This is a genomic window from Ottowia sp., assembly GCF_016703145.1.
Lineage (GTDB): Bacteria > Pseudomonadota > Gammaproteobacteria > Burkholderiales > Burkholderiaceae_C > Ottowia.
This window is the reverse complement of record NZ_JADJCO010000003.1, coordinates 1404074-1459993: the sequence shown is the minus strand read 5'-3', so window position 1 is coordinate 1459993 and position 55920 is coordinate 1404074. Positions and strand designations below refer to the sequence as shown.

At 70.1% G+C, this 55920-nt stretch carries 54 protein-coding genes and 1 riboswitch (2 of these 55 only partly in view); of the genes, 23 read left to right on the top strand and 31 right to left on the bottom strand.

Annotated features, from left to right (window positions below; translation table 11 throughout):
- From phoR to pstS, 7 genes are all read right to left on the bottom strand, one after another.
- Positions 1-365, bottom strand: the start of a protein-coding gene (gene phoR, locus IPG65_RS10730) for a phosphate regulon sensor histidine kinase PhoR (RefSeq protein WP_293189264.1). The gene continues 967 nt to the left of window position 1, outside the view; only the first 365 of its 1332 coding nucleotides appear in the window; the start codon lies at positions 363-365; its stop codon lies off the left edge, out of view.
- A gap of 22 nt (positions 366-387) precedes the next feature.
- Complete coding sequence (gene phoB, locus IPG65_RS10725; RefSeq protein ID WP_293189262.1) at positions 388-1107, bottom strand: phosphate regulon transcriptional regulator PhoB; 720 nt, start codon at positions 1105-1107, stop codon at positions 388-390.
- A 130-nt stretch (positions 1108-1237) separates the two neighbouring features.
- Positions 1238-1939, bottom strand: coding sequence for a phosphate signaling complex protein PhoU (gene phoU / locus IPG65_RS10720; protein WP_293189260.1), 702 nt, complete (start codon positions 1937-1939; stop codon positions 1238-1240).
- A gap of 29 nt (positions 1940-1968) precedes the next feature.
- On the bottom strand, positions 1969-2721 hold the full coding sequence (gene pstB / locus IPG65_RS10715; protein ID WP_293190061.1) for a phosphate ABC transporter ATP-binding protein PstB: 753 nt from the start codon (positions 2719-2721) through the stop codon (positions 1969-1971).
- Positions 2722-2826: 105 nt separating this feature from the next.
- Positions 2827-3684 (bottom strand): phosphate ABC transporter permease PstA, encoded by an 858-nt coding sequence (gene pstA / locus IPG65_RS10710; protein ID WP_293189258.1) that lies wholly within the window; start codon positions 3682-3684, stop codon positions 2827-2829.
- A 2-nt stretch (positions 3685-3686) separates the two neighbouring features.
- A complete protein-coding gene (pstC, locus tag IPG65_RS10705; RefSeq protein WP_293189256.1) occupies positions 3687-4703 on the bottom strand; it encodes a phosphate ABC transporter permease subunit PstC in 1017 nt (338 codons plus the stop codon).
- Positions 4704-4737: 34 nt separating this feature from the next.
- Positions 4738-5763 carry a phosphate ABC transporter substrate-binding protein PstS gene (gene pstS, locus IPG65_RS10700; RefSeq protein WP_293189254.1) on the bottom strand — a complete coding sequence of 342 codons (1026 nt, stop codon included), beginning with the start codon at positions 5761-5763 and terminating at the stop codon, positions 4738-4740.
- Positions 5764-5932: 169 nt separating this feature from the next.
- On the opposite strand from pstS, the gene IPG65_RS10695 reads away from it, so the two are divergent.
- On the top strand, positions 5933-7438 hold the full coding sequence (locus IPG65_RS10695; protein WP_293189252.1) for a Ppx/GppA phosphatase family protein: 1506 nt from the start codon (positions 5933-5935) through the stop codon (positions 7436-7438).
- A gap of 154 nt (positions 7439-7592) precedes the next feature.
- Here IPG65_RS10695 and IPG65_RS10690 read toward each other — a convergent pair whose 3' ends face one another.
- The gene (locus IPG65_RS10690) at positions 7593-7982 is read right to left on the bottom strand and encodes a nuclear transport factor 2 family protein (protein ID WP_293189250.1); all 390 of its coding nucleotides are present in this window, start codon (positions 7980-7982) and stop codon (positions 7593-7595) included.
- A 19-nt stretch (positions 7983-8001) separates the two neighbouring features.
- On the bottom strand, positions 8002-8982 hold the full coding sequence (locus IPG65_RS10685; RefSeq protein ID WP_293189248.1) for a quinone oxidoreductase: 981 nt from the start codon (positions 8980-8982) through the stop codon (positions 8002-8004).
- A gap of 66 nt (positions 8983-9048) precedes the next feature.
- Here IPG65_RS10685 and IPG65_RS10680 point away from each other — a divergent pair, with 66 nt between their 5' ends.
- From IPG65_RS10680 to IPG65_RS10665, 4 genes are all read left to right on the top strand, one after another.
- Entirely contained in the window at positions 9049-9786 is a 738-nt protein-coding gene (locus IPG65_RS10680; RefSeq protein WP_293189246.1) for a DUF935 family protein, read from the top strand.
- Positions 9779-11017: a phage minor head protein gene (locus tag IPG65_RS10675; RefSeq protein ID WP_293189244.1), complete on the top strand. Its 1239-nt coding sequence runs from the start codon at positions 9779-9781 to the stop codon at positions 11015-11017. Before IPG65_RS10680 ends, IPG65_RS10675 begins: the two co-directional genes overlap by 8 nt.
- 105 nt (positions 11018-11122) lie before the next feature.
- A complete protein-coding gene (locus IPG65_RS10670) occupies positions 11123-11665 on the top strand; it encodes a phage virion morphogenesis protein (RefSeq protein ID WP_293189242.1) in 543 nt (180 codons plus the stop codon).
- Between the two features lie 178 nt (positions 11666-11843).
- Entirely contained in the window at positions 11844-12737 is an 894-nt protein-coding gene (locus IPG65_RS10665; protein ID WP_293189240.1) for a DMT family transporter, read from the top strand.
- A gap of 219 nt (positions 12738-12956) precedes the next feature.
- Here IPG65_RS10665 and IPG65_RS10660 read toward each other — a convergent pair whose 3' ends face one another.
- The 13 genes from IPG65_RS10660 to yaaA form a co-directional block, all read right to left on the bottom strand.
- A complete protein-coding gene (locus IPG65_RS10660; RefSeq protein WP_293189238.1) occupies positions 12957-13754 on the bottom strand; it encodes an SDR family oxidoreductase in 798 nt (265 codons plus the stop codon).
- Positions 13755-13757: 3 nt separating this feature from the next.
- On the bottom strand, positions 13758-14687 hold the full coding sequence (locus tag IPG65_RS10655; protein WP_293189236.1) for a DMT family transporter: 930 nt from the start codon (positions 14685-14687) through the stop codon (positions 13758-13760).
- A gap of 146 nt (positions 14688-14833) precedes the next feature.
- On the bottom strand, positions 14834-16168 hold the full coding sequence (locus IPG65_RS10650; RefSeq protein WP_293189234.1) for a DUF3422 family protein: 1335 nt from the start codon (positions 16166-16168) through the stop codon (positions 14834-14836).
- Positions 16169-16291: 123 nt separating this feature from the next.
- Positions 16292-17803 carry a tripartite tricarboxylate transporter permease gene (locus tag IPG65_RS10645; protein WP_293189232.1) on the bottom strand — a complete coding sequence of 504 codons (1512 nt, stop codon included), beginning with the start codon at positions 17801-17803 and terminating at the stop codon, positions 16292-16294.
- A 16-nt stretch (positions 17804-17819) separates the two neighbouring features.
- Positions 17820-18308: a tripartite tricarboxylate transporter TctB family protein gene (locus IPG65_RS10640; protein WP_293189230.1), complete on the bottom strand. Its 489-nt coding sequence runs from the start codon at positions 18306-18308 to the stop codon at positions 17820-17822.
- A 168-nt stretch (positions 18309-18476) separates the two neighbouring features.
- Positions 18477-20273: a GspE/PulE family protein gene (locus IPG65_RS10635; RefSeq protein ID WP_293189228.1), complete on the bottom strand. Its 1797-nt coding sequence runs from the start codon at positions 20271-20273 to the stop codon at positions 18477-18479.
- The gene (locus IPG65_RS10630; protein WP_293190059.1) at positions 20270-21031 is read right to left on the bottom strand and encodes a spermidine synthase; all 762 of its coding nucleotides are present in this window, start codon (positions 21029-21031) and stop codon (positions 20270-20272) included. Before IPG65_RS10630 ends, IPG65_RS10635 begins: the two co-directional genes overlap by 4 nt.
- Before the next feature lie 49 nt (positions 21032-21080).
- Positions 21081-22376, bottom strand: coding sequence for a serine hydrolase (locus tag IPG65_RS10625; RefSeq protein WP_293189226.1), 1296 nt, complete (start codon positions 22374-22376; stop codon positions 21081-21083).
- A gap of 188 nt (positions 22377-22564) precedes the next feature.
- Positions 22565-23926 carry a phosphoglucosamine mutase gene (glmM, locus tag IPG65_RS10620; protein ID WP_293189224.1) on the bottom strand — a complete coding sequence of 454 codons (1362 nt, stop codon included), beginning with the start codon at positions 23924-23926 and terminating at the stop codon, positions 22565-22567.
- A 25-nt stretch (positions 23927-23951) separates the two neighbouring features.
- Positions 23952-24809: an NADPH-dependent 7-cyano-7-deazaguanine reductase QueF gene (gene queF / locus IPG65_RS10615; protein WP_293189222.1), complete on the bottom strand. Its 858-nt coding sequence runs from the start codon at positions 24807-24809 to the stop codon at positions 23952-23954.
- A 95-nt stretch (positions 24810-24904) separates the two neighbouring features.
- Positions 24905-25801 (bottom strand): alpha/beta hydrolase, encoded by an 897-nt coding sequence (locus IPG65_RS10610; RefSeq protein WP_293189220.1) that lies wholly within the window; start codon positions 25799-25801, stop codon positions 24905-24907.
- Between the two features lie 64 nt (positions 25802-25865).
- Positions 25866-26714: a 2OG-Fe(II) oxygenase gene (locus tag IPG65_RS10605; protein ID WP_293189218.1), complete on the bottom strand. Its 849-nt coding sequence runs from the start codon at positions 26712-26714 to the stop codon at positions 25866-25868.
- Positions 26711-27496 (bottom strand): peroxide stress protein YaaA, encoded by a 786-nt coding sequence (gene yaaA / locus IPG65_RS10600; RefSeq protein ID WP_293189216.1) that lies wholly within the window; start codon positions 27494-27496, stop codon positions 26711-26713. Before yaaA ends, IPG65_RS10605 begins: the two co-directional genes overlap by 4 nt.
- Here yaaA and IPG65_RS10595 point away from each other — a divergent pair.
- Complete coding sequence (locus IPG65_RS10595) at positions 27495-28217, top strand: pseudouridine synthase (protein ID WP_293189214.1); 723 nt, start codon at positions 27495-27497, stop codon at positions 28215-28217. The genes yaaA and IPG65_RS10595 overlap by 2 nt on opposite strands.
- Before the next feature lie 56 nt (positions 28218-28273).
- On the opposite strand, the gene IPG65_RS10590 is transcribed toward IPG65_RS10595, so the two are convergent.
- The 3 genes from IPG65_RS10590 to IPG65_RS10580 form a co-directional block, all read right to left on the bottom strand.
- On the bottom strand, positions 28274-29050 hold the full coding sequence (locus tag IPG65_RS10590) for a 3-hydroxybutyrate dehydrogenase (protein WP_293189212.1): 777 nt from the start codon (positions 29048-29050) through the stop codon (positions 28274-28276).
- Positions 29051-29157: 107 nt separating this feature from the next.
- A complete protein-coding gene (locus IPG65_RS10585) occupies positions 29158-29796 on the bottom strand; it encodes a 3-oxoacid CoA-transferase subunit B (protein ID WP_293189210.1) in 639 nt (212 codons plus the stop codon).
- A gap of 3 nt (positions 29797-29799) precedes the next feature.
- The gene (locus tag IPG65_RS10580; RefSeq protein ID WP_293189208.1) at positions 29800-30507 is read right to left on the bottom strand and encodes a CoA transferase subunit A; all 708 of its coding nucleotides are present in this window, start codon (positions 30505-30507) and stop codon (positions 29800-29802) included.
- 95 nt (positions 30508-30602) lie between these two features.
- On the opposite strand from IPG65_RS10580, the gene IPG65_RS10575 reads away from it, so the two are divergent.
- Positions 30603-31184, top strand: a complete 582-nt coding sequence (locus IPG65_RS10575; RefSeq protein WP_293189206.1) for a LuxR C-terminal-related transcriptional regulator — start codon at positions 30603-30605, stop codon at positions 31182-31184.
- Between the two features lies 1 nt (position 31185).
- Here the strand turns inward: IPG65_RS10575 and pcaC are convergent, their stop codons facing one another.
- On the bottom strand, positions 31186-31575 hold the full coding sequence (gene pcaC / locus IPG65_RS10570; RefSeq protein WP_293189204.1) for a 4-carboxymuconolactone decarboxylase: 390 nt from the start codon (positions 31573-31575) through the stop codon (positions 31186-31188).
- An 81-nt stretch (positions 31576-31656) separates the two neighbouring features.
- Between pcaC and IPG65_RS10565 the strand changes: the two genes are divergently transcribed.
- Positions 31657-32247, top strand: a complete 591-nt coding sequence (locus tag IPG65_RS10565) for a peroxidase-related enzyme (RefSeq protein WP_293189202.1) — start codon at positions 31657-31659, stop codon at positions 32245-32247.
- Between the two features lie 82 nt (positions 32248-32329).
- Here IPG65_RS10565 and IPG65_RS10560 read toward each other — a convergent pair whose 3' ends face one another.
- Positions 32330-33112, bottom strand: a complete 783-nt coding sequence (locus IPG65_RS10560) for an SDR family oxidoreductase (protein ID WP_293189200.1) — start codon at positions 33110-33112, stop codon at positions 32330-32332.
- 135 nt (positions 33113-33247) lie between these two features.
- Between IPG65_RS10560 and IPG65_RS10555 the strand changes: the two genes are divergently transcribed.
- The 12 genes from IPG65_RS10555 (at position 33248) to IPG65_RS10500 (ending at position 48673) form a co-directional block, all read left to right on the top strand.
- Positions 33248-34948 (top strand): electron transfer flavoprotein-ubiquinone oxidoreductase, encoded by a 1701-nt coding sequence (locus tag IPG65_RS10555; protein ID WP_293189198.1) that lies wholly within the window; start codon positions 33248-33250, stop codon positions 34946-34948.
- A gap of 79 nt (positions 34949-35027) precedes the next feature.
- The gene (locus IPG65_RS10550) at positions 35028-35999 is read left to right on the top strand and encodes a TRAP transporter substrate-binding protein (RefSeq protein ID WP_293189196.1); all 972 of its coding nucleotides are present in this window, start codon (positions 35028-35030) and stop codon (positions 35997-35999) included.
- Positions 36000-36078: 79 nt separating this feature from the next.
- Positions 36079-36573, top strand: a complete 495-nt coding sequence (locus IPG65_RS10545) for a TRAP transporter small permease (protein ID WP_293189194.1) — start codon at positions 36079-36081, stop codon at positions 36571-36573.
- Between the two features lie 28 nt (positions 36574-36601).
- Positions 36602-37879 (top strand): TRAP transporter large permease, encoded by a 1278-nt coding sequence (locus IPG65_RS10540; protein ID WP_293189192.1) that lies wholly within the window; start codon positions 36602-36604, stop codon positions 37877-37879.
- 106 nt (positions 37880-37985) lie between these two features.
- Positions 37986-38113, top strand: a riboswitch (glycine riboswitch).
- Positions 38114-38181: 68 nt separating this feature from the next.
- The gene (gcvT, locus tag IPG65_RS10535) at positions 38182-39393 is read left to right on the top strand and encodes a glycine cleavage system aminomethyltransferase GcvT (RefSeq protein ID WP_293189190.1); all 1212 of its coding nucleotides are present in this window, start codon (positions 38182-38184) and stop codon (positions 39391-39393) included.
- A 3-nt stretch (positions 39394-39396) separates the two neighbouring features.
- Positions 39397-40101: a glycosyltransferase gene (locus tag IPG65_RS10530; protein ID WP_293189188.1), complete on the top strand. Its 705-nt coding sequence runs from the start codon at positions 39397-39399 to the stop codon at positions 40099-40101.
- A 27-nt stretch (positions 40102-40128) separates the two neighbouring features.
- On the top strand, positions 40129-40497 hold the full coding sequence (gcvH, locus tag IPG65_RS10525; protein WP_293189186.1) for a glycine cleavage system protein GcvH: 369 nt from the start codon (positions 40129-40131) through the stop codon (positions 40495-40497).
- Positions 40498-40581: 84 nt separating this feature from the next.
- Positions 40582-43494: an aminomethyl-transferring glycine dehydrogenase gene (gene gcvP, locus IPG65_RS10520; protein ID WP_293189184.1), complete on the top strand. Its 2913-nt coding sequence runs from the start codon at positions 40582-40584 to the stop codon at positions 43492-43494.
- A 19-nt stretch (positions 43495-43513) separates the two neighbouring features.
- Entirely contained in the window at positions 43514-44557 is a 1044-nt protein-coding gene (locus IPG65_RS10515; protein WP_293189182.1) for a PDDEXK nuclease domain-containing protein, read from the top strand.
- Positions 44558-44610: 53 nt separating this feature from the next.
- Positions 44611-45990, top strand: coding sequence for a class II 3-deoxy-7-phosphoheptulonate synthase (locus IPG65_RS10510; protein WP_293189180.1), 1380 nt, complete (start codon positions 44611-44613; stop codon positions 45988-45990).
- A gap of 239 nt (positions 45991-46229) precedes the next feature.
- Positions 46230-47276, top strand: coding sequence for a P1 family peptidase (locus IPG65_RS10505; protein WP_293189178.1), 1047 nt, complete (start codon positions 46230-46232; stop codon positions 47274-47276).
- 17 nt (positions 47277-47293) lie between these two features.
- A complete protein-coding gene (locus IPG65_RS10500; protein WP_293189176.1) occupies positions 47294-48673 on the top strand; it encodes a TAXI family TRAP transporter solute-binding subunit in 1380 nt (459 codons plus the stop codon).
- Positions 48674-48745: 72 nt separating this feature from the next.
- On the opposite strand, the gene IPG65_RS10495 is transcribed toward IPG65_RS10500, so the two are convergent.
- On the bottom strand, positions 48746-49750 hold the full coding sequence (locus IPG65_RS10495; protein ID WP_293189174.1) for an asparaginase: 1005 nt from the start codon (positions 49748-49750) through the stop codon (positions 48746-48748).
- A gap of 74 nt (positions 49751-49824) precedes the next feature.
- Here IPG65_RS10495 and IPG65_RS10490 point away from each other — a divergent pair, with 74 nt between their 5' ends.
- Together IPG65_RS10490 and IPG65_RS10485 are read left to right on the top strand one after the other, a co-directional pair.
- Positions 49825-50364: a peroxiredoxin gene (locus IPG65_RS10490; protein WP_293189172.1), complete on the top strand. Its 540-nt coding sequence runs from the start codon at positions 49825-49827 to the stop codon at positions 50362-50364.
- Between the two features lie 232 nt (positions 50365-50596).
- The gene (locus IPG65_RS10485; RefSeq protein ID WP_293189170.1) at positions 50597-51553 is read left to right on the top strand and encodes a tripartite tricarboxylate transporter substrate binding protein; all 957 of its coding nucleotides are present in this window, start codon (positions 50597-50599) and stop codon (positions 51551-51553) included.
- 43 nt (positions 51554-51596) lie between these two features.
- Here IPG65_RS10485 and IPG65_RS10480 read toward each other — a convergent pair whose 3' ends face one another.
- A complete protein-coding gene (locus IPG65_RS10480; RefSeq protein ID WP_293189168.1) occupies positions 51597-52022 on the bottom strand; it encodes a cupin domain-containing protein in 426 nt (141 codons plus the stop codon).
- An 84-nt stretch (positions 52023-52106) separates the two neighbouring features.
- A complete protein-coding gene (phaZ, locus tag IPG65_RS10475; protein ID WP_293189166.1) occupies positions 52107-53330 on the bottom strand; it encodes a polyhydroxyalkanoate depolymerase in 1224 nt (407 codons plus the stop codon).
- Positions 53331-53419: 89 nt separating this feature from the next.
- Here phaZ and IPG65_RS10470 point away from each other — a divergent pair, with 89 nt between their 5' ends.
- The gene (locus IPG65_RS10470; RefSeq protein ID WP_293189164.1) at positions 53420-54094 is read left to right on the top strand and encodes a glutathione S-transferase; all 675 of its coding nucleotides are present in this window, start codon (positions 53420-53422) and stop codon (positions 54092-54094) included.
- A gap of 540 nt (positions 54095-54634) precedes the next feature.
- On the opposite strand, the gene norR is transcribed toward IPG65_RS10470, so the two are convergent.
- A protein-coding gene (gene norR / locus IPG65_RS10465; protein ID WP_293189162.1) for a nitric oxide reductase transcriptional regulator NorR crosses the window boundary here: on the bottom strand, positions 54635-55920 show its 3' portion. It continues 289 nt past the right edge of the window; only the last 1286 of its 1575 coding nucleotides appear in the window; the start codon falls outside the window, past its right edge — the gene reads right to left on this strand; the stop codon is at positions 54635-54637.

Below are 55920 nucleotides of genomic sequence, written 5' to 3'. Positions count from 1 at the left end.
TCGTTGCACCATTCGATGCGCCCCTCGGCGTCGAGCAGCACCACGCCGTTGGGCGAGGCCTGGATCGCGGCCAGGAATTCGTCCAGGCGCTGCGCGGCCTCGCGCGCCTTCTGCTGCTCGGCGCGCAGCGCGCGGCGCAGGCGGTACGCGGCTTCGCCCCACAGGCCACCACCCACCGGCTGCGGCGACGCCTGCGGGTCGGCCGCCCAGCGCATGAAGCGCCGGCCGCGCCAGGTGTCGATGCCCACCAGCACCAGCCCGGCCAGCGCCACGCCGGCCGCGGCGCCGGGCCAGCCGCGCCAATGGTGGCCCAGCCACGCCAGCGCGGCCTGCAGCACCAGCAGCGAGAAGATGCGCAGTGCCATGGACGTCGTGGCCGAAACGTGGTCAGTCGGCCGACGCCGGCCGCGCCTGCGCCAGCGGCTGCGCGGTCAGGCGGTAGCCCGCGCCGCGCACGGTCTCGACCAGGCTGCCCGCCGGGCCCAGGGCCTCGCGCAGGCGCTTGACGTGCACGTCCACCGTGCGCTCCTCGATGAACACATGGTCGCCCCACACCTTGTCGAGCAACTGGCCGCGGCTGTGCACGCGCTCGGCGTTCTGCATCAGGTAGTGCAGCAGCCTGAACTCGGTCGGTCCCAGCCGCAGCGGTTGCCCATCGTAGGAGACGCGGTGGGTGGCCGCGTCGAGCAGCAGCGCGCCGATGGCCACCGAGCCGCCGGCCTGCTCGGGCGCGCGGCGGCGCAGCACGGCGCGGATGCGCGCCAGCATCTCGTTGGTGGAAAAGGGCTTGACGATGTAGTCGTCGGCGCCCGCGTCCAGGCCGGCCACGCGGTCGGCCTCGTCGCCGCGCGCGGTCAGCATGATGATCGGCACGGACTTGGTGCGCGCGTCCTTGCGCCACTTGCGCGCCAGCGACAGGCCGCTCTCGCCGGGCAGCATCCAGTCCAGCAGGATCACGTCGGGCAGCACGGCGTCCAGCTCGCGCTGCGCGGTTTCGCTGTCCATGGCCCAGGTCGGCGCAAAGCCGTGGTGGCGCAGGTTGACGGCAATCAACTCGGCGATCGCGGGCTCGTCCTCGACGACGAGTACGCGGGGCATGTTCTTCATCGTCGCGGTACTCCGGGACGAGAGCACACGGCCGCCAGGGGAGCCGCGCCGCCACCCGGCCGACCGAAGGCGGCGCGAGCCCCCCCAGGGGGCAGCGCACCGCGCGAAGCGAGGGAGCAGCGTGGGGGCCTCATCTCGCGGCGTGCTCCACCTGGTCCATGGTGCTGTGCCGCACGTCGGCGCCCTTGACGATGTAGATGATGAACTCGGCGATGTTCTTGGCGTGGTCGCCGATGCGCTCGATCGCCTTGGCCAGGAACAGCAGGTCCAGGCTGGCCGAGATGGTGCGCGGGTCTTCCATCATGTAGGTGATCAGCTTGCGCACGAAACCATCGAACTCGCGGTCGAGGAAGTCGTCCTCCTTCAGGATCGACACCGCGCTGGCCGTGTCCAGCCGCGCGAAGGCGTCCAGCGCCTGGCGCAGCAGGGAGGCCGCCATGTCGGCGGCCACGCGCAACTCGCCCGCCGGCAGCTTGCGGGCGGCGCCCGCGTCGATGATGGACTTGACCATGCGCGCGATCTTGGCCGCCTCGTCGCCCACGCGCTCCAGGTTGGCCGTGGTCTTGGAGATGGCCAGCAGCAGGCGCAGGTCCACCGCCGTGGGCTGGCGCCGGGCGATGATGGTGGACAGCTCGCGGTCGATCTCCATCTCCATCGCGTTGACGCGCGGCTCGATCGCCTGGACCTGGTCGGCCACCTCGGCGCTGAACTCCGACAGCGCGTGGATCGCCTGCCGGATCTGCGACTCCACCAGCCCGCCCAACTCCAGCACGCGCGTGGACACGTGGTTCAGGTCGCTGTCGAACTGGCTGGAAAGATGCTTGTCTGCCATGGGAATGCTTGCCTCTCGATGTGCTTTGTTCAGCCGAAGCGGCCAGTGATGTAGTCCTCGGTCTCCTTGCGCTGCGGCTTGAAGAACAGCTCCTCGGTGGCGCCGAACTCGACCAGCTCGCCCAGGTACATGTAGGCGGTGTAGTCGCTCACGCGCGCCGCCTGCTGCATGTTGTGGGTGACGATGGCGATGGTGTAGTCGCTCTTCAGCTCGTGCACCAGTTCCTCGACCTTGCCGGTGGAGATCGGGTCCAGCGCCGAGGTTGGCTCGTCCAGCAGCAGCACCGAGGGCTTGACCGCCACGCTGCGTGCGATGCACAGGCGCTGCTGCTGACCGCCCGACAGCGACAGGCCGCTCTGGCCCAGCTTGTCCTTGACCTCGTTCCACAGCGCCGCCTTGGACAGCGCCCACTCGACGCGCTCGTCCATGTCGGCCTTGTTCAGGCTCTCGTACAGGCGCACGCCGAAGGCGATGTTGTCGTAGATGGTCATCGGGAACGGCGTCGGCTTCTGGAACACCATGCCCACGCTGGCGCGCAGCAGGTTCACGTCGACCTTGGAGTCGAGGATGTTGCGGCCATGCAGCAGGATCTCGCCCTGGGCGCGCTGCCCCGGGTACAGGCTGTACATGCGGTTGAGCGTGCGCAGCAGCGTGGACTTGCCGCAGCCGGACGGCCCGATGAAGGCGGTGGCCTTGCGCTCCGGGATGGAGAGGTTGATGCCCTTCAGGCCCTGGAAGCCGTTGGCGTAGAAGAAGTCGAGGTTGCGCACCTCCAGCGCCATGCGCTCGTCCTGCAGCCGGGGCCGGCTGCCGCGCGGGGCCACTTGGGGAACGGGGATCGCGATTTCCATGGTTGTCCTTTGAGCTTTCCAAATCCGCCGTGCGGTTCAGCGGCCCGCCGCCTTGTCGCGGAAGAACACGCGGGCGACGATGTTGATGGCCAGCACGGTGAGCGTGATCAGCAGCGCGCCGGCCCAGGCCAGGCGGATCCAGTTGTCGTAGGGGCTCATCGCGAACTGGAAGATGACGACCGGCAGATTGGCCATCGGCCGGGTCATGTCGGTGCTGAAGAACTGGTTGTTGAGCGCCGTGAACAAGAGCGGCGCCGTCTCGCCGCTGACGCGCGCCAGGGCCAGCAGCAGGCCGGTGATGACGCCGCTGCGCGCGGCGCGCAGGGTGATCATCAGCGCCACCTTCCAGCGCGGCGCGCCCAGCGCGGCGGCGGCCTCGCGCAGACTGCCGGGCACCAGGCGCAGCATGTTCTCGGTGGTGCGCACCACCACCGGGATGGCGATCAGCGACAGTGCGAAGCTGCCGGCGTAGCCCGAGAAGTGCCCCGTCGTGGCCACCGCCAGGGCGTACACGAACAAGCCCAGCACGATGGAGGGCGCCGACAGCATGATGTCGGTGACGAAGCGGGTGAGCCCGGCGGTGCGGCCCTCGTCGCCATACTCGGCCAGGTAGATGCCGGCCAGGATGCCGACGGGCGTGGACACCAGCACCGTCAGCCCCAGCATCATCAGGCTGCCGACGATGGCGTTGCGCAAGCCGCCGCCGTCCGAGCCCGGCGCCGGCGTGTCCTGCGTGAACAGGCTCAGGTCGGTGGCCGCCAGCCCCTGGCCGAACAGCACGAACAGGATCCACAGCAGCACCATCAGGCCGAGGACCATGGCCGCCATGGACAAGGCCAGGCCGATGGCGTTGGCCATGCGGCGCTTTCGATACAGGGCGCTGTCTGCGTGCATGGTCAGGTGCCTTTGGCGCGCTCGGCGCGGAGGAGGAGGAGCTTGGCCAGCGCCAGCACCACGAAGGTGATGACGAACAGCAGGAAGCCCAGCGCGAACAGCGTGGTCAGGTGCAAGTCCGCCGCTTCGCCGAACTCGTTGGCCAGGGTGGAGGCGATGGACGTGCCGGGCGAGAACAGCGAGGTCGGCAGGCGGTTGGCGTTGCCGATCACGAAGGTCACCGCCATGGTCTCGCCCAGGGCGCGGCCCAGGCCCAGCATGACGCCGCCGATCACGCCCTTGCGGGTGTAGGGCAGCACCACCTTGCGCACCACTTCCCAGGTGGTGCAGCCGAGGCCGTAGGCGGATTCGCGCAGGATGGCGGGCACGATCTCGAACACGTCGCGCATCACCGCCGCGATGTAGGGCAGGATCATGAAGGCCAGCACGATGCCGGCGGCCAGGATACCCATGCCGTTGACCGCGCCGCCGAACAAAAAGCCCACCAGCGGCATGCCGCCCAGCACCTGCTGCAGCGGCATCTGCACGTGGTCGGCGAACACCGGCGCGAACACGAACAGGCCGAACATGCCGTAGATGATGGACGGCACGGCGGCCAACAGCTCGATGGCCGTGCCCAGCGGGCGCCGCAGCCAGACAGGGCAGTTCTCGGTCAGGAACAGCGCGATGCCGAAGGCCAGCGGCACCGCCAGCAGCAAGGCGATGCCGGCGCTGAGCAGGGTGCCGACGATGGCGATGGCGGCGCCGAATTCCTCGTTCACCACGTCCCACTCGACGCGCCAGACGAACTGCGGGCCGAACTTCTGGAACGTGGGCAGCGCGTTGATGAACAGCGACACGATGATGCCCGCCAGCGCCACCAGCACCAGCAGCGAGAAGCCTTGCGTGACGCGGTGGAACAGCACGTCCTGCACGCGCTGCCGGCGTGCGATGGCTTCCCTGCCGGACGCGCCGGTGGCGTCAGCCTCGGCCTGGGTGGGCCTGGCGTCGTCGTCGATGGTGGTCATGCCCACGCTCATGGAGTTCTCCTGGCGGCGATGATGCGCCCGGCCGTCACTTGCCGATCTGCGACCAGACCTTGGCGCGGATCTGGGCCGTGAGGGCGTCCGGCAGGGCCACGTAGTCGAGATCGGCCGCCATCTGCTGGCCGTTCTTGAACGCCCAGTCGAAGAACTTCAGCACCTCGGCGGACTGTGCCTTGTCGGCGGGGGCCTTGTACATCAGGATGAAGGACGCGGTGGAGATGGGCCAGGAGCCCTCGCCCTTGGCACCCACCATCGACACGCCCATGCCCGGCACGCCGAACCAGTCCACGCCCGCGGCGGCGGCCGCGAAGGCGCCGTCGTCCGGGTTCACGTACTTGCCGGCCTGGTTCTGCACCTGCATGTGAGTCAACTTGTTGCGCTTGGCGTAGGCGTATTCGACGTAGCCGATGGCGCCCTTGATGCGGCCCACGTTGGCGGCCACGCCCTCGTTGCCCTTGCCGCCGACCGAACTGGCGGCCGGCCACTTGACGGCGTTGCCCTTGCCCACCTTCTCGGCCCAGTCCTTGCTGACGGTGGCCAGGTAGTCGGTCCAGTTGAAGGTGGTGCCCGAGCCGTCGGCGCGGTGCACCACGGTGATGGCCGCATCGGGCAGGGCTTTGCCGGGGTTGAGGGCGGCGAACTTGGGGTCGTTCCACTTGGCGATGGTGCCCATGAACATCTCGGCCAGCACCGGGCCGGTCACGCGCAGCTCGCCCGGCTTGAAGCCCTCCAGGTTCAGCACCGGCACCGTGCCGCCGATGACGGCGGGGAACTGCACCAAGGCATCCTTGTCCAGTTCCTCGCCTTTCAGCGGGGAATCGGTGGCGCCGAAGGCCACCGTCTTGGCGCGGATCTGGCGCACGCCGCCGGACGAGCCGATGGACTGGTAGTTGAGCCCGACGCCAGTGGCCGCCTTGTAGCCCTCGGCCCACTTGGCGTAGATCGGGTACGGAAAGCTGGCGCCGGCGCCGGTGATGTCGGCGGCCTGCGAGGCGAAGGCGACGAAGGAGCCCGCCACCGTGGCGGCCAGGGCCTTGAGAAAGCTGCGTTTCATCTGCGTGAACCTCGAATGTAGGTTGATTCGGATGAAGCGACTGTATGGCCGCCATGTGACAGCTTCGTGACGTCATCCGCGCGCCACGAGCGGGGCGGCGCGGCTCGCCGATGGGCCACAATCGGCACCGCCCGCGCAACGCGACTTCCCTTTCTCTACCTCTATCTCTATGCAATCCGGCACCCGCCTGGCCGCCGTGGACCTGGGCTCCAACAGCTTCCGCCTCGAAATCGCCCGGCTCGAACAGGGCCAGATCCAGCGCATGGAATACCACAAGGAAACCGTGCGCCAGGGCAACGGCCTGGACGCCGACCGCCGCCTGTCGCAAGACGCCATGCAGCGCGGCTGGAACTGCCTGGCGCGCTTCGGCGAGCGGTTGGCCGGCTTCGAGCCCGGCCAGGTGCGCGCCGTCGCCACGCAGACGCTGCGCGAGGCGCGCAACCGCGACGAGTTCCTGGCCGTCGCGCGCCAGATCCTGGGCTTTCCGATCGACGTCATCTCCGGCCGCGAGGAGGCGCGCCTGATCTACCAGGGCGTCACCCACCTGCTGCCGCAGTCGGACGAGCGGCGCCTGGTGATGGACATCGGCGGCCGCTCGACCGAGCTGATCGTCGGCCAGGGCTACACGGCCCAGGCCATGGAGTCGTACCGCGTGGGCAGCGTGGCCTGGTCGATGCGCCACTTTGCCGACGGCGTGCTGTCGGCCCGGAACTTCGAGCGCGCCGAGATCGCCGCCAAGGCGGTGCTGGACGACGCCGTCGCCACCCACGCCCGCGCGCACTTGGACGCCGCCTACGGCTCCTCCGGCACCGTGGGCGCCGTGGCCGACGCGCTGCGGCTGGCCGGCCGCGCGGCGCACGACGGCGCCATCACGCGCGACGGGCTGGACTGGCTGCGCGAGCGGCTGGTCAAGGCCCAGCGCTTCGAGGCCATCCGGCTGGACGGTATCAAGGAAGAGCGCAAGGCCGTCATCGCCGGCGGCCTGGCCGTGCTGCGCGCCCTGTTCGACCTGCTCGGCATCGAGCGGCTGCGGCACGCCCACGGCGCGCTGCGCCACGGCGCCCTGGTCGATCTGCTGGACCGCGAGCGCGAGGTGACCGACGTGCGCGCCTCCTCCGTCGAGCACCTGGCGGCCCGCTTCGGCGCTGATGCGCAGCAGGCCGGCCGCGTGGCGCGCTCCGCCCTGCGCCTGGGGCACGAGCTGCTGGCGCCGCTGGCGCCGGCCGAGCGGCAGGAGGCCGAGCGCCAGATCGCCTGGGCCGCGCGCCTGCACGAGGTCGGCTCGCGCATCTCCCACGCCGACTACCACAAGCACGGCGCCTACATCCTGGACAACGCCGACGTGCCGGGCTTCGCGATGCACGAGCTGCACACCCTGAGCCAGCTGGTGCTGGGCCACCGCGGCAAGCTGCGCAAGCTGGAGTCGCGCTTCGGCGACGCGCTGTTCATGCGCCAGCTGATGGCGCTGCGCCTGGCGGTGATCCTGTGCCACGCGCGGCAGGACCCGCGGCAAGAGGACATCCGCCTGGCCATCGACCCGGGGCCGGCGCACGGCTTCGCCCTGAGCGTGTCCGGCGGTTGGATGGCGGCCTGGCCTCAATCGGCCCACCTGCTGCGCGAGGAAGTGCTGGCCTGGCAGAAGACGCCTTGGGGGCTGCGGCTGTCCGTGCGCTGAATTTTTGGGCTTGGGGGCGCGGTCGGCCGGGAGTTCGCTCCGGCCGACAATGCCTCCAACGCGCCAAAAAACCGAGGAAAGCCAGTCGGTAGCTACTGATTACATAGCTGCAGACTCAATATCCACACCAGCCAAGGCCGTATTCGCGGCGGTTTCAAAGCAGACTCACCGCTCCACGCGGGTCGATAGGCCCGAAGAAGCCCACGATGCGCCGGATGCGGCCGTGGCCGGGCTCCAGATCGATGAAGTCCACGCTCTCCGGCAGCGTTCCGCCGCCCGCCAGCGCCACCTGCCAGTGGAAGCGGGCGGCGTCGTGGTGCACGTCCACGCGGCTGGTGCGGCGCACCTGGGCGCCGGGAAACCGGGCCATCACCGCGGCGATGTGCCCGATCAGCGCATCGACCGGCAGCGCGGCGGGCGTGTGCGGGTCGGCGTAGGTGGCGTCGGGCGTCAGCACCTCGCGCAGCAGGCGCGCGCGGGTGTCGGCGTCCGGGTCGCTCCAGCCCTGGCAGTAGCGGTCGATGAGGGCGTGCAGTGCGTCCATGGGGTGTCTCCGTTCAAATTCATGGAATGAGGATCGTCGATCCCGTCGTCCGCCGCGCCTCCAGCGCCCGGTGCGCGGCCTGCACCTCGGCCAGCGGAAAGCGCTGGTCGATGTGGATCCTGACCTGGCCCGAGCGCACGACCTCGAACAGCTCGTCGGCCATGCGCTGGCAGGATTCGCGCGTGGCGGTGTGGGTGAACAGCGTGGCGCGCGTCACGTACAGGCTCCTGGGCGCCAGCACGGCAGGGGCGAACGGCGGCACCGGGCCGCTGGCGTTGCCGAAGCTGGCCATCAGGCCGAAGGGGCGCAGGCATTGCAGCGACTGCTCCCAGGTGTCCTGGCCGACCGAGTCGTACACCACCTTCACGCCCTGGCCCCCGGTGATCTCCATGACACGCGCGGCGAAGTCGTCCACTCTGTAATTGATAGCGCACTCCGCACCATTGGCACGGGCCAGGGCACACTTTTCTTCTGAACCGGCGGTGGCGATGAGCCGGTAGCCCAGCGCCCTGGCCCACTGGCAGGCGATCAGGCCGACGCCGCCGGCCGCCGCGTGCCACAGCACGAAGTCGCCCGGCTGCAGACCCTCCACCGGCAGGGTCTTGCGCAGCAGGTACTGCGCCGTCAGGCCCTTGAGCATCATGGCCGCGCCGGTGTCGAAGTCGATCTCGTCCGGCAGCCGGCACACGGCCAGCGCGGGCATCACGCGCGCCTCGCTGTAGCTGCCGGGCGGGTGGCCGGCGTAGGCGACGCGGTCGCCGAGCCGCAGGTGCGCCACGCCCTCGCCCACCGCCTCGACCACGCCGGCGCCCTCCATGCCCAGCGTCAGCGGCATGGGCAGCGGGTACAGGCCGCTGCGCTGGTAGACGTCGATGAAGTTCAGGCCGATGGCCTGGTGGCGGATGCGGACCTGGCCCGGGCCTGGATCGCCCACCGGCAGATCGAGCAGTTTCATCTCGTCGGGCCCGCCGGGGCGGGCGATCTGGACGGCAAGCGGCATGGGCGTTTCTCCTGGGGTTTAAGCTCCGAGTCGACTTCCATGGTGCCATGCTTCCAACAGCCCTGCGTGCCCGCTGGCCACGGCGCCATCCACCGACTGTCGGCGGGCGGACAGACGCCCAACCAGTCGCTGGTGGAGTACATGGACGACTGGATCAGCGAGGTGCTGCTGGGCCAGCCGCCGCGCCAGGGCGGCGGCGGCGCGCTGGCGGCGGCGGCCACGGAGCGCGAGGACGTGCGGCTGGATTTGAGCCAGGCCGACAGCGACCTGTTGTGCGAGACGCTCAACCGCACGCTGATTCGCTGGGTGTGCGAGCTGAACGGGCTGCAGCCGTGCGTGGTGTCGCGCAAGATCGAGACGGAAGAGGACGCCAAGGCCAATTCCGAGACCGATCTGAATGTGTCGAGGCTGGGCTTCAAGCCCACGGTGGAGTGGGTGCGGGAGCGCTACGGCAATGGCTGGGAGCCCAGCACGGCGGCACCCAGCCCGGCGCCGGGCCCAGGTTCTCCTGGTGCGAATGACGGGCGGGCGCCGGCCAGTTTTGCCGAGGGCGGCTCGCCCGATCCGGTGGCTTCGGCGGTCGAGGCGCTGGAGCACGCTGCCGCGCCCGGCTGGCAGCGCGTGGTGGACGATCTGCAGGCGCTGGTCGGCCAGGCGGCCAGCACCGACGAGGTGCGGGGCCTGATCGCCCGGCAGTACGGTGCGCTCGACACGGCCGACCTCACGCGCCTGCTGGCCGCCGCCTTCGCGCTGGCCGAGCTCAAGGGCTTGGACGCCGCCCGCGCCGAGGGTGGCGATGCCTGAAGCGGCTTTCGGCTTCAACACGCCTTTCGACGCCCAGGTCGCCTACCTGCGCGCCAAGCTGGCCTTGCCCACCGAGCGCTGGGGCCAGATCGAGGCCGCCGCGCACGACCGGGCCTTCGTCGTCGCGGGCGCGGCCAAGGCCGACTTGGTGGCCGACCTGCAGGCGGCCATGGTGCGGCGCGCCACCGATGGCCTGGGGTTGCGGGCGTTCCAGCGCGACTTCAAGGCCATCGCGGCCAAGCACGGCTGGACGGGCTGGACAGGGGAGGGATCGGCCGAGGGCGAGGCTTGGCGCACGCGGGTGATCTACCAGACCAACATGGCCACGTCCTACGCGGCCGGGCGCCGCCGGCAGATGCTGGAGCCCGGCCATCTGCGCCGGCGCCCCTACTGGCGCTACCTGCACAGCGATACGGTGATGCACCCGCGCGAGCAGCACCTGGCCTGGCATGGCCTGACACTGCCGCACGATCACCCGTTCTGGGAGACACACTTCCCGCCCAACGGCTTCGGCTGCCAGTGCCGCATCGTGGCTGTGAGCAGGCGCGAAGGCGAGGCCAGCGCGCGGGCCGGGCTGGGCGAGCCGCCCGAGGGCTGGAGCGCGATCGACCCCGGGACGGGCGCGCCGGCAGGCATCGGCAAGGGCTTCGGCCACGCACCCGGCGCGGCGGCCGGCTGGCCGATGCAGCGCTTCATCGACGACAAGCTGCTGGCGCTGGATGCACCTATTGGCGCGGCGATGTGGCGGGAGCTGCGGCCGGTGCTGGAGGCCGAGCGCGCCCAGCGCTGGCGGGTGATGGTGGCGGCCACCGCCGCCGACATGCGCGCGGGCGGCCAGGCCGTGCAGGTGCACACCGTGGCGCCCGCCACCGTGCAGGCCCTGGCCGAGCACGGCGTGGCGCTGGAGAACGCGGCGGTATGGATGCGCGACACCGAGTTGGTACATGCGCTGCGCGACAGCAAGGTCGAGCGCGGCACCCATCTGCCCGAGGAGGTGTGGCGCGAGCTGCCGCGCCTGCTGGAGACGGCCTCGCCCCATCTGGACACGCACGACGCGGCGCTGGTCTATGCCATCGACTTGGGCGAGCGCTGGGGCAAGGTGGTGGTGCGGGTGAACTACAACGAGAAGGGGCGCTTTGGCGGCGTGCGCGCCCGCATCGTGTCGAACTTCGTGCAGACGGGGGATTGGCGGAGCCGTATAACTTTGAAGGCTCGCAATACGTGCGCTTGACGCAAGAGAAGAAGTAGGCGGCGCCGGATTCGAACCGGATCATAGACACCGATTGCTCAGTCTCTAACCCTTCCCATTGGAAACAACCGCCTACCGGCCCGAATTGTGACCACCTTCACCAACATCGTCCACGACCAGCCCGTCAGGGCCGTGCTGAACCGCCTGGCCGAGCGATCGGAGAACATGCAGTCCGACCTGCGGGCCATTGGTGACGGCATCGTCGATCGCGCCAAGCGGCGCTTTGAGACCAGCAGCGGACCGGACGACCAGCCCTGGAAGCCCAACGCATCCGCGACCCTGGGCCTGCTGGCCGCGCGCTTGGGCAAGAGCTACCGCAAGAAGAGCGGTGATCTCAACGCCGCAGGTGAGCGCCGCTTGGCCGGCAAGAAACCCTTGATCGACCCCATGAGCGCCGGCGATCTGCGCCGTCAGATCGTGGCCGAGGCCACCGGCAGCGAGGCCCGGATTTCGGTGCTGCCCAAGTATGCTGCTATTCACCAGTTTGGCGGCAAGGCCGGCCGAGGGTTGAAGGTGGAAATTCCGGCGCGACCCTACCTGCCCGTACGCCTGGATGGCTCCCTGTATCCACAGGAGAGCGCCCTGATCGTGGATGCCATCAACGATATGCTGCTCGACGCGCTGGATTGAGCTCGGCGATGTGGCTGACCGGCCCATAATTTGCCGAAATTTCGTGAGGGCCGTTTTTTGTAACGCCGTTGCAGTTCTGTCCCACGACGTCCCGGTCCAGTGCCGCCAAATCCCGGATTTATCTCACCCACTGCCTTTCGAATATCTCATCATCGATCAACCGACTCTTCCCGCCTCCATGCGCCCGACCCCCGCCACTGCTGCCCTGCTCACCACCGCCACCCTGCTGTGGGCCGGCAACGCGGTGGTCGGCCGCATGGTGATCGGCTTGGTGCCGCCGGTCACGCTGAACTTCCTGCGCTGGGTGCTGGCCTTCGCCCTGCTGCTGCCGCTGGCGCCCTGGCTGCTGCGCGCCGACAGCGGGCTGTGGCCCCACTGGCGGCGCTTCGCGCTGCTGGGCCTGCTGGGCGTGGGCAGCTACAACGCGCTGCAGTACCTGGCGCTGCGCACCTCGACGCCGCTGAACGTGACCCTGGTGGCCTCCAGCATGCCGCTGTGGATGCTGGCGCTGGGGCGCCTGTTTTTCCACACGGCCGTGACGCGCGCGCAACTGGCGGGTGCGCTGCTGTCGATGACGGGCGTGCTGGTGGTGCTCTCGCGCGGCCAGTGGCGGCTGCTGGCCCAGTTGCAACTGGTGCCGGGTGATCTGTACATCCTGCTGGCGACGCTGTGCTGGGCCTGGTATTCGTGGCTGCTGGCGCGCGGGGTCGAGCCCGAGCGCGTGCGCACCGACTGGGCGGCGCTGCTGCTGGCGCAGGTGGTGTTCGGGCTGGGCTGGTCGGGCCTGTTCGCGGCCGGCGAATGGGCCTGGACGGATGCGCGCATCCAGTGGGGCTGGCCGCTGACCGCTGCGCTGGTGTTCGTGGCCATCGGGCCGGCAGTGGTGGCCTACCGCTGCTGGGGGCTGGGCGTGCAGCGCGCGGGGCCGGCGGTGGCGGGCTTTTTCTCCAACCTCACGCCGGTGTTCGCGGCGGTGCTGTCGGCGCTGTTCCTCGGCGAGCCGCCGCAGGTGTACCACGCGGTGGCGTTCGGGTTGATCGTGGCGGGGATCTGGGTGTCGTCGCGGCGATGAAATGGCCCACCCCCGTGGCTCCACTCGCTGCGCGATGTTGCACCCCCCTCAAGGGTGCACTGGCATGGCCTGCTCCGCGGCCCTTCGATCGGCGCTGATTCAAAGTGGGCCGGCGCATCCAATTAAGCGGCATCCAGAACCCTGCTCCGCGGCCTTTCGATCCGCGCTGATTCAAAGGCTGCGGGTGGCGCGCGGCGCCATGGATGACCGAGAGGCGCCTCAGTGCGCCCCGGGGTAAGCCCCGCCATCCAGCAGGATGTTCTGCCCCGTCAAATAGCCTGCCTGCCGGCTGCACAGAAACGCGCACACGGCCCCGAACTCCTCCGCCGTGCCGAAGCGGCGAGCGGGAATCTGCGCCTGCTGCAGCGTGCGCACGTCCTCCAGCGGCCTGCCGCTCCTGCGGGCCGCGCCCGCCATGGTGGCGGCCAGGCGGTCGGTGTCGAACTTGCCCGGCAGCAAGTTGTTGATGGTCACGCCGCCGGTGGCGATCTCGGGGCTGCGCGCCAAGCCGGCGATGAAACCGGTGAGCCCCGAGCGCGCGCCGTTGGACAGGCCGAGGATGTCGATCGGCGCCTTCACCGCGCTGGAGGTGATGTTGACGACGCGCCCGAAGCCGCGCGCCAGCATGCCGTCGAGCGTGGCCTGGATCAGCTCGATGGGCGTGAGCATGTTGGCGTCCAGCGCCTTGATCCAGGCGTCGCGGTCCCAGTCGCGGAAGCTCCCCGGCGGCGGCCCGCCGGCGTTGGTGACGACGATGTCGTAGTCGCGCCGCCGCGCGAACACGGCCGCGCGGCCCTCGGGCGTGGTGATGTCGGCCGTCACGGCGACGACCTCGGCCGGCGCGCCGCCGGCGATGTCGGTCCTCAACCGGGCGGCCGAGGCCTCCAGCGCCTCCTGGCCCCGCGCCACCATGACGACGCTGGCGCCCTCGCGCACCAGCGCCTCGGCGCAGCCCAGCCCCAGCCCCTTGCTGGCGCCGCACACCAGCGCCCACTTGCCTGCAATGCCCAGATCCATGGTTCAAGCTCCTTTGTCGTTGAGGGGCGCGCCGCGCCCGGCGCGCCCGGCGCGCCCGGCGCGCCCGAACAGCGCGATACCAGCCATCACCAGCAGCGTGCCGGCCGCCAGCCAGGGCGTGAACGGCTCGCCCAGGATGACGATGCCCATGGCGATGGTCGACAGCGGGCCGATCATGCCCACCTGCGCCGCCAGACTGGCGCCCAGGCGCTCCACGCCCATCATCACCAGCAGCACCGGCGCCGCCGTGCACACCGTGGCGTTGAGCAGCGACAGCCACACCACCGGCGCCGGCACGCGCGCCGCCTCGGGCGGGTGCAGCAGCAGGAACTGGGCGATGCAGCACGCGCTGGCCACCACCGAGGCCAGCCCCACCAGCCGCAGCGCGCCCAGGCGCTGCACGAATTCGCCGCTGTAGAACAGGTAGGCCGCGTAGGACAGCGTGGACAGCAGCACCAGCAGCGCCCCCCAGGCCGTGGCCGTGCCGGGCACCACGCGCAGTTCGAGCCCGAACACCAGCAGCGCCCCGGCGTAGCTGACGGCGGTGGCCAGCAGGTGGCCGGCGGTGATGGCGCGGCCGCGCAGCGCCCAGCCCAGCAGCAACACCGCCGTCGGCGTGAGGTACAGGATCAGCCGCTCCAGGCTGGCGCTGATGTACTGCAGCCCCATGAAGTCGAGCATGCTGGCCAGGTAGTAGCCGCAAAAGCCCAGCCCCGCCACGGCCAGCCATTCGGGCCGCGTCAGCGCCGGCCGCCCGCGCCCGCCCCACCAGGCCATGAGCACGAACAGCGGCAGCGCCAGCAGCATGCGGTACATCAGCAGCGTGGCCGCGTCCACGCCGTGGCGGTAGGCCAGCTTGACGACGATGGCCTTGCCGCTGAAGGCGATCGCGCCCACGGCGGCCAGCAGCATGCCATTTGCTCTGTTATTCATAGCTTTTAGCGCAGCATGGACGCGAGCTGAAGCCACTTTTCATTTGAATTTCTCGGCCTGCGTCCTTCGAGGCGGACGAGTGTCGCACGCGCCGCCGGGCGTGGGCCATCGGGCTTGGGCACGGGCGCCAGCGTCAACCGCGCAGGCTAAACATCGTGATGGCCGATGCGCTGGTGCAGCCGCCGCAGCGACCACCACACCGCCAGCGCCACCACGGGCACGGCCGCGCCCACCGTGAGTTCGGCGCTGACCGGCCAGCCGAACTTCTGCGCGCCCTTGGCCAGGTAGCCCACCAGGCCCACCACGTAGTAGGTGATGGCCGCCACCGACAGCCCTTCCACGGTCGACTGCAGCTGGAGCTGCAATCCCTGGCGTCGGTTCATGGTCGCCAGCAGCTCGCGGCTGCTGAGCTGCTGCTCCACCTCGACCCGCGTGCGCAGCAGGTCGCCGATGCGCGCGATGCGCGCGGACAGCGCCGCCTGGCGGCGGTCGGCCGAGCGGCAGGTGTTCATGGCCGGGGACAGGCGCCGCTCCATGAAGTCGCGCAGGGACTGCATGCCCTCGATGCGCACCTCGGCGATGTCGGCCAGCCGCCGGCGCACCAGGTCGTCGTAGGCCGCGCTGGCGGAAAAGCGGGCGTGGGTGCTGGCGTACTCTCCTTCCAGCTCGGCCGCCAGGCGGGTCAGGCGGTCCAGCAGCGCGGGCTCGTCCTCGCGCGCGGCGCTGCGCACGGCCTGGGCCAGTTCGGCCAGCTCGGCCTCGCCCTCTGCCAGCCAGCGCACGGCCCGGCGCGCCGCCGGCAGGCCCAGCAGCGCGGCCATGCGGTAGGTCTCGATCTCCAGCAGGCGCTGCACCAGCCGGCCCAGGCGGCGCGGCGTCACCAGGCCGGGCGCCACCTCGCCGGTGAACACCAGCATGCGCAGGCAGCCATCGGCGCGCAACCGCAGGTCGGTGTGCAGGTCGGAGCTGTGGCTGATGACGGTGGAGCCGGTGACGCTGGCGTCGCTGAGCAGGCGGCGCACGATGGCCCGGGTGTCGCGCCCGCGCCGAGGCAGCGCCCAGAGCTGGACGCCGGCCAGGGGCTGGCCGGGCAGGGCCTGGCGCCAGCCGGCGGGCGCCAGTTCAGCGGCGGTGGGCGGTTCGCCGTGCTCGAAGGCGTCCAGCTCGTGCGGCTGCAGCGGGCGCAGGAAGGTCCAGGCGACGAATTCGGTGTGCAGCTCCCAGCGCAGGCTGAACTCGCCCAGGTCGGCGTGCAGGAACGCGGCGTCCGGCGCCGGCGCCGCCAGGCCGTGCCCAGCCAGCAGCGCCGCCAGATGGTCGCGGCTGGCGGCGCGCTCGGCTTCGCCGGCCAGCATCACCAGATGGGTCACCGCCAGCGGCGCGTGCAGATCCTGCGGCGGGCGGGCGTGCACCTCGTCGTGCAGGATCGTGCGCAGCGCGGGTGTGAGGGAGGTGGTCGAGGAAGGGGCTGGGATCTGCATGGCGGCGATTCGGATGAAGCCGGCATTGTGCGCGAGGATCGCACTCGCAACGGCTCACGATGCTGGTCACCCCCATGAAAAACGGCGCCACCAGGGCGCCGTTTTTGCAGAGCGAGAGATGCGTCACTCTTCGACGAATGCGCTCTCGCGGCTCTTCTTGACCGAGGGCAGCAGCACGATGATGAGCAGCAGCAGCGCCAAGGCCAGCAGCACGGCCGACAGCGGGCGCGTGACCAGGATGCTCCAGTCGCCGCGCGACAGCAGCAGCGCCCGGCGCAGGTTCTCCTCCATCATCGGCCCCAGGATCAGTCCCAGCAGCAGCGGCGCCGGCTCCATGCCCAACTTGATGAAGGTGTAGCCGATGATGCCGAACCAGCCCACCATCCACACGTCGAAGGTGTTGTTGTTGGTGGAGTACACGCCGATCGCGCAGAACAGCACGATGGCCGGGAACAGGAAGCGGTAGGGCACCGTCAGCAGCTTGATCCACAGGCCGATCAGCGGCAGGTTCAGGATGATCAACATCAGGTTGCCGATCCACATGGAAGCGATCAGGCCCCAAAACAGCTCGGGGTTGCTGGTCATCACCTGCGGGCCGGGCTGGATGTTGTGGATGGTCATCGCGCCGACCATCAGCGCCATCACGGCGTTGGGCGGGATGCCCAGCGTCAGCAGCGGGATGAAAGAGGTCTGCGAACCGGCGTTGTTGGCCGACTCGGGCGCCGCCACGCCGCGGATGTTGCCCTTGCCGAAGGGCACCTCGCCGGGCTTGAGCTTGGTCTTCTTCTCGATGGTGTAGGCCGCGAAGGCCGACAGCATGGCGCCGCCGCCCGGCAGGATGCCCAGGGCCGAGCCCAGCAGCGTACCGCGCGTGATGGCCGGGAGCATCAGCTTCCAGTCTTCCTTGGACGGGTAGATGTGATCGACCTTGCCGGTGAACACCTCGCGCTTTTCCTCGGGGTGCGACAGGTTGGCGATGATCTCGCCGTAGCCGAACACGCCCATGGCGATGACGATGAAGTTGATGCCGTCGGTCAGCTCGGGGATGTCGAAGCTGTAGCGCGCCACGCCCGAGTTGACGTCGGTGCCCACCAGGCCCAGCAGCAGGCCCAGGATGATCATGCCGATGGCCTTGATCAGCGAGCCCGAGGCCAGCACCACGGCGCCGATCAGGCCCAGAATCATGAGCGAGAAGTATTCGGCCGGGCCGAACTTGAAGGCCACCTCGGTCAGCGGCTCGGCGAAGCCCGCCAGGATCAGCGTGCCGAAACAGCCGGCGAGGAACGAGCCGATGCCCGCCGCCGCCAGCGCGGGTCCGGCCCGCCCTCGCCGCGCCATCTGGTAGCCGTCGATCACGGTGACGACCGAGGACGATTCGCCCGGCAGGTTGACCAGGATGGCGGTGGTCGAGCCGCCGTACTGCGCCCCGTAGTAGATGCCCGCGAGCATGATCAGCGCGGCCACCGGCGGCAGCGCGTAGGTGGCCGGCAGCAGCATGGCGATGGTGGCCACTGGGCCGACGCCTGGCAACACGCCGATCAGCGTGCCCAGCAGGCAGCCGAGGAAGGCGTAGAGCAGGTTCTGCATCGTGAAGGCGACGCTGAACCCCAGCGAGAGGTTGTTGATCAGATCCATGATTTCAAACTCCCCCTCAACCCGAAATGAAACTCGGCCAGACCTGGAACTGCAGATTCAGGCCCCACACGAACGCGAAATAGCTGCCCGCCGCCAGGACGGTGGCGAGGATCAGCACCTCCACCAGCTTGAACTGCGTGCCCGCCGACGCGGAGATGATCGTCAGCGCGTAGATCGCCGCGATCAGCCCCATCGCCGGGACACCCAGGCTGGGAATGCCGCCGAGCAGGACGCCGAAGACCAGGTTGGCCAGGATGATCAGGATCATGGGCTTCCAGGCCCACTTGCCGATCGGGTCGCCGTCGGGTGTTTCGACCACCAGCGCCCTGAAGGCCACGAAGCCGCCGATGGCCGCCAGGACGATGCCCAGGATCAACGGGAAGTAGCCCGGGCCCATGCGGGCGCCGTCGCCGATGTTGTAGGTGGTCGCGCCCCAGGCGAAACCGATGCCGACCACTGCGTACAGTAGGCCGGCGAAAAAGTCCTTTTGACTTTTGATGCGCACGAGTCGTCTCCTCGATTCGTTGTTCCAAATTGCATTGTCATCACCGCAAGCCGACGCGGCGATGTGGATTTCACCTACACGCCATGGGGATTACCCCAATCGCCATGGCGCTCCCAACGCCCTCCACGGGCTCGCCCGAGCGGCACGGCAGGCCATGGGCGCCTGGATCTATTCGAGCGACGGCGTCGCCGAGACCGCTTCTTCCAGCGTCGTCAGGCCCTCGGCGGCGCGCATGGCGCCGGCCAGCCGCAGCGGGCGCATGCCGTCGGCCACGGCCTGCTTGCGCAGCGGCGCCATGGCGACGCCCTGCTGGACCAGCGCGCGGAACGCCTCGCTCACCGTCAGCAGTTCGTAGATGCCCATGCGGCCGCGAAAGCCGGTCATGCGGCAGTCCACGCAGCCCATGGGCTTGTAGGGGCGATAGTTGCCGGCGTTGATCTTCCAGGGGCGCACGGCCTCGGCCAGCACCTCGGTGGTGCCGCGGTCGTCGGGCTGCCGACAGGCGGGACACAGGGTGCGCACCAGGCGCTGCGCCAGCACGCCGAGGATGGTGGCGTTCAGCAGGTAGGCGGGCACGCCCAGCTCCATCAGGCGCGTCAGGGCCGAGGGCGCGTCGTTGGTGTGCAGGGTGCTGAAAACCAGGTGCCCGGTCAGCGCCGCCTGCACCGCCATCTCAGCCGTCTCCAGGTCGCGGATCTCGCCGATCATGATGATGTCCGGATCCTGCCGCATCAGCGCGCGCACGCCCTCGGCGAAGCTGAAGTCGAGCTGCGGCTGCACCTGCGTCTGGTTCAGCATCGGCTCGATGCGCTCGATCGGATCCTCGATGGTGCTGACGTTGACCTCCTCCGTCGCGACGCGCCGCAGCGTGGAGTACAGCGTGGTGGTCTTGCCCGAACCGGTGGGCCCGGTCACCAGGATGATGCCGTGCGGGCGCCGCGCCATGACCTCCCAGCGCCCGGCGTCGTGCGGGGTGAAGCCCAGCGCGGCCAGGTCCTTGATGGCGGTGTCGGGGTCGAAGATGCGCATCACCAGCTTCTCGCCGAAGGCGGTGGGCAGAGTGGACAGGCGCATTTCGATCTCTTCGCCCGAGGGGCTGCGGGTCTTGATGCGGCCGTCCTGCGGGCGGCGCTTCTCCACCACGTCCATGCGGCCCAGCAGCTTGACGCGCGCGGTGATGGCGTTCATCACGCCCGGCGGCACCTGGTACACCGGGTGCAGCACGCCGTCGATGCGAAAGCGGATCACGCCCTGGTCGCGGCGCGGCTCCAGGTGGATGTCGCTGGCGCGCTGGCCAAAGGCGTACTGCCACAGCCAGTCCACCACCTGGATCACGCCTTGGTCGTTGGCGTCGAGCTGGCGGCCGGCGCGGCCCAGTTCCACCAGTTGCTCGAAGCTGGCCGCGCCGGACGCGCCGCCGCTCTTCTGCGCCGCGCGCACCGAGCGCGCCAGGGCGAAGAACTCGGCCGTGTAGCGCTTGATGTCGGCCGGGTTGGCCACCACGCGGCGCACCCGGCGCCTGGACTGGCGCTCGACCTCGGCCACCCAGTCGTCGTCGAAGGGCTCGCTGGTGGCCACCACCACCTCGCTGGCGCTCACCTGCACCGGCAGCACCTTGTGACGCTCGGCGTAGCTGGTGCTCATGCTGTCGGCGACCTTGCCCACGTCCACCTTCAGCGGATCGATGCGCAGGTAGCCCAGGCCGGCGCGGCGCGCCAGGAACTTCGTCAGCTCCTCCGCGCCCATGGCCGCGCCGTCGCTGGCGCGCGCCACGCCGACGGCGGCCAGGCGCACCAGCGCGGGCTGCGCGCTCTCGGCCTGCGCGCAGCGGGCGATGGTGCGCTCGGCCTCGTCGGCGGTGATCACGCCGTCCTCGCGCATCCATTCGACCAGGTGGCGCCACTGCACGAGGCCGGCGTAACCGGCTGCGGGCGCCAGGGGCGCGGGGCGGGTGGCGCGCTTCATTTCTCGATCGCCTTGAAGACGCGCAGCCATTTGCCGGCCGGCAGGCCCCACCGCGCCTCGACGGCCTCGGCCTGCGCCTGCAGCGCGGCGCGCTTGGGCCGCACCGGCGTGCGCTGCGCCAGCACCACCGCGTTGCCCTCGCGCGTGGGCTTGAAGGCCCACACGGCGCGCTCGCCGAAGGCCTCGGCGATGCGCGCCAGGCTGCGCTCGAAGCTGGCCGAGCGGCCGAACAGGTTGACCGTCATGCAGCCCTCGTCGGTCAGCAGGCGCCGGCAGTCGGCGTAGAAGTCGGCGCTGTCGAGCACGGGCGCCGCGGCCTCGTCGTCGTACAAGTCGACGGCCAGGGCGTCCACGGTGCCCAGCCATTCATCGCGGCGGATTTCCTCGGCCGCGTCGGCGATGACCACGCGCAGGCGCTCGTCCTCGGGCGGCAGGCGCAGCCAGGCGCGGCAGACGTCGGCCACGCGCGGGTTGATCTCCACGGCGGTGCAGGTCATGCGCAGCTTTTTGTAGCAGAACTTGGTGACCGCGCCCGCGCCCAGGCCCAGCTGCATGGCGTGCCGCCCGGCCACCGAGGACGGCGGCACGAACAGCAGCCAGGCCATCATGCGCTGCACGTACTCCAGGTCGATGTCGAACGGCGCGCTGATGCGCATGGACCCCTGCACCCATTCGCTGCCCAGGTGCAGGTAGCGCACGCCGTCGTGCTCGGAGAGGTTGACCTCCAGCGAGGCCGAGGAATCGTCGCGTTTCAAGATGGAGCGATTATCGCCAGCGCCCCGCGCCCGGGACGCCGCGCGGCACCAACTACTTCTCGATCGCGGCGCTCACCATGTTGCGCAGGATGGACCGGTAGGGCAGGCGCTGCCGGGGCGACTGCAGCATGAACACGACGGTGAGGCCGGCCTGCGGATCGACCCAGAAGTAGGTGCCACCGGCGCCGCCCCAGTTGTACTCGCCCACGGACGAGGCCGAGGCCGCCTGCCCCGCCGCCGTGCGCACGGCAAAGCCCAGGCCGAAACCGTAGCCGGGGCCCGGCAGGTACAGCGGCGTGCGCGCGATGCCGGCGCCCAGGTGGTCGGCCGTCATGTAGGCGAGCGTGGCGGGACTCAGGTAGCGCCGCCCGTCCAGCGCACCGCCGTTCAGCAGCATCTGCGCGAAGCGCGCGTAGTCGTCGGCGGTGGAGACCAGCCCGCCGCCGCCGGACTCGAACTTCTGCACCACGCGCGGGTCGCCGAAGCTGGCGCCGACACCGAAGCTGCGGTCGTCGGCGAAGGGCTCGGCGATGCGCGCCTGGCGCGCCGGCTCAGGCACGTAGAAGCTGGTGTCGCGCATGCCCAGCGGGTCGAGCAGGCGTCGCTTGAGCAGCGAGTGCAGGCTCTCGCCCGTGGCCACTTCCAGCACGCGGCCCAGCACGTCGGTCGAATAGCTGTAGTCCCAGGTGCTGCCCGGCTGGTAGTGCAGCGGCAGCCGCGCCAGTTGCTCGACGAACTCGGCGGTGGTGAAGTCGCCGGAGATGCCCACGCCGGCCTCGGCGTACGCCTTCTTGACCAGCGAATCGCCGAAGAAACCGTAGGTCAGCCCCGAGGTGTGGCGCAGCAGATCCTGCACTGTCATCGGGCGCGCCGCCGGCACCAGCGCCAGGGTCTTGCGGCCCGAGGCGTCGGTCTGCTCGACGCCGACCTGGACCTTGGCGAACGAGGGGATGTAGCGCGCCACCGGCGCCTCCAGCATCAGCCGGCCCTCCTCGACCAGCATCATGGCCGCGACGGACACCAGCGGCTTGGTCATGGAGTAGATGCGGAAGATGCTGTCGCGCGCCATCGGCTTGCCCTGGGCGGGGTCCTGCTGGCCGACCACGTCCACGTAGGCCAGTTTGCCGTGGCGCGCGACCATGACGACGGCGCCGGGAATGCGCTTGGCCTGCACGTCCTCGCGCAGCAGGGCGCCGATGCGCTGCAAGCGCTCCGGCGACAGGCCGACGTCCTGGGGCGCGGCCGCGGGCAGCGGCTGAGTCGCGGGCGGCAGTTGCGCGCCGGCCAGGGCGGCAAAGCAGGACAGCAGCACGCCGGCCAGGGCGCGGCGGCGGAAAGCGGGGTGCATGGGGCGTCTCCTCCAGATTGAAACCCGGCTGATGGTACAGCCGCCTGCCGCTGCCCCGTAGTGCCGACGCGCCAGCGGGCCGGGGTCGCCGGTTACTGCAATTTTAATAGCGTATAGCGCATTCTGGGTGCGGGCCGCAAGCCAAAAACGCTTGAAAACGGGGCCCGAGCGCCGAACCGCCGGCGCCGTCAGTCGCGCAGCGTCGCCGCCAGCCGCTCGGCACCGGCCCGGGCCAGCGCGGCGTCCTGCGCCTCGACCATCACGCGCACCAGGGGCTCGGTGCCGCTGGCGCGGATCAGCACGCGGCCGCGCTCGCCCAGCTCGGCCTCGACGGCGCGGGTTTCGCCTTGCAGCCGCTGGTTGCGCGCCCAATCCTGCCCCGGCTGCAGACGCACATTGACCAGCACCTGCGGGCAGAGCCGGACCCCGTCCAGCAGTTCGGCCAGGGTCCGCTGCCGCGTGACGCAGGCCTGCAGCACCTGCAGCGCGGAGATGAGGCCGTCGCCGGTGGTGTGCTTGTCCAGCACCAGCAAGTGGCCCGAGCCCTCGCCGCCCAGGATCCAGCCGCGCCGCGTCAGCTCCTCCAGCACGTAGCGGTCGCCGACCTTGGCGCGCACGAACTCGAAGCCCTGCGCGGCCAGTGCCTGTGCCACGCCCAGGTTGGTCATCAGGGTGCCGACCACGCCGGCGAGCTGGGGGCTGCGCTGGCCGGCGCCGCGCAGGGCGGCGTCGCGCGCCAGGCGGTCGGCGGCCAGCACGTAGAGCAGCTCGTCGCCGTTGTAGAAGCGCCCGGCGGCGTCCACCATCTGCAGGCGGTCGGCGTCGCCGTCGAGCGCGATGCCGTAGTCGGCGCCATGCACGGCGACGGCGCGCACCAGCGCCTCGGGGTGGGTGGCGCCCACGCCGTCGTTGATGTTCAGGCCATCGGGCGCGCAGCCGATCTGCACCACGTCGGCGCCCAGCTCGTGGAACACCTTGGGCGCGATCTGGTAGGCGGCGCCGTGCGCCGCGTCCACCACGATCTTCAGGCCGCGCAGGCTGAGTTCGTTGCTGAAGCTGCTCTTGCAGAACTCGATGTAGCGGCCGGCCGCGTCGTCGAGCCGGCGCGCGCGCCCGAGCCCGGCGGAATCGGTCCACTGCGGCGGCTCGGCCAAGGCGGCCTCGACCTCCTGCTCCCAGGCGTCGGGCAGCTTGGTGCCCTGGGCGCTGAAGAACTTGATGCCGTTGTCTGGAAACGGGTTGTGGCTGGCGCTGATGACCGCGCCCAGGCTGGCGCGCTGCGCGCGCGTCAGGTAGGCGACGGCGGGCGTGGGCACGGGGCCAAGCAGCACCACGCCGGCGCCGGCGGAGTTCAGGCCCGACTCCAGCGCGCTCTCCAGCATGTAGCCGGAGATGCGCGTGTCCTTGCCGATCAGCACCACCGGGTGGGCCTCGTGGCGCTTGAGCACGCGGCCCACTGCATGCCCCAGGCGCAGCACGAAGTCGGGCGTGATGGGGGCGTGGCCCACGGTGCCGCGGATGCCGTCGGTGCCGAAATAGGTGCGGCTCATGAGGGGCTTTCCTGAAGGATCGTGTTCATTGCCGTGCGGTGCGCACGTTGGCGGGCACGGGGCCGGGGTGGCTGGTGCGGTAGGGGTTGATGTCCAGCCCGCCGCGGCGCGTGTAGCGCGCGTACACCGTCAGCTTGACGGGGCGGCAGCGCTCCCACAGGTCGGTGAAGATGCGTTCGACGCAGTGCTCGTGGAAGTCGTCGTGGCGGCGGAAGCTGACGATGTAGCGCAGCAGGCCGCCCTGCTCGATCTGCGGGCCGGCGTAGCGGATCCGCACGCTGCCCCAGTCGGGCTGGCCGGTGACGGGGCAGTTGCTCTTGAGCAGACGGCTGGCCAGGGTTTCCTCGACAGGCTGCTCGTCAAAGGCGGCCGTCAGCAGCTCGGGCGCGGGCTGATCGTGGGTGCACTCGATGTCCAGGCGGTCGAGGTTGAGCCCGTCCAGCTCGTGGATCGGCTCGCGGTCGAAGTCCTCGGGCGCGATCAGGCGCACGCTGGCGCTGGCGCGCACCGGCCCGCCCTGCCACAGGGCGGCGCTGACGTCGGCCTGGATGCGGCGCTGCACCTCCTGCGCGTCGGCCAGGCGCGTGCCGCTGAAGCTGTTCAGGTACAGCTTGAAGGACTTGCTCTCGACGATGTGCGTGCTCTCGCACGGCACCATGACGTGGGCGATGGCCAGTTGCGGCTTGCCGCGCGGGCCCAGCCACGACAGCTCGTAGGCCGTCCACAGGTCGGCGCCGAAGAAGCGCGGCTGCCCCGTGATGCCAAGGCGCTGGCGCTGCGGCGCGCGCGGGATCGGGTAAAGCAGCGCCGGGTCATACTGCTCCGGGTAGGTGCTGGCCTTGCCGAGCGCGCTGCCCTCGGGGGTGCCGAAACCTGCCCCCACGCTCCCCGCTTCGCGTGGTTCGCTGCCCCCCGAAGGGGCGCTCGCCGCCTTCGGGCGGCCGGGCGGCCGCTCGGGTGCGCCTTCGGGCGTCGAGCTCATGCCGCGGCGCGCTGCTGCGCGCCCGCGAAGTGCTCCAGCATCGGCGGCAGCATGCACTCCACCACGCCGGGGGGCATGTCGTGGCCCATGCCGTCGATGACCCACAGGCGCGCGCCGGGAATGCGCCGCGCGGTGTCCTCGCCGCAGGGCAGGCGCACGAAGGGGTCGTCGCGGCCATGGATCACCAGCGTGGGGGCGGTGATGCGCTGCAGCTTGTCGGGGCGCGTGGTGTCGGCCAGGATGGCCAGCATCTGCCGCTGCACGCCCTGGGGGTGGTAGGCGCGCTGCAGCGAGATGGTCAGGCGCGCGCGCAACTCGGCTTCGGGAATCGGGAACCCGGGCCCGCCGATGGCGCGGAAGAAGTCCACGTAGTAGTCCAGCACCACCTGCAGGTCCTTGGAGCGCGGGCGCGACAGCAGCGCGCGGGTCACGTCCGCGCGCGGCGCGGGCAGGTCGCGCGCGCCGCTGCTGCTCATGATGCTGGTCAGGGTCAGCGTGCGCTCGGGCGCGGCGATGGCCATGCGCTGCGCGATCATGCCGCCCATGCTGGCGCCGACCACGTGCGCGCGCCGCACGCCCAGCGCGTCCAGCACGCCCCACGCATCCAGCGCCATGTCGCCCACGGCGTAGGGCGAGCGCGGCGTCCTGCCCAGCCGGTGGCGCAGCAGGGTCCACGCCAGGCTGGGCACCTTCAGCTCGTCGAAGTACTGCGACAGGCCGGCGTCACGGTTGTCGTGGCGGATCACGCGGTAGCCGGCCTCCACCAGCGCCTGCACCAGCGACGGCGGCCAGGCCGTGAGCTGCATGCCCAGGCCCATGACCAGCATCACGACGGGGCCGTCGCCGCCCGTGTCCTCGACCTCGATGGAAATGCCGTTTGCTTGTATTTTCATAGCTGAATGTCTTTTATTGGTACCGGCCAGCGGCCGTTCTGGTTTGGAATCCTCGAATCCCGCCTCAGCGAAACTCGCCTTCGCGCAGCCACTTGGTGGCGATCCATTTCTCGCCCGCGATCACGGGCGCGCCGCCGTGCAGCGTGCGGGTGCCGGGGTGCGGGCGCTCGTAGCTGAAGAACACCGCGTGGCCGCGCTTGGGCGCCACTTCCAGACGCACGTCGGGGAAGGTGGTGCCGCCGCCCTTCTCCGGCTCGTTCAGGTACATCACCAAGGTGCCCACGCGCTGGCCGCCGCGCTTGAGGATGGTGGGCGTGCCGAGCTCGCCGGGATCGAAGTAGTCGTAGTGCGGCTTGTACTCGGTGCCCGGCACGTACTGCAGCACCTGGAGGCCCTCGCCGTTCTCGACCGGCCAGTTGACGAGGCGGGCGATGCGCGCCTCGATGCGCTGGATCAGCTCGCCCTCGCCCCGCTGGAAGAACATGCCCTGGCTGGTGCGGTCGTCGTTGACCTCCTCGCCGCCGGTGCGGGTGGCGACGGTGAGCGATCGGCTCATGCGCGGCCGCGCGGCGGCGATCAGCGCGTCGCACTCGTCGTCGGACAGCAGGCCGCCGAACACCACGATGCGCGGCGCCGCCATCACGCCCAGCACGGCAACGCGGCGGTCGCCCCCGTCCAGGTACAGGGGAGAGTCGGCGAGCCGGGGCTCGGGCACCGGCACGGCGGGCGGCAGGCCCTGCGCGGCGGCCTGCTCATCCAGGTGGCCGCGCAAGGTGGTTTCCATGGCGTCGATGGCCACGTCCTCGTCCCAGCCGGACGCCTTCATCGACTGCAACACCGACTCGGCACTGTGGCCGGCCTGCGCCTGCTCGACGATCCATTGGCGCAATTCGGGGGTGATCTGCTGGGTCATGCCACGGCCCCGCTGGTCTTGCGGCGGAACACCAGCCGGTCCGGCGCGCTGGCGGCCGGCGCGAAGGCGTAGCCGTCCAGATCGAAGCCCTGCAGGCGCGCCGGCGTGCCCGCCTGGTGCAGCGCGGCCCAGCGCATCATCAGCCCCCGCGCGCGCTTGGCAAAAAAACTGATGACCTTGTAGCCGCCCTTGTAGTCCTCGAACACGCAGTCGATCACGCGGCCCTTCAGCACCTTGCGATCGACCGACTTGAAGTATTCCTGCGACGCCAGGTTGATGAGCACCGGCGCTCGCTGCTGCGCCAGCCGCTGGTTCAGATAGTCGGCAATGCGCGGGCCCCAGAACTGGTACAGGTTGGCGCCCCCGGCCGTCTTCAGCGCCGTGCCCATTTCCAGGCGGTAGGGCTGCATGCGGTCCAGCGGGCGCAGCACGCCGTACAGGCCGCTCAGAATGCACAGGTGCTGCTGCAGCCACTGCAGTTGCGCGGGCTTGAGCGTCCTGGCCTGCAGGCCGCCGTACACGTCGCCATCGAAGGCCAGCACCGCCTGCCGGGCGTTGCGGGCGGTGTGGCGCGGGCGCCAGGCGGCGTAGCGCGCCACGTTCAGGCCGGCGAGCGCGTCGGACAGGCGCATCAGCCCGGCCACCTGCTCGGGTGACTTCTCGCGCAGCACGCCCACCAGCTCGGCGGCGCGCGGGCCGAACACCGGCAGCGTGTGCGGCAGATCCGTCGGCACCGGCGTGTCGTAATCCAGCGCCTTGGCCGGGGACAATACAAACAGCATGCTCCCGATTTTGTACCAAGACGCGCACCTGATCGCCGTGGACAAGCCCGCCGGCCTGCTGGTGCACCGCACGGGCCTGGACGCGGGCGAAACGCGCTTCGCCCTGCAACTGCTGCGCGACCAATTGGGCCACCCGGTATGGCCCGCGCACCGGCTGGACAAGGGCACCAGCGGCGTGCTGCTGTTCGCGCTGGATGCGGCCACCGCCGGCGCGCTGGGCGCGCGCTTCGACTGCGGCCAGGGCGTGGCCAAGACCTACCGCGCCGTGGTGCGCGGCTGGCCGGCGGACGCGGGCCTGGTCGACCACGCACTCACCCGCCTGCCGGACGACGCGCGCGGCACGCGCGCCCTGCCCGCGCAGTCCGCGCGCACGCGCTGGCGCACCCTGGCGCGCCTGGAACTGCCGGTGGCCCACGGCGCCTTCGCGCAAACCCGCTGCGCCCTGGTCGAACTGACACCGGAGACGGGCCGGCGCCACCAGTTGCGCCGCCACATGAAGCACATCGCCCACCCCATCATCGGCGACGCCACGCACGGCAAGGGGCCGCTGAACCGAGCGCTGGCGGCGTGGCTGGGCGTGCAGCGGCTGTGGCTGCACGCCTGCGCCCTGCGGCTGCCGCACCCCGCGAGCGGCGAGTGGCTGACGATCCGCGCGCCACTGGATGCGGGCTGGGCGGCCTGGGACCGCGGTGGCGGGCCTCGATCAATGCTATTTTATTAATAGCTTTAAGCGCAACAGCGATATAGGCTAGAGGCGCATTTCCCTTCAAATCTCCACTACTGCGCCGTCCACCCGCCATCGTGCGCCCAGGCCTGGCCACGCACGTTGTCGGCCGCCGGCGAGCAGAAGAACACGGCCATGCCGCCCAACTGCTCAGGCGTGGTGAACTGCAGCGAAGGCTCCTTCTCCTGCAGCATTTCCTTGGTGGCCTGCGCCACGGAAATGTTCTCGCGCGCGGCGCGGTCGTCGATCTGCTTTTGCACCAGCGGCGTCAGCACCCAGCCGGGGCAGATGGCGTTGCAGGTGATGCCGGTGGTGGCCGTCTCCAGCGCGACGGTCTTGGTCAGGCCCACGATGCCGTGCTTGGCCGCGACGTAGGCGCTCTTGCCGGCCGAGGCCACCAGGCCGTGCGCCGACGCGATGTTGATGATGCGGCCCCAGTTCTTTTGCCGCATGTGGGGCAGCGCCAGGCGCGTGGTGTGGAAGGCCGAGTTGAGGTTGATGGCGATGATGGCGTCCCAGCGCTCGGGCGGGAAGTCCTCGACGTTGGCCACGTACTGGATGCCGGCGTTGTTGACCAGCACGTCCACGCCGCCGAACTTGGCGGTGGCGAACTTCATCATGTCCTCGATCTCGCCAGCCTTGCTCATGTCGGCGCCGTGGTATTCCACCTTCGCGCCGGTGGCCTCGATCTGCTTGCGCGGTGCGTCGACGTCGCCAAAGCCGTTCATGACGATGTGGGCGCCCTGCTTGGCCAGTTCGATGGCGACGCCGAGGCCGATGCCGCTGGTGGAGCCGGTGACGAGGGCGGTCTTGCCTTGCAGAAAGCTCATGGGGAATCTCCGTTGTTGGTTTGGTTGGCTACAAAAAATAAAGCAGAGCAGCGTTTATTCACGCCGGCTCTGCCCTGGTTTGACTCAGCACATTCGGATGCGCCGGCTTACTGGATCAGCGTCGCGCCCGTCTTGGCCTGCACGTCGTCAAAGCTCGCGCCCGGCGCCAGTTCCACCACCTTCAGGCCCTTGTCGGTGACGTCGAACACGCCCAGGTCGGTGATGATGCGGTTGACCACGCCAACGCCGGTGAGGGGCAGCGTGCACTTGGGCAGGATCTTCAAATCAATGCCGCCGTCCTTCTTCTTGGCCACGTGCTCCATCAGCACGATGACGCGCTTGACGCCGGCCACCAGGTCCATGGCGCCGCCCATGCCCTTGACCATCTTGCCGGGGATCATCCAGTTGGCCAGGTCGCCCGTTTCGCTGACCTGCATGGCGCCCAGGATGGACAGGTTGATCTTGCCGCCGCGGATCATGGCGAAGGATTGGTCGCTGCCGAAGATGGACGAGCCGGGCAGCGTGGTGACGGTCTGCTTGCCGGCGTTGATGAGGTCCGGGTCGACCTGGTCCTCGGTCGGGAAGGGGCCGATGCCCAGCATGCCGTTCTCGGACTGCAGCCACACCTCCTTGGTGCCGGTGTGGTTGGCCACCAGCGTGGGAATGCCGATGCCGAGGTTGACGTAGAAGCCGTCTTCCAGTTCTTGCGCCGCGCGCGCGGCCATTTGGTCTTGGGTCCAAGGCATGGGTCAGACTCCTGCTTTCTCGGTGATGGTGCGCTTCTCGATGCGCTTTTCGGGGTGGGCGTTCAGCACGATGCGGTGCACGTAGATGCCGGGCAGGTGGATGTCGTCGGGGGCGATCTCGCCCACCTCGACGATCTTCTCCACCTCGACGATGCACACCTTGCCCGCCGTGGCGGCGGCGGGGTTGAAGTTGCGTGCCGTCAGGTTGAAGCGCAGGTTGCCGCTCTTGTCGGCCACGTCGGCCTTGACCAGGGCCACATCGGGCACCAGCGAGCGCTCCATCACGTAGGTCTCGCCGTCGAACTCGCGCAGCTCCTTGCCGTCGGCCACGATGGTGCCCACGCCGGTCTTGGTGAAGAAGGCCGGAATGCCGGCGCCGCCGGCGCGCAGCTTTTCGGCCAGCGTGCCCTGAGGGGTGAACTCCAGTTCCAGCTCGCCGGCCAGGAACTGGCGCTCGAACTCCTTGTTCTCGCCCACGTAGCTGGCGATCATCTTCTTGATCTGGCGCGTATCCAGCAGCTTGCCCAGGCCGAAGCCGTCGATGCCGCAGTTGTTGGAGATGCAGGTCAGGTCCTTGACGCCGCTGCCCTTCAGCGCGTCGATCAGCGCCTCGGGGATACCGCAGATGCCGAAGCCGCCGACGGCCAGCAATTGGCCGTCCTTGACGACGCCCTGCAGCGCCTCGGCGGCCGATGGGTAGATTTTGTTCACTGAATCTGTCTCCTCAGGTGGTGAATGGCGCGGCACGGATGGTCGCAACGGGAAGATACGACGATACTACGTATTCGGTTACGTAGTATTTCGTAATGGTCATCCCTGTTCCCAACGCCGCCCCGCCCGACTACCGCCTGGCCTTCCAGTTGGCGCCGGTGGGGCTGATCCTCTCGCTGCAGCGCCGCATCATGGACTGCAACGAGCGCGTGTGCGAGATGTTCGGCGCCACGCCGGCGGAGCTGATCGGCCAGAGCTTCCGCATCCTGTACCCCAGCGCGGACGAATACGAGCGCACCGGCGCACGCATCACCCCGATCTTGAACACGCACGGCCTCTACGCCGACAACCGCGTGATGAAGCGCGTGGGCGGCCCGCGCCGGGGCGAAACCTTCTGGTGCCACGTCACCGGCCGCGCCATCGACCGCGAGGCGCCGCACGCGGCGGGCATCTGGACCTTCGAGGACCTGAGCGCGCACCGGCCCGTCGCGGCGCCGCTCACCGCGCGCGAGCGCGAAGTGGCCGCGCAACTGCTGCGCGGCCTGACCAGCAAGGAGATCGGCCGCGTGCTGGGCATCAGCCACCGCACGGTGGAGATCTACCGCGCGCGGCTGATGCGCAAGTACCGCTCGGGCACGACGGCGGAGCTGGTGCAGCGGCTGACGGGCGGGTTGTGAATCAGGCCGGCGGCGCGCCGTCCACCACCTCCGCCGCGCTGCGGAACGCCTCCACCGCGCAGGGCACGCCGCAGTAGATGCCGGCGTGCAGCAGGACCTCCTGGATCTCCTGCGTGCTGGCGCCGTTGCGCAGCGCGCCGCGCACGTGGCCCTTCAGCTCGTGCTGGTGACCCAGCGCGGTCAGCATGGCCACGGTGACCAGGCTGCGCGTCTTCAGGTCCAGCCCCGGCCGCTGCCACACGTCGCCCCAGGCGTTGCGGGTGATGTGGTGCTGCAGCGGCGTGGTGAAGTCGGTGGCGGCGGCGAAGGCGCGGTCGACGAAGTCGTCGCCCATCACCTGGCGGCGGGTCTTCAGGCCGGCCTGGAAGGCGGCATCGTCGGGCTGGTCCATGGCGTGGCTCCAAGAAGGCGGAAGGGGTGCGCAGCATAATCGTCCGCCAAGCCCACCCGATCACGCCCCAGGAAACTTGCCATGAGCCGCTACCCGATCGCCGAACTCGACAGCCTGCCCGACGACATCAAGGCCAAGGCGCTGGAAGTGCAGGCGAAAGCCGGCTTCATCCCCAACGTGTTCCTCGGCCTGGCGCGGCGGCCGGCCGAGTGGCGCGCCTTCTTCGCCTACCACGACGCGCTGATGGACCCCGAGAGCACGGGCCGCGCCAGCCGCCTGACCAAGGGCGACCGCGAGATGATCGTGACCACGACCAGCGCGGCCAACCAGTGCCTGTACTGCGTGGTGGCGCACGGCGCGCTGCTGCGCATCTACGAGAAGAAGCCCCTGGTGGCCGACCAGGTGGCCGTCAACTGGCGCAAGGCCGACATCCCGCCGCGCCAGAAGGCGATGCTGGCCTTCGCCATGAAGGTGTGCGAGCGCTCGCACGAGATCGAGGAGGCCGACTTCGACGCCCTGCACGCGCACGGCTTCGACGACGAGGACATCTGGGACATCGCCGCCATCACCGCGTTCTTCGGCCTGTCGAACCGCATGGCCTCGTTCAGCGGCATGCTGCCGAACCCCGAGTTCTATCTGATGGGGCGGCTGCCGAAGGACAAGCGGGCCTGACGCCGTTTCAAATTTATTTCAAGCTGTATCCCGCGCCAAATCTACGCTGTCAGCTATTTTTATCATAGCGCAATGCCCGTCATCAAAGCGCGAAGCCGTCGTCCGCCGCGATCACCGCGCCGTTGATGAAGTGGCTCTGATCCGAGGCCAGCATCAGCAGGATCGGGTCCAGGTCGCGCGGCTCGCCCACGCGCTTGCGCGGCAGCATGCTGACGAGCTTCTTGCCGCTCTCGGTCTGCCAGTGGTGGTGGTTGATCTCGGTGTCGATGTAGCCAGGGCAGATGGCGTTGACGTTGATGCCGAAGCGCCCCCACTCCAGCGCCATGGCCTTGGTCATCTGCACCACGGCGGCCTTGCTCATGCAGTACACGCCGATCTGCGGCAGCACCTTCAACCCCGCCATGCTGGCGATGTTGATGATGCGCCCGCCAGTGAAACTGCCGGGCGCGGCGCCCCGGGCGCGGGCCAGCATGCGCTTGCCCACCTCCTGCGCGACGAAGAAGGCGCCGCGCACGTTGGTGTCGAAGACGAAGTCGTAGTCGTCCTCGCCCACGTCCTGCAGGCGCTGCGTGGTGGATACGCCGGAGTTGTTGACCAGGATGTCGATGGAGCCCATCTCGGTCTCTGCGTGCGCGACGGCGGCCTTGATGGAGGACACGTCGGTCACGTCGCACTCGACCACGTGGGCGTCGCCGCCCTCGCCCTCGATGCGGGCGCGCAAGTCCTTGAGCTTCTCCACGCGGCGGCTGGCCAGCACCACGCCGGCGCCGGCGCGCGCCAGCGCCCGAGCGAACTGCGCCCCCAGGCCGCCCGAGGCGCCGGTGACGAAGGCCACGCGGCCGGAAAGGTCGATGCTGTAGGTCATGGGGAAGTTCTCCAGGCAAGGGGCGGCGCGGGCCTGCGCGCATAAAATCAGCCGCGCCGTCGGCAGGCTGGGCCCGCCGGCGGCGCACACCACACAATAGCGCCCATTATTTCAAACGCCACGAGAGGACGCCCCATGACCCCCCAGGAAATCATCGAGCAGTACGGCCCCCGCGAGGCCATGGAGTACGACGTGGTCATCGTCGGCGCCGGCCCGGCCGGGCTGTCGGCGGCCATCCGCATCAAGCAGTTGTCGGCGGAGAAGGGCCAGGACGTGTCGGTCGTGGTGCTGGAGAAGGGCTCGGAGCCGGGCGCGCACATCCTCTCGGGCGCGGTGATGGACCCCAGGGCCCTGACCGAGCTGATCCCCGACTGGCAGGAAAAGGGCGCGCCCCTGCACCAGCCGGTGACCGACGACGCCTACGTCTTCCTCAGCGAGAACGGCGGCACGCGCGTGCCCAACGCCATGCTGCCGCCCTTCGCCAACAACCACGGCAACTACATCATCAGCCTGGGCAACGTGGTGCGCTGGCTGGCCGGCCAGGCCGAGGCGCTGGGCGTGGAAATCTTCCCCGGCTTCCCGGCCGCCGAGGTGCTGTTCGACGACGACGGTTCGGTCAAGGGCGTGGCCACGGGCAACATGGGCATCGGCAAGGACGGCGAGCCGACCGAGAACTTCCAGCTCGGCATGGAGCTGCATGGCAAGTACACCCTGTTCTGCGAAGGCGCGCGCGGCCACCTGGGCCGGCAGCTGATCGCGCGCTTCAAGCTGGACGAGCACAGCGACCCGCAGAGCTACGCCATCGGCATCAAGGAGCTGTGGGAGATCGACCCCAGCCGCCACACGCCCGGCTTCGTCATGCACACCGCCGGCTGGCCGATGGACGAGCACACCTACGGCGGCGCCTTCCTCTACCACGCCGAGGACAACAAGGTGTACTGCGGCTACGTCACGGGGCTGAACTACGACAACCCCTACCTGAGCCCGTTCGAGGAGTTCCAGCGCTGGAAGACGCACCCGCGCGTCAAGTGGTACTTCACCGACGACGCTGGCAAGGTCAACGCCAAGCGCCTGAGCTACGGCGCGCGCGCCATCACGGCCGGCGGCCTGCTGGCGCTGCCCAAGACGGTGTTCCCGGGCGGCGCGCTGGTCGGCTGCGACGCCGGCTACCTGAACGTCAGCCGCATCAAGGGCAGCCACGCCGCCATCAAGACCGGCTCGCTGGCCGGCGAGGCGGCCTACGACGCCGTGGTGGCCGGCCGCCAGCACGACGAGCTGGCGGCCTACCCCGAGGCCTTCCAGGAAAGCTGGCTGCACGCCGAGCTGAACAAGGACCGCAACTTCAAGAACTGGTTCAAGAAGGGCCTGACCGTGGGCACGCTGATGAACGGCTTCGAGCAGAAGGTGCTGCGCGGCCACGTCCCCTGGACGCTGCACCGCAAGCTGCCCGACAACGTGCAACTGGAGCCCGCCGTCGAGCACAAGCCCATCGACTACCCCAAGCCCGACGGCAAGCTCACCTTCGACCGCCTCTCCAGCGTGTTCATCAGCAACACCAACCACGAGGAGAACCAGCCCGCGCACCTGACGCTGAAGGACGCGAGCGTGCCGGTCGACATCAACCTGGCCAAGTACGCCGGCCCCGAGGGCCGCTACTGCCCAGCCGGCGTGTACGAGTTCGTGCCCGACGAAGCGAAGGGCGGTGACGCCATGCGGCTGCAGATCAACGCGCAGAACTGCGTGCACTGCAAGACCTGCGACATCAAGGACCCGACGCAGAACATCGTCTGGGTCACGCCCGAGGGCGGCGGCGGGCCCAACTACCCGGGAATGTGATTCAAATCAGCCTCCAGCCCGCGTCGGTATTGCGTCGGAAGCTATTATTAACATAGCATTATAGACAGGAGACATTTTCATGAAACTGCACAGACTCGTTCTCGGCCTGGGCTTGGCGCTCGGCCTGGCGGCCACCGCCGCCGCGCAGACGACGATGAAGATCAGCATCTCCACGGCGCAGAACTCGCACCAAGGCATCGCCATCGACACCTTCGCCAAGGAAGTCGAGAAGCGCACGCAGGGCCGCTACAAGGTGCAGGCCTTCTACAACGGCGCCCTGGGCGGCGAGCGCGAATCGATCGAGGCGGTGCAGCTCGGCACGCAGGAGCTGGCCTTCAGCTCCACCGGCCCGGTGCCCAACTTCGTGCCCGAGACCAAGATCCTCGACGTGCCCTTCCTGTTCCGCGACAAGGCGCACGCGCGCGCCGTGCTCGACGGCCCGATCGGCCAGGAGCTGCTGACCAAGTTCGACGCCAAGGGCTTCAAGGCGCTGGCCTGGGCCGAGAACGGCTTTCGCCACATGACCAACAGCAAGCGCGACGTGAAGACGCCCGAGGACCTCAAGGGCCTGAAGATGCGCACCATGGAGAACCCGGTGCACGTGGCCGCCTACAAGGGCTTCGGCATCATCACCACGCCCATGGCCTTCCCGGAGGTGTTCACGGCGCTGCAGCAGGGCACCGTGGACGGGCAGGAGAACCCGCTGTCGGTCATCATCTCGGCCAAGTTCGACCAGGTGCAGAAGCACCTGTCGCTCACCGGCCACGTGTACTCGCCCTGCATCTTCGTGATGAACAAGGGCGTGTTCGACAAACTCTCGGCCGCCGACAAGCAGGCCTTCATCGATGCCGCCAAGGAAGGTACCAAGGCCAACCGCGCGCGCGTGGACGAAGACGACGCCAAGGGCGTCGCCGACCTGCGCGCCAAGGGCATGACGGTGATCGACACGCTGGACAAGGCCCGCTTCGTGGCCGCGCTGGCGCCAGTGAACGCCGAGTTCGAGAAGCAGTTCGGCAAGGCCAACCTGGACCGCATCCGCGACGTCAAATAAGCCAAGACGCTACTGTTCATGTCGCAAATGACGCTTGCTGGACGCTGGCCAGCAAGCGTTTTTGTTTGGAACCATGGCCATGAGAGAGCTTTTCCTGCGCATCGAAAGCTGGACCACCCGCATCGCCATGGCCGGCGCCTGCGCGATGCTGGCCATCGCCTCCGCGCTGGGCGTGTTCCAGATCGTCACCCGCTTCGTGCTGGAGCAGCCCGCCGAATGGAGCGAGGTGCTGATCCGCTTCAGCCTGATCTGGATGGTGTTCCTGGGCATCCCCATGGCCTTCCGCCAGGGCGCCATGGTGAGCGTGGACGCGCTCTACCGCGCCGTGCCCGCCGGCGCGCGCCGCGTGCTGGACCTGGTGGTGGCGCTGGCGGCGCTGGCGCTGATGCTCATCGTCCTGTGGTGGGGCTACGACTACGCGGTGCGCGGCAGCGTGCAGACCATGGCGGGGCTGGAATCGCTGTCGATGTTCTGGGCCTACATCGCGATGCCGGTGGGCGCGCTGTTCTCGCTGCTGGGCATCGTCGCCAACTACCTCGACCCGCGCCGCATGGAACTGGAGACCGCGCAATGAACGACGCGCCGCGCACGAGAGCCGCGGCATGACCGCCGCCATGCTGCTCACGATGGTGCTGGGCTTCGCGCTCAGCGTCTCGGTGGCGGTGTCGATCGGCCTGGCGTCGATCGTCGGCATCCAGGCCAGCAACGCCCACATGCTGATCTCCGCCAAGGAGATGTTCAACGCCATCAACAAGTTTCCGCTGGCGGCCGTGCCCTTCTTCATCCTGGCCGGCAACCTGATGGAGACCGGTGGCATCTCGCGCCGGCTGGTGGAGTTCGCCAAGAGCATCGTCGGCGGCGTGCAGGGCGGCCTGCCGATGACCTGCGTGCTGACCTGCATGATCTTCGCCGCCGTGTCGGGCTCGTCGGTGGCCACCACCTTCGCCATCGGCGCCATCCTGATCCCGGCGCTCATCAAGCACGGTTACCCCACCACCTGGGCCGCCGCGCTGCAGGCCACCAGCGCCGAGCTGGGCGTGATCATCCCGCCCTCGATCCCGATGATCCTGTACGGCGTGTCGGCCGAGGTCTCGATCGGCGAGCTGTTCATCGCCGGCTTCGGCCCGGGCTTGTTCATCAGCGGCGCGCTGATGCTGTTCGTCTGGATCTACTGCAAGCGCAAGGGCTGGGGCCAGCGCGACGGCGACGGACGCCTGGGCTTTTTCACCGCCACGCGGCAGGCCGCCTGGGCGCTGTTGATGCCGGTGATCATCCTGGGCGGCATCTACGGCGGCGTGTTCACGCCCACCGAGGCCTCGGCCGTCGCCGTGCTGTACGCGCTGCTCGTGGGCATGCTCGTGTACCGCGAGATCGGCGTGAAGGACTTGTACGCCGTGCTGCGCAAGTCGGTGGTGTCGTCGGCGGTGATCATGTTCATCATCGCCAACGCCGGCCTGTTCGCTTTCCTCATCACCCGCGCCGGCGTGCCGGAGGCCATCGGCCACTGGCTGCAGCAGGTGCTGCAAAGCGCGGGCATGTTCCTGCTGGGCGTGAACGCGGCGCTGTTCGTGATCGGCATGTTCATCGAGACCAGCGCCGCCATCATCGTGCTGGCGCCCATCCTGGCGCCGGTGGCGCAGCACTTCGGCATCGACCCGGTGCACTTCGGGCTGGTGATGGTGGTGAACCTGGCGCTGGGCATGATCACGCCGCCCTTCGGCGTGAACCTGTTCGCCGCCTGCACCGTGGCGCGCATCCCGCTGGACAAGATCATCCGGCACCTGGTGCCCTTCGTCTGCGTGGTGCTGGCCTGCCTGATGGTGATCACCTACGTGCCGCAGTTGTCGCTGGGACTGCGCGACCTGGTGTATGGCCGCTAGTTCCGATCTCCCCGCGCCGGCGTACTAGAATCGCGCGACCAGGAGAGAGTGCCCGCAGTCCGGGCGCCGCCGAAGGCCGAACGCTCAGGCAAAAAGGACTGGTACACGAGATTCTGTTGGAGAGAGGCCGCGTTTTCCGTCCGGATCGGCGGCCCACCGAAGGGGCAAGACCCGTGCGCCGCACCCGCGGCGGCGGCGTCGAATCTCTCAGGTAAAGAGGACAGCAGGGTTGCCGACGCCCCGGCCGCATCCGCAGCCCGGGCAGCGCTGCAATTCACCCTGTATTCGAGGAGCCCCCGCCCATGTCCACCGACCCCGAACTGCTCAAGACCCCGCTGCACGCCTTGCACGCCGAACTCGGCGCGCGCATGGTGCCTTTCGCAGGCCATGCGATGCCGGTGCAGTACCCGGCCGGCCTGATGGCCGAGCACCGGCACACGCGCGAGGCCGCCGGCCTGTTCGACGTGTCGCACATGGGCCAGTTGGAGCTCGTCGGCCCCGACGCGGCGGCCGCGTTCGAGACCCTCATGCCGGTCGACGTGATCGGCCTGGGCGTGGACAGGCAGCGCTACGGCCTGCTGCTGACGGACGAGGGCACGATCATCGACGACCTGATGTTCGTCAACCGCGGGGACCTGAGCGCCGACGAGCCGCCTCTAGGCTCGAACGCCCCCTCGGGGGGCAGCGCACCACGCGCAGCGGGGGAGCGTGGAGGTCAAACGATCTTCGTCATCGTCAACGGCGCCTGCAAGGCCGGCGACATCGCCCACATGCAGGCGCGCATCGACCAGCGTTGCCAGGTCGTGCCGCTGCCCGACCACGCCCTGCTGGCGCTGCAAGGCCCGCTGGCAGTGGACGCCCTGTCCCGGCTGGTCCCCGGCGTCGAACGGCTGGTGTTCATGACCGGCGGCGCCTTCGGCTGGAACGGCACCGACCTGTACATCACCCGCAGCGGCTACACCGGCGAGGACGGCTTCGAGATCTCTCTGCCCGGCGCGCAGGCCGAGGCCTTCGCCCGCGCGCTGCTGGCCCAGCCCGAAGTCAAGCCCATCGGCCTGGGGGCGCGCAATTCGCTGCGGCTGGAAGCCGGCCTGTGCCTGTACGGCAACGACATCGACACCACGACGACGCCCGTCGAGGCGGGCCTGAACTGGGCGATGCAGAAGGTGCGCCGCACCGGCGGCGAGCGCGCCGGCGGCTTTCCGGGCGCGGACAGGGTGCTGGCGCAACTGGACGGCACGCGCCCGGCCACGCGCAAACGCGTGGGCCTCGTCGCGCGGGAGCGCGTGCCGGTGCGCGAGCACGCCGAGCTGCAGGACGCCGGCGGCCACAGGATCGGCGAAGTCACCAGCGGCCTGCTGGGCCCCAGCGTCGATCGTCCCATCGCCATGGGGTACGTGCAGGCCGAACACGCCGCCGTGGGCACGCCCGTGTTCGCGCTGGTGCGCGGCAGGCAGGTGCCGATGGAAGTGGCGGCCCTGCCCTTTCTCCCGCCCCGCTACCACCGCGCGTGACCCGTGGCGCCCCTCGTCGTCGTCAGCGCCACGCGCCTGCCGGAGGACCATTTCTGGCGCCAGTCGGCGCTGGGCGTGTCGCTCAGCCGGCTCCGGTTCGACCAGGCGCTGCAACCGCGCATCGCCTTCGCCAACGCCCGCGGCCTGCCCACGCTCTACAACCAGGTCATCGACGCCGCCCCACCGGGCAGCCTGATGGTCTTCGTCCACGACGACGTCTGGCTGGAAGACGCCTTCCTGCGCCAGCGCATCGGCGACGGTCTGGAGCGCTTCGACGTCATCGGCGTCGCCGGCAACCGGCGGCGCCTGCCCAACCAGCCGGGCTGGTGCTTCGCCGATGTCGTCGATGGCAAGCTGAAGATGGACGAGCGCGCCCATCTGTCCGGCAGCGTCGCCCATGGCAAGCTGCCGTTCGGCCCCATCAGCCACTTCGGCCCGTCCCCCGCGGAATGCGAGCTGCTGGACGGCCTGCTGCTGGCCGCGCGGCGCGATACGCTGGTGGCGCGGGACGTGCGCTTCGACGAGCGGTTCCTTTTTCACTTCTACGACCTGGACTTCTGCCGCACGGCGCGGGCGCGGGGCCTGAAGCTGGGCACCTGGCCCTTGGCCGTGACGCACCAGAGCGGCGGCGCCTTCGGCTCGCCCGGCTGGAAGTCCGCCTACCAAACGTACCTGGCCAAATGGGAAACCTCCCGGAAGCCGGCTTAGATCAACCACTCACCGAGAACTTCTGCCATGACCATCAAATACACCGAAGACCACGAATGGATCCGCGTCGAGGGCGACCTCGCCACCGTCGGCATCACGCAGCACGCGCAGGACGCGCTGGGCGACGTGGTGTTCGTCGAGCTGCCCGAGGTGGGCAAGACCTATGCTCAGAAGGACGTGGCCGGCGTGGTCGAGTCCGTCAAGGCCGCCGCCGACGTGTACATGCCCATCGACGGCGAGATCACCGAGGTCAACGAAGCCCTGCGCGATGAGCCGAGCCTGGCCAACAGCGACCCGATGGGCGCGGGCTGGTTCTTCAAGGTGCGGCTGGCCGACGCGTCGCAGTTCGCCGCGCTGATGGACGAGACCGCCTACGGCGCCTTCTCGCAGGGCTGACCGCCGCCAGAGCATTGCGTGAGGCGCGTCGCCCGCTCCGGCCGGCGCGCCTTGCCCAGTGTTTTGTCCCCAAAGGCCGCCACCATGTCCGCCACCGCCACGCCATCCCTCGCCAGCCTGGAGAACCCGGGCGAATTCATCGCCCGCCACATCGGCCTGGGCGCCCAGGACGAGCAGCAGATGCTCGCCGTCATCGGCGAGCCCTCGCGCCGCGCGCTGATCGATTCGATCGTGCCGCGCGGCATCGCGCGCGCCACGCCCATGCAACTGCCGCCCGCCGCCACCGAGGCCGACGCGCTGGCCGAGCTGAAGGCCATCGCCGGCCAGAACCAGCTGATGAAGAGCTTCATCGGCCAGGGCTATTACGGCACCCACACGCCGGGCGTGATCCTGCGCAACATCCTGGAGAACCCGGCTTGGTACACCGCCTACACGCCCTACCAGGCCGAGATCAGCCAGGGCCGCATGGAGGCGCTCGTCAACTTCCAGACCATGGTGACGGACCTGACCGGCATGGACATCGCCAACGCCTCCATGCTGGACGAAGCCACCGCCGCCGCCGAGGCCATGACGCTGGCGCGCCGCTCGGTCAAGGCCAAGGGCAGCGTGATCGTGGTGAGCGGCGACGTGCACCCGCAGACCATCGAGGTGATGCGCACCCGCGCCGCGCCGCTGGGCCTGACGCTGAAGCTGGCCAACTCGGCCGCCGAATGGGACGCCGCCATCGCCGCCGACGACTACTTCGCCGCCCTCATCCAGTACCCCTGCAGCAGCGGCTGGCTGATGGACTGGAGCGCCGAGGTGGACAAGGTGCACGCCAAGGGCGCCGCCGCCCTCTTCGCCACCGACCTGCTGGCGCTCACGCTGCTGAAGACGCCGGGCGAGATGGGTGCCGACATCGTCGTCGGCAGCACGCAGCGCTTCGGCATGCCCATGGGCGCGGGCGGCCCGCACGCCGCTTTCATGGCCTGCAAGGACGCCTTCAAGCGCAGCCTGCCCGGCCGGCTGGTGGGCGTCAGCGTGGACGTGCACGGCGCCCCCGCCTACCGACTGGCGCTGCAGACGCGCGAGCAGCACATCCGCCGCGAGAAGGCCACCAGCAACATCTGCACCGCCCAGGTGCTGCCGGCCGTGGTGGCCAGCATGTACGCCGTGTACCACGGCCCCGTGGGCCTGAAGCGCATCGCCGGGCGCGTGGCGCGCCTCACGGCCATCCTGAAGGCGGGCCTGGTGCAGCTGGGCTTCGCGCACCAGCACCACGACACGGCCTTCGACACGCTCAGCCTGAAGACCGACGATGCTACCGATGTGATAGCTGCCCGCGCAGTGTCCATGCTGGCCAACCTGCGAAAAGCCTGGGATGTGTACCTGTGCGTGTCGCTCGACGAGACCAGCGCCCGCGCCGACGTGGAACTGCTGTGGCGCATCTTCGCCGGCGAGGGCCAGGCGCTGCCCGACTTCGACGCGCTGGCAGCCTCCGCGCCCGACCTGATCCCCGCTGAACTGCGCCGCGCCAGCGCGTACCTGACGCACCCGGTGTTCAACACGCACCACAGCGAGACCGGCATGCTGCGCTACATCCGCAGTCTGAGCGACAAGGACCTGGCGCTGGACCGCAGCATGATCCCGCTGGGCAGCTGCACCATGAAGCTCAACGCCACCAGCGAGATGATCCCCATCACCTGGCCCGAGTTCGCCCACGTGCACCCCTTCGCGCCGGCCGACCAGCTGAAGGGCTACCAGCTGCTGGACGCGCAGTTGCGCCAGTGGCTGTGCAGCATCACCGGCTACGCGGGCGTCAGCCTGCAGCCCAACGCCGGCAGCCAGGGCGAGTACGCCGGCCTGCTGGCCATCCGCGCCTGGCACGCCGCCAACGGCCAGGCGCAGCGCGACGTGTGCCTGATCCCCAGCAGCGCGCACGGCACCAACCCCGCCAGCGCGCAGATGGTAGGCCTGAAAGTGGTGGTCACCAGGTGCGACGAGCAGGGCAACGTCGATCTGGCCGACCTGCGCGCCAAGTGCGAGCAGTACCGCCAGCAACTGGCCTGCGTGATGATCACCTACCCCAGCACGCACGGCGTGTTCGAGACGCAGGTCAAAGAGCTGTGCGCGCTGGTGCACCAGCATGGCGGCCGCGTGTACGTGGACGGCGCCAACCTGAACGCCATGGTCGGCGTGGCCGCGCCCGGCGAGTTCGGCGGCGACGTGAGCCACCTCAACCTGCACAAGACCTTCTGCATCCCGCACGGCGGCGGCGGCCCCGGCGTGGGGCCGGTGTGCGTGGTCGAGGACCTGGTGCCCTACCTGCCCGGCCACGCCACGGCGGGCGATGCGCGCGCCATCGGCGCCGTCAGCGCCGCGCCTTATGGCAACGCGGCCGTGCTGCCCATCAGCTGGATGTACATCCGCATGATGGGCGCCGCCGGCCTGACGCACGCCACCGAGGCCGCCATCCTGAGCGCCAACTACATCAGCAAGCGCCTGAAGGACCACTACCCCACGCTCTACGCCAGCGAGGGCAAGAATGGCAAGCCGGGCCACGTGGCGCACGAGTGCATCCTGGACCTGCGGGCCTTGAAGGACACCAGCGGCGTGATGGCCGAGGACGTCGCCAAGCGCCTGGCCGACTACGGCTTTCACGCGCCCACGCTCAGCTTCCCCGTCGCCAACACGCTGATGGTCGAGCCCACCGAGAGCGAGACGCTGGACGAAATCGACCGCTTCATCGCCGCCATGGTCGCCATCCGCCACGAAATCCAGCGCATCGAGCGCGGCGAATGGCCGCAGGACGACAACCCGCTGAAGAACGCCCCGCACACCGCCAGCAGCCTGCTGAAGGCCGACTGGCCGCACCCGTATGCGCGCGAAGTCGGCGCCGCCATGGCCCAGCGCGCGCCCGGCAGCGTCAAATACTGGCCGCCCGTGGGCCGGGTGGACAACGTGCATGGCGACCGCAACCTGTTCTGCAGTTGCGTGCCGGTGGAGGAGCTGGCGTGACCCGTCACAGGCAAGCAGCGTGAGCGAGCGGCCCGACGCCCTGCGGCCGGCGCCCGAGGGCTACGCCGACTGGCTGGCCGAGCTGAAAAACCGCATCCACGGCGCGCAGCAGCGCGCCACGCTGGCCGTCAACCGCGAGCTGGTGCTGCTGTACTGGCAGATCGGGCGCGACATCCTGGCCCGGCAGGCGCAGCAGGGCTGGGGCGCCAAGGTCATCGAGCGGCTGGCGCATGACTTGCGCACGGCCTTTCCGCAGATGATGGGGTTTTCGCCGCGCAACCTCAAGTACATGCGCGCTTTTGCCGAGGCCTGGCCAGACGAATCATTTGTGCAAGAGGTGCTTGCACAATTGCCCTGGTACCACCAGTTGGCCCTGCTGGACAAGCTGCCCGACCCCAAAACCCGCCACTGGTACGCGGCCAAGGCCATCGAACACAACTGGTCGCGCAACGTTCTTGTCATGCAGATCGAAACCCGCCTGCGGGAACGCACGGGCACCGCAGTCACCAATTTCGACCTCAGCCTGCCCAAGCTGCAATCCGACCTGGCCCGGGAGTCGATCAAGGACCCCTACCGTTTCGACTTTCTGGGCCTGACGGACGAAGCGCAAGAGCGCGACATCGAAACCGCCCTGGTCCAGCACGTCACCGATTTCTTGCTGGAACTCGGCGCCGGCTTCGCCTTCGTCGGACAGCAGGTGCTACTGGACGTGGGCGGCGACGAATTCTTCATCGACCTACTGTTCTACCACCTCAAGCTGCGCTGCTACGTGGTGATCGAGATCAAGGGCGGCAAGTTCAAGCCCGAGCACCTGGGGCAGCTGGGCTTCTACCTGACGGCCGTGGACGCCCAGGTCAAGCATCCGCAAGACGGTCCCACCATCGGCCTGCTGCTGTGCAAGAGCAAAAACAAGGTGGTCGCCGAATACGCATTGCGCGACAACGCCCGCCCGCTGGGCATCGCCGAATACAAGCTGCTGGCGTCCCTGCCGGAGCCGCTGCAAACCAGCCTGCCCAGCATCGAGCAGATCGAAAGAGAACTGGAAGGAAAGCAGGAAACATGAGTTGGCTTGACGGTCTCGTTGCCGTGGGCCCACGCACGCGTGCCTGATCCGCGATGAACACAACTTCGACCCCCGCCTGGCAACCCGACACCTGGCGCGCCCACCCCGCCCGCCAGCTGCCCGCCTACCCCGACGAGGCCGCGCTGGCCGCTGCCTGTGCGCAGCTGCGCCAGTTTCCGCCCCTGGTGGTCGAAGGCGAGGTGCAAGCCCTGCGCGCGCAACTGGCCGAGGTGGCCGCCGGCCGCGCCTTTCTGCTGCAGGGCGGCGACTGCGCCGAGAGCTTCGACACGCAAGGCGGCGCCGCCGCGCGCGAGACCTTCCGCGTGCTGCTGCAAATGGCCGTGGTGCTGACCTACGCCGCCGCGCGGCCGGTGGTGAAAGTGGGACGCATCGCCGGCCAGTACGCCAAGCCGCGCTCGGCCGACACCGAGACGCAGGGCGGCGTGACGCTGCCCAGCTACCGGGGCGACATCGTCAACGGCGCCGGCTTCAGCGCACCGGAGCGCACGCCCGACCCGCAGCGCCTGCTGCGCGCCTATTCGGCCAGCGCCGCCACGCTGAACCTGCTGCGCGCGCTGGCCCAAGGCGGCTTCGCCGATTTGCACCGGCTGCACGGCTGGACCACCGACTTCGTGCGCGCCAGCCCCCAGGGCCGCCGCTACGAAGCGCTGGCCGGACGCATCACCGAGACGCTGAACTTCATGGCCGCCTGCGGCTTCACGTCCGACAGCACGCCGCAACTGCGCGAGGTGGCCTTCCACACCTCGCACGAGGCGCTGCTGCTGCCCTACGAAGAAGCGCTGACGCGCCCGGCCGAGGACGCGCCCATCGACGCCGCGCGCCCCTGGTACGCCGCCTCGGCCCACATGCTGTGGCTGGGCGAGCGCACGCGGCAGCTGGACGGCGCCCATGTCGCCTACCTGCGCGGCGTGGCCAACCCGGTGGGCGTCAAGATCGGCCCCACGGCCACGGCCGACGACGTGCTGCGGCTGCTCGACGCCATCGACCCGCACGCCGAGCCCGGCCGCGCCGTGCTCATCACCCGCATGGGCGCCGGCCGCCTGCCCGCGCTGCTGCCGCCGCTGCTGCGCGCCGTGCGCGCTGCCGGCCGCCCGGTGGTGTGGAGCTGCGACCCCATGCACGGCAACACCGTCACCAGCGCCAACGGCTACAAGACGCGCGACTTCGGCCTGGTGGTGCAGGAGGTGCGCGAGTTCTTCGCCGCCCACGCGCAGGAGGGCACGGTGGCCGGCGGCCTGCACGTCGAGCTGACGGGCCAGGACGTCACCGAATGCCGCGGCGGCGGCCAGAACCTGGGCGACGAGCACCTGGCCGAGCGCTACACCACCGCCTGCGACCCGCGCCTGAACGGCTCGCAGAGCCTGGAGCTGGCCTTCCTGGTGGCCGACCTGCTGAAGGCGCGGCGCGGCTGAGCACTGCAAGGCTGATCCGCCCCGCGCTCCCCCACCAACCGCCTCCGGGCGGTTGTCTCATGCCTGGAGGGTGCTCGACCGCCCTCGATCACTATCGATACCATAGCTGCCAGCGCAATTCCCATGCTGGTCAACGGCCTGTTTCACACTGAATCATCGCTCACACCGCCGCGGCGCCGGCGGGCCGCCCCGGGCGGGCTAACATCGCCCGCAAGGCGCCCCTTCCGGCGCTCGCCCGCATGAACACGGACCTCCCCCTGCCCTACCCCGGCGCCCTCACCGACGTGCGCGGCATCGAGGTCGGCCACTTCACCGACCCGCGCCGGCCCACCGGCTGCTCCGTGGCGCTGGCGCGCGCCGGCGCCGGCGCCGTGGGCGGGGTGGACGTGCGCGGTGCCGCGCCCGGCACGCGCGAGACCGACCTGCTGGAGCCCGGCAACCTGATCGGCGTCGTGCACGCCGTGCTGCTCACCGGCGGCAGCGCCTGGGGCCTGGACGCCGCCGGCGGCGTGATGCGCTGGCTGGAGGAGCGCGGCATCGGCCTGCCCGTGGGCCGCGCGCCCGGCCAGATCGTGCCCATCGTGCCCGCCGCCGTGCTGTTCGACCTGGCCGTGGGCGACGCCCGCATCCGCCCCGACGCCGCCGCCGGCCACGCCGCCTGCCAGGCCGCGTCCGGCGCGGCGCCCGCGCAGGGCAGCGTCGGCGCCGGCGCGGGCGCCACGGTGGGCAAGCTGTTCGGCCCCGCGCACGCCATGAAGGGCGGCATCGGCAGCGCGTCGGTCAGCGTCGATGGCGTCACCGTCGGCGCGCTCATCGCCGTCAACGCGCTGGGCGACGTGGTCGATCCGGCCAGCGGCACGCCCATCGCCGGCGCGCGCGCGGCCGACGGCAAGACCCTGCGCGGCAGCGTGGCGGCGGTGCTGGCGGGCGAGCCGCCGCTGCCCCTCCTGGCTGGCACCAACACCACCATCGGCATCGTCGCCACCGACGCGCCGCTGACCAAGGCCCAGGCCCGGCGCCTGGCCGGCGCGGGGCACGACGGGCTGGCGCGCGCCATCCGGCCGGTGCACACGATGTCGGACGGCGACACGCTGTTCGCCCTGGCCACCGGGCAGACGCGCGCGCTGGACTTCAACGCCCTGTGCGTGATGGCCGCCGAAGCCGCCGCGCGCGCCTGCGTCAACGCCGTGCGCGCCGCGCACGGGCTGCGGCTGGGCGATGCGTGGCTGCCATCCGCTTCCGATTTGATAGCTTATAGCTCAATACCAGCGCTGGCCGGAGGCTGATTCGACTTGAAAAACACATGATGGGCCCGATCCGCCGCACCCTCACCCTGTGGGTGCTGTCCCTGCGCGACTTGCTGGTCTCGGCCGGCCCGGTGGCGCTGATCGCCGCCGGCGTGCTGGTGGCCGCCTACTGGTGGCTCGACCCGCAGCCGCCCCGCACCGTGACCCTGGCCACCGGCCCCGCTGGCAGCGCCTACGCCGAGTTCGGCCAGCGCTACGCCCAGGCGCTGGCCAGGAACGGCATCACCGTGCGGCTGCTGACCACCGAGGGCTCGCTCGCCAACCTGCGGGCGCTGCGCGCCGGCGCGGCCGACGTCGCCTTCGTGCGCGGCGGCAGCGCCGACCCCGAGGCCGATGGCGCGGCCGGCATCACCTCGCTGGGCGCGCTGTTCTACGAGCCGCTGTGGGTGTTCTACCGGCCCGACGCGCTGGCCCGGCCGGCGCCGGCCGCGCGCTCGGCAACCACCTCCACGCCCGAACCCGAGCTGCTCTCCACGCTGCCGCCCCTGCGCGGCCTGCGCGTCAACGCCGACCAGCCCGGCAGCGGCGTGCCCGGCATGCTGCAGCGCCTGCTGCAGGCCAACGGCCTCGATGCCCAGGCGCTGGTGCTCAGCGCCCTGCCGCCCGAGGCCGCCGCCGAGGCGCTGCAGGGCGGCCTGCTGGACGCCGTGGTGCTGGTCACCGCGCCCGAATCGCCCGTCGTGCAGCGCCTGCTGCGCGCCCCCGGCATCGCGCTGATGGAGGTGGCCCAGGCCGACGCCTACGCGCGGCGCTTTCCTTTCCTGCAGCCGGTGACGCTGCCGCGCGGCGTGGCCGACCTGGCCAGCGACTTGCCCCCGGCCGACGTCGGCCTGCTGGCCACCACCACCTCGCTGCTGACGCGCGAGGACACCCACCCCGCGCTGCGCCAGTTGTTCGCGCAGGCGGCGCAGGGGCTGCACGGCGGCGCGGGCTGGTTCAACCGCGCGCGCGACTTCCCCAACACCCGCACCAGCGAGCTGCCCGTCAGCCCCGAGGGCGACCGCGCCATCAACGGCACGCCGCCGTTCTGGCAGCGCTACCTGCCGTTCTGGGCCAGCAACCTGCTGGAGCGCATGTGGCTGATCATCGGCGGCCTGATCGTGCTGCTGCTGCCGCTGTCGCGCGTGGTGCCGCCGCTGTACACCTTCCGCGTGCGGCGGCGCGTGTTCCGCTGGTACGCGCAGTTGCGCCAGATCGAGGCGCGGGCGGACGAAGGCCGGGCCGGGCGCGCCGAGCTGCTGGGCGAGCTGGACGAGTTGGACCGCGTGGTCAACCGCATCGCCGTGCCCCTGGCGCACACGGACGAGCTGTACGCGCTGCGCAACAACATCCACGCGGTACGCCAGCGGGTGCAGGCCCAGCAGGCCGATCCATAGTCGAGCGGGCTCTCAGCCTGCATCCAGATTGCGCCGTTAGCTATTGAAAACGCAGCGTCTGGCGCTTCTTCGTCAATAGCGCAGAAAGATCCGCTGCATCGCCTGCGCGTCGTCCGCGCGGGTCAGCGCCAGCGCCGCCAGCAGGCGCGCGCGCGGCGGGTTCTGGTCGTCGGCGGCCACGCTCCCGCAGGCGTCGTCGTCGAAGCTGGCGTTGCGGATCACCGGCCCCGCGCCCGTGCGCGAGGCGCGCACGACGTGCACGCCTCGCCGGCGCAGGTCGCGCAGCACCGGCTGCAGGTCGGCCGGCACCGTGCCGCCGCCCACGCCCGCGAGCACGATGGCGCGTGCCCCGGCCGCCGCCCAGGCCTCGCAGGGCTCGCGCCGCGCGTTGCCGTGGCCGGCCACCACGCCCACCAGCGGCAGCGCGCCGATGGCGGCCAGGTCGAACTCGGTCCGCGCCGTGTGCGGCCGCGCCACCGCGCGGTACCAGCGCGGCGCCCCTTCCACCACCAGCCCCAGCGGCCCGTGCGGCGAGGCGAAGGCGTCCAGCCGCTGGGTGTGCCCCTTGGCCACGTCGCGCGCGCTGTGCACCTCCTCGTTCATCACCACCAGCACGCCGCGCCCGCCGGACGTGGGGTGCGCCGCCACGGCCACCGCGTGCAGCAGGTTGGCCGGCCCGTCGGCCGCCAGCGCCGTGCCGGGGCGCATGGCGCCGGTCAGCACGATGGGCTTGGCCGTGGGCACCGTCAGGTGCAGGAGGTAGGCCGTCTCCTCCATCGTGTCCGTGCCGTGGGTGACGACCACGCCGTCCACGTCATCGCGCGCGCACAGCTCGGCCACGCGGCGCGCCAGTTGCAGCAGGTGCGCGTCGGTGAAGTCGGCCGAATCGATCTGGAAGAGCTGCTCCGCTTGCAGCTCGGCCAGCCGCGCCAGCCCTGGCACGGCCGCCAGCAGGCCGGCCACCGACACCACCGCCGAGCGGTACGCGGCCGAGCCGGGGTCGGCCGAGCCGGCCCCGGCGATGGTGCCGCCGGTGCCGATCACGGCGATGCGGGCTTGAGAAGAGGGTGTGGACATCGCCGGCATTGTCGTGCAGGGCGGGTGGGCATCGCTACACTGGGCCGGCCTCGACCCTGCACGGAGGTGCTCCCATGAAGCCACTCGTTCCCGCCGTCCTGCTCGCCCTCGCCGCCGCGCTGGCGGCGCCCGCCAACGCCGCCCTCAAGCCCGGCGACGCCGCGCCCGCCTTCAGCACCCCCGCCGCGCGCGCCGGCCAGGCCTTCGAGTTCGACCTGGCCGCCGCGCTGAAGAAGGGCCCCGTCGTCATCTACTTCTTCCCCAAGGCCTTCACCCAGGGCTGCACCATCGAGGCCAACGCCTTCGCCGAGGCCACGCCCAGGTTCGCCGCGCTGGGCGCCACGGTGGTCGGCATGTCGCACGACGACATCGACACGCTCAAGCGCTTTTCCGTCGAGGCCTGCCGCGACAAGTTCGCCGTCGCCTCCGACCCGCGGGCCCGGACCATCCGCGCCTACGACGCCGCCTCGCTGCTGCCCGGCATGGCCAGCCGCATCTCCTACGTCGTCGGCCAGGACGGCCGGATCGCCTTCGCCCACCAGGGCAGCGACCCGCTCAAGCACGTGGACGCCACCTACCAGGCGGTGCAGCGGCTGGTGCAAGGGCAGCGCTGAGAACTTTCAAGCAAAAACCGCCTTCAGCCAGCGTGGATACTGCGCCAACAGCTATCAAAAGCGGATCACTCCGCGCCCCGCGATGGCTGCGCGGCCGGGGCGGCGCACGCCCAGCCGACGTGGACGGCCGCACCGGCATAGGGTTTGTCGGCAGTGGTGCGCGTCCCGTTCTGGCCAAAAATAAGAAGCTTTGCTTGGCACACTCCCTCCCAACCTTCAGAAAGGCCCCTGCATGAACCGCCGCCCCGCCCTCCTCGCCCTGAGCTGCCTCCTCGGCCTCGCCGCCACGGCGGCCCACGCCCAGGACTACCCCACCCGCCCCATCACCATCGTCGTGCCCTACGCCCCCGGCGGCACCACCGACATCCTGGGCCGGGCTTTCGCGCTCAGCATTGGCAAGCAGCTCAAGCAGTCGGTCATCGTCGAGAACAAGGCCGGCGCCGGCGGCACGCTGAGCATCCTCGACATGCGCATGGCCAAGCCCGACGGCTACCGCCTGGCGCTGATCCCGGTGAGCGTCTTCCGCCAGCCCTACGTGCAGAAGGTGCAGTACGACCCCATCGGCGACCTGACCTACATCGCTTCCTTCTCGGCCTACGACTTCATCCTGGGCGTGGCCGCCAACTCGCCCTACAAGACGCTGCAGGACGTGGTGGCCGACGCCAAGAAAAACCCCGACGGCGTGGACTACGGCACGCCGGGCCGCAACACCGGCAACCACGTGGCCGGCGCCCTGCTGGCCAAGGCCGCCGGCGTCAAGCTGACCCACGTGCCCTTCAAGGGCGACTCGGAAGCCATCAATTCCCTGCTGGCCGGCCACATCAAGACGGCGATCCTCACCAACGGCATCCTGAACTTCATGGAAGCCGGCAAGGTGCGCGCGCTGGCGGTGGCGGCCGACAAGCGCCCCGAGGCTTTCGCCAAGATCCCCACCTTCAAGGAGGCGGGCTTCGACGTCGTGATCCCCTCGCCGCTGGGCCTCGCCGGCCCCAAGGGCCTGCCGCAGCCCATCGTGGAGAAGCTGGACGCCGCCGTGAAAGCCGCGCTGGAAGACCCCGCCGTCAAGAAGACCATGGCCACCTACGGCGTGCGCAGCGACTACCGCGATCACAAGGCCTATGCCGAGTTCGCCCGCAAGACCTTCGCCAGCGAGAAGGAGATCGTGACCGGCCTCGGGCTGGGCGAGTAAGCGCGGGAAATGGCGACCGCCGCGCGCGGCGCGGCGCGCGCGTTCATTCCCACGGCGTCGGCGGCGGTATCTCGCACACCGGCTCGACGTCGATGCTCTTGAAGTCGGCCGGCGAGACGATCTCCAGGTACTCCATGTCGGGCGAGTAGTCGAACAGGTAGTGGCGGATGCCCGGCCGCTGGTGCACCACGTCGCCGGCCTGCACCAGGGTTTCCTGGTCCTCGTACATGAAGCGGGCCCAGCCCTTGACCATGATGACGATCTGGAAGTCCGCCTCATGGCGGTGCCAGCCGGTGCCCTGTTCCGGCGCCATGTTCGCCTTGACCAGGTGCGCGATCACCTTGCCGTGGGTGGCGTCGGCCACGCCCAGGTCGCGGTAGAGGAAGAAGTCGCGCAGGCCGCCGGGGCGGTAGTCGGTATCGCCAGGCCTGACGTGAGAGAACTCGGTGGTGGTGGTGCGATCCAGCATGGGTACTCCTTTGTGAACGGCGGATGACGGATGGGAATCCGGATTGCTGCGCCGCAACACGCATGAAGCGTTCCAGCCGGTCCCTCAATGCAATTCAGCCGCCATGCGGATCGTTTCGCGCACGCGCGGGTAGATCTGCGTGTTCCACTTGCTGCCACTGAACACGCCGTAGTGCCCCACGCCGGCCTGCAGGTGGTGCGACTTGAGGTAGGGCCGGATGTTGGGGCACAGGTCCTGCGCCGCCACGGTCTGGCCGACGGCGCAGATGTCGTCGCGCTCGCCCTCCACCGTGAGCAGCGCGGTGCGGCGGATGGCCTCGGGCCGCACGGCGCGGCCGGCCACGGTGAGCGCGCCGCGCGGCAGGTCGTAGGTCTGGAACACGCGGTGCACCGTCTCCAGGTAGAACTCGGCCGGCAGGTCGTTGACGGCCAGGTACTCGTCGTAGAAGGTCAGGATGGCCTGGGCCTGCTCGGTTTCGCCATCGACCAGGTGCTGGTACAGGTGGCGGAACTGCGCCTGGTGGCGCTCCAGGTTCATGCTCATGAAGGCGCTGAGCTGCACGAAGCCGGGGTACACGCGGCGCCCCGCGCCGCGGTGCGGCCAGGGCACGTGGCTGATCAGGTTGCGCTCGAACCAGCCGATGGGCCGCTCGGTGGCCAGCGTGTTGACCTGCGTGGGGTTGACGCGGCAGTCCACCGGGCCGGCCATCAGGGTCAGGCTGCGCGGCGTGGCGGGGTCGTCGTCCTCGGCCATCAGCGCGGTGGCGGCCAGTGCCGCCACGCAGGGCTGGCACACGGCCACCAGGTGCGCGCCGGGGCCCATGGCGCGCAGGAAGGCGACGATCTGCAGGGCGTAGTCGTCCAGCCCGAAGCGGCCGCTGCCCAGCGGCACGTCGCGCGCGTTGTGCCAGTCGGTGACGTACACGTCGTGGTCGCGCAGCAGCGTGCGCACGGTGTCGCGCAGCAGGGTGGCGAAGTGGCCCGACAGCGGCGCGGCCAGCAGCACCCGCGGTTGCGCCGGGCTGCCCGCGGGCATCAGCCTCCTGAAGTGCAACAGCGTGCCGAAAGGCGCCACCAGCGCGGCCTCCTGCACCACCGACACCGTCTCGCCGTCCACGCACACGTCGGCGATGCCGTAGTCGGGCCGGCGGTGCGTGATTCGCAGGCGCGACATCACCTCCAGCGTGGCCGCCGCGTGCGCCAGCGGGCTGCGCGGGCTGGCACCGGCCAGCGCCGGCCCCATGAACCCGGCGGCCATGCGCGCGGGGGAGGCCAGATCGGACTGCGCCTGATACATCTGATAGAGCATGCGGAGACATTGCAATTTGCGGGCCAGCGCCCGCGGCATGTCCCTGGCATGGGACTTGCGGCGGGATGGCTTTTCCCAGGAGCAGACCCATGGCCACACGCCGCGCCGCCGCCCCCGCCGTCTTGACAATCAGCAGCCGCAACTATGGCGCCTGGGCGCTGCGCGGCTGGCTGATGTGCAAGCTGGCCGGCCTGCCCTTCACCGAGCACGTGATCCCGGCCGACGACCCGGCGATGAAGGCCGAGATGCTGCTGCTGTCGTCGTCCATGCGGGTGCCGGCGCTGGCGCATGACGGCATCACGGTGTGGGACACCCTGGCCATCGGCGAATACCTGAACGAGATCCGGCCGCAGGCCGGCCTCCTGCCCGCCGACTTGCGCCAGCGCGCGCACTGCCGCGCCATCTGCGGCGAGATGCATTCAGGCTTCGCGTCGCTGCGCGGCGCGCTGCCCATGAACATCCGCGCCCACTTCAAGGACTTCAAGGTGTGGTCGCGCGCCCAGGCCGACATCGACCGCATCACCGCCATCTGGCGCGAATGCCTGGACGCCAGCGGCGGCCCTTACCTGTATGGCGAGCAGCCCACGCTGGCCGACGCGATGTACGCGCCGGTGGTCACGCGCTTGCTGAGCTACGACGTCGCGCTCGACCCGCTGTGCGCCGCGTACTGCCAGACCGTCATGGCCCTGCCCGCGATGCAGGAATGGGTGGCGGACGCGCTGGCCGAGCCGGACGAGATCGACGAACTGGAGGCAGAGTTTTAACCTGCAGGTTCGCCCCCGCGCGGCGTGAAGGCGTCGCCCTGGCGAACCCTGCGGCCGTCCCGATTTGGTGCAGAAAATGACGCGCGGCGGGCCAGACGCACCAAAGCGAGCCGCGCCCGGGCCGGAGCATGCACGATTCCAAGGATAAATCGGCATTAGCCCGTGCCAGCATTGCGTCAGTCGCTATCATTTTTATATGTTGCGCGATTCGCGGTGGATCACCCTGGAAACGGCAGTTGAACGCGCCCGCCAGTGCCGTGATTGGCGTGGCAGGCAAGGGTGAACGCCGCGGCTCCACAGGCGCCTGCGCGCCTGTGGACGGCCCGCGCCCTGCAAGGGAGACGACGCGACGCACTGTTGTGCGCAAGGAGGAGCAACGCCGCATGGCGCGGCGAGCGCGGTGCTGGCGGGCGCGTAGCGCTCTCACCCGAAAGGTGAAGGTCATCGAAGCCGTCGAGGTCAATGCTCACGCGGCTTTCCCGAGGGTGACAAGCGGTCAACTCTGCCGTTTCTAGGATCATGCAGCCCCCTTCGTCCTGATCAGGCCGGCCCGGCGCTGGCCTTGAGCCCCAGCCGCCGGGCCAGCTTGTGCAGGTTGCTCGGATCGATCTCCAGCGCGCGCGCCGCGCGATTCCAGTTGTCCGCGTGGCCGGCCAGCGCCTGGCGGATGGCCTCGCGCTGGGCCACGTCGACGATGCCGCGCATCGACCGCGGCGCCGCGTCGCCGGCCGACGGCACCGGCGCCGCCTGCGCATCCGGCGCGGCGACGGCGGGCACTCCCAGGTCCAGGTCGAGTTGGTCGGCCTCCAGCGTCACGATGTCGCTGCGCCGGGCGCCGCGGCTCAGGGCCTTGAGCGCGGCGCGGCTGACGACGTGCTCCAGCTCCCGCACGTTGCCCGGCCAGGGGTAGCGGCGCAGGGCTTCGTCCGACGCGGCCGACAGCCGCAGGCTGCGCAGGCCCAGGCGGGCGCGGTTCAGCTCCAGGAAGCGCCCGGCCAGCAGCAGCACGTCGTTGCCGCGCTCGCGCAGCGGCGGGATCGGGATCGGGTAGACCGACAGCCGGTGGTACAGGTCGGCGCGGAAGGCGCCGTCGCGCACCTGCTCGCGCAGGCTGCGGTTGGTGGCGGCGATCACGCGCACGTCCACGCGCTTGGGCTTGTCAGCGCCCAGGCGCTGGATCTCGCCGTTCTGCAGCGTGCGCAGCAGCTTGGCCTGCAGCGCCAGCGGCAGCTCGCCCACCTCGTCCAGGAACAGCGTGCCGCCCTCGGCGGCCTCGAAGCGGCCGGGCCGCTCGCTCACCGCGCCCGAGAACGCGCCGCGCACGTGGCCGAACAGCTCGCTCTCGGCCAGCGATTCGGGCAGCGCCGCGCAGTTGACGTGCACCAGCGGCCGGGCCGCGCGCCGCGACAGCCGGTGCAGCCGGTGCGCGAACAGCTCCTTGCCGACGCCGGTCTCGCCCAGCAGCAGCACCGGCAGCTCGGTGTCGGCCACCACCTGCAGCTCGTGCAGCAGGCGCGCGATGGCCTCGCTCTGGCCCACCATGTCGCCGTCCTCGCGCGAGGCCGCGTGGCCCGAGCCCGGCGCGCCGGCCGACTGCTGGGCGGCGCGCAGCGCCACCTCCAGCCGCGTCAGGCGCACCACCGCCTCGACCAGCGCCACCAGTTGCGCCAGTTCCTGCCGCGCTCGCGCGTCGAAAGTGCCCACCACCAGCGCGTCCAGGGTCAGCACGCCCCAGCGCTGGCCCTCCACGTCCAGCGCCACGCCCATGCAGTCGTGCACGTGCAGCGGCTCGCCGGGGCGCTCGATCACCAGGCCGTCGTAGGGGT

What these genes read in the sequence shown, in the direction of transcription:
- phoB (WP_293189262.1), bottom strand. Translation starts at nt 1,107, where the DNA reads ATGAAGAACATGCCCCGCGTACTCGTCGTCGAGGACGAGCCCGCGATC.
- phoU (WP_293189260.1), bottom strand. Translation starts at nt 1,939, where the DNA reads ATGGCAGACAAGCATCTTTCCAGCCAGTTCGACAGCGACCTGAACCAC.
- pstB (WP_293190061.1), bottom strand. Translation starts at nt 2,721, where the DNA reads ATGGCGCTGGAGGTGCGCAACCTCGACTTCTTCTACGCCAACGGCTTC.
- pstA (WP_293189258.1), bottom strand. Translation starts at nt 3,684, where the DNA reads ATGCACGCAGACAGCGCCCTGTATCGAAAGCGCCGCATGGCCAACGCC.
- pstC (WP_293189256.1), bottom strand. Translation starts at nt 4,703, where the DNA reads ATGAGCGTGGGCATGACCACCATCGACGACGACGCCAGGCCCACCCAG.
- pstS (WP_293189254.1), bottom strand. Translation starts at nt 5,763, where the DNA reads ATGAAACGCAGCTTTCTCAAGGCCCTGGCCGCCACGGTGGCGGGCTCC.
- IPG65_RS10695 (WP_293189252.1), top strand. Translation starts at nt 5,933, where the DNA reads ATGCAATCCGGCACCCGCCTGGCCGCCGTGGACCTGGGCTCCAACAGC.
- IPG65_RS10690 (WP_293189250.1), bottom strand. Translation starts at nt 7,982, where the DNA reads ATGGACGCACTGCACGCCCTCATCGACCGCTACTGCCAGGGCTGGAGC.
- IPG65_RS10685 (WP_293189248.1), bottom strand. Translation starts at nt 8,982, where the DNA reads ATGCCGCTTGCCGTCCAGATCGCCCGCCCCGGCGGGCCCGACGAGATG.
- IPG65_RS10675 (WP_293189244.1), top strand. Translation starts at nt 9,779, where the DNA reads ATGCCTGAAGCGGCTTTCGGCTTCAACACGCCTTTCGACGCCCAGGTC.
- IPG65_RS10665 (WP_293189240.1), top strand. Translation starts at nt 11,844, where the DNA reads ATGCGCCCGACCCCCGCCACTGCTGCCCTGCTCACCACCGCCACCCTG.
- IPG65_RS10660 (WP_293189238.1), bottom strand. Translation starts at nt 13,754, where the DNA reads ATGGATCTGGGCATTGCAGGCAAGTGGGCGCTGGTGTGCGGCGCCAGC.
- IPG65_RS10655 (WP_293189236.1), bottom strand. Translation starts at nt 14,687, where the DNA reads ATGAATAACAGAGCAAATGGCATGCTGCTGGCCGCCGTGGGCGCGATC.
- IPG65_RS10650 (WP_293189234.1), bottom strand. Translation starts at nt 16,168, where the DNA reads ATGCAGATCCCAGCCCCTTCCTCGACCACCTCCCTCACACCCGCGCTG.
- IPG65_RS10645 (WP_293189232.1), bottom strand. Translation starts at nt 17,803, where the DNA reads ATGGATCTGATCAACAACCTCTCGCTGGGGTTCAGCGTCGCCTTCACG.
- IPG65_RS10635 (WP_293189228.1), bottom strand. Translation starts at nt 20,273, where the DNA reads ATGAAGCGCGCCACCCGCCCCGCGCCCCTGGCGCCCGCAGCCGGTTAC.
- IPG65_RS10625 (WP_293189226.1), bottom strand. Translation starts at nt 22,376, where the DNA reads ATGCACCCCGCTTTCCGCCGCCGCGCCCTGGCCGGCGTGCTGCTGTCC.
- glmM (WP_293189224.1), bottom strand. Translation starts at nt 23,926, where the DNA reads ATGAGCCGCACCTATTTCGGCACCGACGGCATCCGCGGCACCGTGGGC.
- IPG65_RS10610 (WP_293189220.1), bottom strand. Translation starts at nt 25,801, where the DNA reads ATGAAAATACAAGCAAACGGCATTTCCATCGAGGTCGAGGACACGGGC.
- IPG65_RS10605 (WP_293189218.1), bottom strand. Translation starts at nt 26,714, where the DNA reads ATGACCCAGCAGATCACCCCCGAATTGCGCCAATGGATCGTCGAGCAG.
- IPG65_RS10595 (WP_293189214.1), top strand. Translation starts at nt 27,495, where the DNA reads ATGCTCCCGATTTTGTACCAAGACGCGCACCTGATCGCCGTGGACAAG.
- yaaA (WP_293189216.1), bottom strand. Translation starts at nt 27,496, where the DNA reads ATGCTGTTTGTATTGTCCCCGGCCAAGGCGCTGGATTACGACACGCCG.
- IPG65_RS10590 (WP_293189212.1), bottom strand. Translation starts at nt 29,050, where the DNA reads ATGAGCTTTCTGCAAGGCAAGACCGCCCTCGTCACCGGCTCCACCAGC.
- IPG65_RS10585 (WP_293189210.1), bottom strand. Translation starts at nt 29,796, where the DNA reads ATGCCTTGGACCCAAGACCAAATGGCCGCGCGCGCGGCGCAAGAACTG.
- IPG65_RS10575 (WP_293189206.1), top strand. Translation starts at nt 30,603, where the DNA reads ATGGTCATCCCTGTTCCCAACGCCGCCCCGCCCGACTACCGCCTGGCC.
- pcaC (WP_293189204.1), bottom strand. Translation starts at nt 31,575, where the DNA reads ATGGACCAGCCCGACGATGCCGCCTTCCAGGCCGGCCTGAAGACCCGC.
- IPG65_RS10565 (WP_293189202.1), top strand. Translation starts at nt 31,657, where the DNA reads ATGAGCCGCTACCCGATCGCCGAACTCGACAGCCTGCCCGACGACATC.
- IPG65_RS10560 (WP_293189200.1), bottom strand. Translation starts at nt 33,112, where the DNA reads ATGACCTACAGCATCGACCTTTCCGGCCGCGTGGCCTTCGTCACCGGC.
- IPG65_RS10555 (WP_293189198.1), top strand. Translation starts at nt 33,248, where the DNA reads ATGACCCCCCAGGAAATCATCGAGCAGTACGGCCCCCGCGAGGCCATG.
- IPG65_RS10550 (WP_293189196.1), top strand. Translation starts at nt 35,028, where the DNA reads ATGAAACTGCACAGACTCGTTCTCGGCCTGGGCTTGGCGCTCGGCCTG.
- IPG65_RS10545 (WP_293189194.1), top strand. Translation starts at nt 36,079, where the DNA reads ATGAGAGAGCTTTTCCTGCGCATCGAAAGCTGGACCACCCGCATCGCC.
- IPG65_RS10540 (WP_293189192.1), top strand. Translation starts at nt 36,602, where the DNA reads ATGACCGCCGCCATGCTGCTCACGATGGTGCTGGGCTTCGCGCTCAGC.
- gcvT (WP_293189190.1), top strand. Translation starts at nt 38,182, where the DNA reads ATGTCCACCGACCCCGAACTGCTCAAGACCCCGCTGCACGCCTTGCAC.
- gcvH (WP_293189186.1), top strand. Translation starts at nt 40,129, where the DNA reads ATGACCATCAAATACACCGAAGACCACGAATGGATCCGCGTCGAGGGC.
- gcvP (WP_293189184.1), top strand. Translation starts at nt 40,582, where the DNA reads ATGTCCGCCACCGCCACGCCATCCCTCGCCAGCCTGGAGAACCCGGGC.
- IPG65_RS10510 (WP_293189180.1), top strand. Translation starts at nt 44,611, where the DNA reads ATGAACACAACTTCGACCCCCGCCTGGCAACCCGACACCTGGCGCGCC.
- IPG65_RS10505 (WP_293189178.1), top strand. Translation starts at nt 46,230, where the DNA reads ATGAACACGGACCTCCCCCTGCCCTACCCCGGCGCCCTCACCGACGTG.
- IPG65_RS10500 (WP_293189176.1), top strand. Translation starts at nt 47,294, where the DNA reads ATGATGGGCCCGATCCGCCGCACCCTCACCCTGTGGGTGCTGTCCCTG.
- IPG65_RS10495 (WP_293189174.1), bottom strand. Translation starts at nt 49,750, where the DNA reads ATGTCCACACCCTCTTCTCAAGCCCGCATCGCCGTGATCGGCACCGGC.
- IPG65_RS10490 (WP_293189172.1), top strand. Translation starts at nt 49,825, where the DNA reads ATGAAGCCACTCGTTCCCGCCGTCCTGCTCGCCCTCGCCGCCGCGCTG.
- IPG65_RS10485 (WP_293189170.1), top strand. Translation starts at nt 50,597, where the DNA reads ATGAACCGCCGCCCCGCCCTCCTCGCCCTGAGCTGCCTCCTCGGCCTC.
- IPG65_RS10480 (WP_293189168.1), bottom strand. Translation starts at nt 52,022, where the DNA reads ATGCTGGATCGCACCACCACCACCGAGTTCTCTCACGTCAGGCCTGGC.
- phaZ (WP_293189166.1), bottom strand. Translation starts at nt 53,330, where the DNA reads ATGCTCTATCAGATGTATCAGGCGCAGTCCGATCTGGCCTCCCCCGCG.
- IPG65_RS10470 (WP_293189164.1), top strand. Translation starts at nt 53,420, where the DNA reads ATGGCCACACGCCGCGCCGCCGCCCCCGCCGTCTTGACAATCAGCAGC.